Origin of the sequence: Streptomyces sp. NRRL F-5650 (assembly GCF_000721365.1) — a bacterium.
GTDB lineage: Bacteria > Actinomycetota > Actinomycetes > Streptomycetales > Streptomycetaceae > Streptomyces > Streptomyces ardesiacus.
This window is the reverse complement of record NZ_JOGV01000055.1, coordinates 1-41,669: the sequence shown is the minus strand read 5'-3', so window position 1 is coordinate 41,669 and position 41,669 is coordinate 1. Positions and strand designations below refer to the sequence as shown.

The following is a 41,669-nucleotide window of genomic DNA, read 5'->3' as shown; positions in this document are numbered from 1 at the left end:
CGGGTGCCATGCCGGAGGAGCCGCGGTGGGCGATGACGTCGGGGCCGGTCGCGGCGTGCGCGGTCGTCGACGTCACCGCCAGCACCAGACCACTCAGCACGGCCACGACCAGCCCGGCGGCTCTGCCGCGCACGCGCCTCACCGCGCCGACCCGGCCGGGGCCGGCGCGCCCGGTGCGGGCAGGGCGCCGAGCACCTCGGCGGCCCCCGCCACGGGATCGCCCGAGGGCTCGACGGGATGGCGGTCGTGCCGCCGGTTCCACGCGTCCTCCAACGCGAACCAGTCGACGGCGGCCGGTGGCCGTCCGGTGACCAGTGCCGTCTCGAGCGAGTCGAGGTACGTCGTCCAGCGCATCGCGTAGAAGTCGGAGACCAGCCCGGACCACTCCCGGTTGGCGTAGTCCCGCAGACCGCCCGAGTCACTGCCGGACCGGTGGCCCCAGGTCGTGAGGATCGAGCGCGCGTCGAATTCGGCGGCGTCCCGCTCCGTCGCGGTGCGACCCCAGGACCTGGCGTCCCGGAGCCACGGGCCGAGCAGGAAACGGGAGTCGGTGGCGAGCAGCCGGTCCAGCAGCATCAGGTCGTCCTTCCACTCGGCGGCCCCCGCACGGAACCGGGACAGGTCCCCGGCGTCGTAGGCGGCCTTGATCTCCGGCAGCAGGGAGCGGCTGCGGTTGGACAGGGCCTGGCGGGCGACGTCGACCAGGTCGAAGCGGTAGGCGTCGGTGGTCCGCAGCTCCGGCGCGACCTTCAGCAGCTCCGCCAGCGCCTCGCGCACCGTGTCCGGGTCGTAGCGCATGGCGCCGGGACTCCAACTGGCCGCGGAGGTGGCCGTCAGCCGGGGCCGGGCGGTGAAGAGGCTGTCCTGCGCCTCGCTCCAGGTACCGGACGGCATGCTGTACGGCCCCGTGCGCAGCAGCTCCCAGGCGCGGGCCGCGTGCGGGTCGGGCCGGCCGTACCGGCGTTGCGCGTACGCGGCGAACCACGCGGAGTGGTCCACCGGCTCGGTCCGCCAGGCCAGTTCGGTGAACAGCTCGTAGGCGACCGGATTGCCGCCCGTGCCCTCCGGGAGGTACGCGATGCCGGCCAGCGCGCTGTCCTGTCTGGTGCGCCACCGGTCGAAACGCTCCGCCCACACGGCGGTGTTGGCGCCGATCGTGGTGTGGCCGCCGAAGTTCGGGATCGTGCCGAACGCGTAGGGCGCGCCGTGCCAGGCGGTCTCGCGGTCGAGCCCGTCGTAGCGGTCGGACAGCCCGTCGACGATGAGCAGCCTGTTCTTGTCGACGGCGTCGATGATCTGCGTCGAAGGGTTCTTCTGCCAGCCGAGCAGGGTCCAGACGGCGCCGGGACGCGCGCTCTGCAGGGCGCGCATGACGCCCTTGGCGGCGTCGCCGACGGGGACGTCGCCCGGCCGGCCGCCCTCGTGCAGGAGGTCCATCTTGTACATCGTGGAGTCGCCGAACAGCTCACGCTGGTGGCGGTAGAACGCGGCGGCGACCCTGGCGAACACCTCCGTGCGCGGGTCCAGCCAGTCGGGCCGCTCGAAGCCGACCCACTCGCCCTGCGGGACGACCGTGCCGCCGGGGTTGCGTTCCGTGAAGCCCGGGGGCACGGTGCCGTAGTAGCCGGGAAGGACGGGCGTCATGCCCAGCTCGCGCAGCCGGTCGGCGATCCTGCGGCCGAGCGCCGCCCGGTCCGCGATCAGCCGCTCGGAGACCGGACCGGCGAAGCCGGACATGTTCTGCATCAGCCACCACGGCTGGTGCGCCGGGCCCGGGATCCAGGCCCTGAGTTCCTTCTTCGGGTAACCGAATTCCTGGAGCGTCTCGTAGTAGACGGCGTCGGCGCCCATCTGGACGAAGACCTCGTTCACACCGCGCAGGGCGAGAAGATCGATCTGCTTCTCGTACGAGGCCCAGTCCCGGTAGGCACCCGAGTAGCCGTCGTCGGTGTCGTTGAGGGCGAAACGGTGCGGTACCGAGGCGTGCCGGCGGACGGTTCCGTCGGGTGCGGGCAGGGTGCGCGGCAGCTTCGCCGTACTGCGCCCGGGCCATCCGATGTCCACCTCGGCCGTGTACCTGAGGTACCAGTCGACTCCGCTGAGGAGCACGGCGGGGCTGGTCCCGCTGATCCGGATGTGCCCGGCGCGGCCGGAGACACCGAACCAGTCGCCGCTGCCGGCGCGGCGCACCGGAACCAGTGTGAACTGCGAGGCGTGCCGGGGCAGCAGGCGGGCGAGCGCCGCCCTGGTGGAGTGCGTCGAGAAGGCGGCTGGACCCGACGGGGGCGCCGCCGCGGGGGAGGGAGTGGGGGTGAGCGTGGTGGTGAGAAGGGCGAGGGCGACGGCTGCGCAGACGGCAGCCCAGGGTCTGAGGCTTCTCACGGTCACCTCTGGGAGTTGTCGAGGGGGTGATGGTGAATATGGGGGCGGCCGAGCAGCCCGTCAAGGGAGCCCCACCGTGCGTGGGTGGGACTTCGGCCATCACCGGCCGACCTCGGTCGTCGGCCGCCCTCCCCTCGTCGGCCGCCCTCCCCTCGTCCCGCGGCTGCGACTGCGTCAGCCGCGGACGGACCCGGGCACGCGGCCGTCGGTCGCAGCAGGCGTCACTTGCCGCTGTAGACGGGGAACACGCTGTGCTCGCCGTAGTCCACGTCGCGCAGGCCGCGCAGGACGTCCATGTCGTCGCCCGAGATCTCGAAGTCGGCGTCGGCGTTGGAGCGCATGTGGTCGGGGTTGGCCGTCTTGGGCAGTGACACCGTGCCCAGTTGCAGGGTGTAGCGGACGCACAGTTGCGGGACGGACACGCCGTACCGTTCCGCCATCGCCTTGACCTCGGCGTTCTTCAGGATCGCTCCGTGCGCGATCGGCGAGTACGCCTCGACGAGGATCTGCTTGCGCTCGCAGTGGTCCAGCAGCTCCGACGGGGTGTTGCCCGCGTGGACGAGAAGCTGGTTCACGTGCGGCACGACCGTCGCGCCCCGGAGGAGGTTCGCCAGGTCCTGCTGCTGGAAGTTGGACACCCCGATGGAGCGGATCCTGCCGGCCCGATGTGCCTCTTCGAGCGCGCGCCATGCCGCGCGGTTGCCCTCGGCGTAGTCGCCGCCGCGGAAGTCGTCCCACGGCTGCGGGCTGTGGATGAGCATCAGGTCGACGTACTCCAGGCCGAGCTTTTGGAGGGACGCGTCGATCGAGGCGACCGCCTGGCCGTAGTCCTTGATCTCGGCGGCGAGTTTCGTCGACACGAACAGCGCGTCGCGGGGCACCCCGGCGGTGCGCACACCCTCGCCGACGCCGCGCTCGTTGCCGTACGCCTGGGCGGTGTCGATGTTGCGGTAGCCGATCTCCACGGCCGCGCGGACCGCGTCGGCCGCCTTGTCGTCGTCGATGAACCAGGTGCCGAGCCCCAGCTTCGGGATCTCGACGTTGTTGGACAGGGTGTAGGTCTCGTCCAGGGCGGTCATGCGTGTGTTCCGTTCTTCGGGAGCCTGCCGTACACCTCGTCGGTGACGGCCGGGGTGATGAAGGCGAGGTGGGAGAACCAGGAGTCGGCCCTGGCGCCGTGCCAGTGCTTGGTACCCGAGGGGACGCGGATCACTGTTCCCGGCTCCATGCCGACGGGGAGGACGTTGCTGACGGGGACGCTTCCCGGGGCGAGCGGGGCCAGGTGGCTCTGGCCGGTGAAGTACTGCGCGTAGGCGTCGTTCTTCTCGCCGAGCGGGAGGACCTGGTCGAATCCGTTGCCGGCCATGTGGTGCCTAGCTCCTTTGCAGGGTGACGACTCCTTGCAGGGGTGCGAACACGAGGGCGCGGCGTTGAACACTGTCCGTCACCGGGAGCCGACCGGCATCCGCAAGGGGTGCCTGCGGTACTGACAGAACCTCCCAGCCGGGTTCCCCTGCTCCTGACCTGGACAACATGGACACCGCCCGCGCGATCCGAGAGTTCCTCGTCACCCGCCCGCACCAGGATCACTCCGCAGCAGGCCGGCCTGCCCGTCTCCGGGAACGGCAACCCCAGGGAAGTCCCCGACGCGCTCTGCGGCGCCCTCCGGCTCGACCACGCCGAACGCTCCCACCTGCACGATGTCGCCGCCGCCCGGCGCCCGCGACCGGCTCACCGGCCATCATCCGCAATGGCCGCCTCGACATCCTCGCCGTCAACGACCTCGGACGCGCCCTCTACGCTCCCCTGTTCACGGATCCGGCCTCACCCTGGCCACCTACAGCGCCGAACCCGGCACCCCGGACCACGACGCCCTCATGCTGCTCGCCTCCCGGGCAGCCACCGCGCAGGAACGGGCCGGCTCCGAGGACACGGCCACGGCGGTCTGTCGGGGCCTCGGACCTCGGGGAGCTCAACCGGCGCCGTGTCGATTGGCCGAAGCCCCGTCCGGGCCCCGCCGTGCGAGTTCCGCCATTCGGGTCCATGCTGGAAGCCGGGCCACGAAGCCCACAGACCGACCCACCGGGAGGTCCTGTGATTCTGCTCGCGCTGCTCCTGCCAGTCGTGATGATGGCCTTCCTGTTCGGCGCGGACGCGCTCGAAGACCTGATATTCCCGCCCCCGGCGGCCCCGGACGAGGATGCCCCGGCCGCCGACGTCGCCCGCACGACCACCCTCTGAGAGGGGAGCGCGGGCGGGCCGGCGACCGGAGCGGGGGGTGTCAGCCGTCGCTCGTGGTGACCTTCACCTCGTCGACCACGAGCTGCTGCGGAAAGGTGGTCGAGCCGTCTGGGTCGCCCGGCCAGTAGCCGCCGACCGCGAGGTTCAGGATGAGGAAGAACGGCTTGTCGAAGACCCACTCGTTGCCGTTGAGGTCCGCCGGCGTGCGGGTCTGGTAGACGTTGCCGTCGACCGACCAGGTGATGCTGTCCGGTGCCCAGTCCACCGCGAAGGTGTGGAAGGCGTCGGCGAACGCCTCGCCGCCCGGCAGCGTGTAGCCCGCGCCGATGCCGCCCGACCCGGAGTAGCCGGGGCCGTGGATGGTGCCGTGGACCGTCGACGGCTCGAAGCCGACGTTCTCCATGACGTCGATCTCGCCCGACGCGGGCCAGCCGACCTCGCCGATGTCCTGGCCCAGCATCCAGAACGCGGGCCAGATGCCCTGCCCGCGCGGGATCTTCATCCGGGCCTCGACGTGGCCGTAGGTCGCGGTGAACCTGCCGGAGGTGTTCAGGCGCGCCGAGGTGTACTCGCACGTGCCGTACCAGCACTGGTAGTTGCCCGGGTTCTCGCGCCGTGCCTCGACGACCAGGTGGCCCTCGCCGTCGAGCTTCGCGTTGTCGGTGCCGGGCGTGTAGTACTGCCGCTCGTGGTTGTTGACGTTGTCGCCGGTCTCGAGCTGCCACTTGGCCGGGTCGACACCGGACCCGGCCGGTCCGTCGAAGGTGTCGGAGAAGGTCACCGCGGCGGCGGGCCCGGGCCGGTGCTCGGCCTGCGCGGGGGTCACCGCGGCGGCCGCGACCAGGGTGGCGGACAGCGTGGCGAGAAGGCAGCCGCGGAGCAGTCGTGGGGATGCCATGTCTCTCCGTTTCGTGGGCCCGCTCCCACGGAAGGGGAGCGGGCACCGGGGTGGGGGGAAGGTGGTGCGGTCCGGGACGGGTGGGGCCGGCCCGGGGTCAGCCGAAGGACTCGAGCGTGATCGCCGCGTCCTTGGGGTCGCCGTCGTGCACGAGCGACTCGTGGTTGCCGACGTCGTCGAAGGCGAAGGCGTACGCCTGGCCGTCCCGCATCTGCGCGTGGATCAGCCGGGCGTAGTGGTTGGTGACGCCGTCCTGGTAGAAACCGGAGGCGTCGGCGTCGGGCTGCTCGGCATTGGTGAGCAGCGTGGAGCGGTTGTACGCGGCGCACAGGGTCCGCGAAATGGGCCCGCGCACCTGGTCGTTGGGGGCGTCGAGCTTGTTGTAGCAGCCGAAGACCGAGTCCGAGTCCGGCTTGTCGAAGGAGGTCACCACCGCTCCGCCGCCGTCGGTGAACTCCATCTTGTCGCCGTTGACCCTGCCGTAGAACTTGGTGTCCGGCTGCTCCTTGAACGGCGTCACGGTGAGCGTCTCGCCGGCGTACTTGGCCCAGACGCGGTCGATGTAGTCGTCCATCACGCCGGCGGGCAGGTCGCCGGAGCCGACGCCGTGGCCGGGGGCCAGGACCCGCAGGGGCGAGCCGTCGCTCCGGGTCTGGACCAGGCCCTCCCAGCCGCCGCCCTGCTGCGTGAGGCCGTCGGCGACCGCCTTGTAGCCGCCGGGCTTGAGCGACCCCGTCTGCTTGGTGGAGCCGTCGCCCGCCGTCAGGCCGACGGAGTAGGGGGCCGAGAACATGTCCACCTGGGTGGAGTTGATCCACAGCCCGGAGTCGTTGAGCGTGTACTCCGTCCAGTTGAACAGCGTGTCGTGGTTGGGATCGTCGGCGTTCTGCACGGCGGGCTGCACGAGACCGCCCTCGGCGAGCCGGAAGTCCAGTTTCTCGCCGTACGAGAAGTAGACCCGGCCCGAGAACTTCGGAAGCCGAACGGTCTTGGAGGCGCCGTTCGCGGGGCCGGTGAACGAGGCGTCGGGGGCCGGGACCGGCGGTGCTCCACCGGCCAGCCAGGCGTGGAAGGCGCCGCTCTCGTCGGCGTATCCCTGTCGTCCCGAGGCGAGTTCGGTGCCGATCACGTAGACGTAGACCTGCTCGGCGCTGCCCGAGTCGTTGGTCAGGGTCAGCGGGATGGTCTCCGGTACCGCCGAAGCCCGTTCGGCCGGCCCGACGACGACGGCCACGGCGCCGATCGACGCCGCGACGGCCAGGGACGCCGTCAGCTTGCGTGGGGAAAGCACACGGTCCTCCTTGGTGTGGGGGACTTGCAGCGTTGTAGTCCTTCCCTGTGCATGTCAATAAGATGAACGAAATCAATCGGAAGAAGAGCCTCCAGCTTCGAGAGGTGAAGCGGGGCAAAGGAGTTCGCACCGACCGTCACGGAGCCGGGGACCAGTGGGGTGGTACACCGGCGAGCCCGCAGACGGCGAAGTACAGCGGGAGTGGCGCGGTGTAGGGCGAGTCGCCGTCGGGCCCGTGGACCAGCAGCGGACCGCGCGGCGGGTCCAGCGGCCGCGGGCGGATCCAGGACGGGTCACCGGTGACGTAGTGGGTGCCGAACGGCCACCTGACCCCGGCGTCGGAGCCGGACGGGACGATCCACCACCAGCGCTCCCCGTCGGCGAACACACAGCCGGCGCGGGGCAGACGGGCCAGGAGGCGCTCGCCGTCGGAGGCGGAGGTGCCCACGGCGTCGTGCCCGAGTCCGGCGCGCACTCCCGCCGGCAGGCGGAGCGAGACGGGGACCGGACCGCGTCGGCCCGGCGGGTCCGCCGTCGACCCCAAGGGGCGGGAGCGGTCGCGGACGGCGGCCTCGGACGGACGTGGGTCAGGGGTGTGCTGCGGATCCATGGGGGGTGTGTCCTTTGGCCGCGACGGACGGCATGAGAACGTTGTCGCGCGCGACCGTCCCACGGGGAGGGGGCAGGGTCCGCGACGGGTCGGTGCTGGTCGTCGGTTGAGGAAGGCAGAGGCGGTGGAGTCACTCTGTCACCTGTCAACAACCGTGCGCAACCGCCAAGTTGAAAATTGCAGGTGTTCAAGGGCATGCTCCTGCGGCGAGGCGGCGCCCGTGCCGGACTCGTGTGTCCGGACCGGGCGCGGGACGGTGAAGGGGAGACGGTGTGACCACGGAGACCGACTGGGGCGGCGCTCCCTCCGTGCTGCGGATGATCCTCGGCAGGCAGTTGGAGGAGTTGCGCACCCGCGCCGGTCTCACGTTCGAGCAGGCCGGTGAGGCGATCGGGGTGAGCCACTCCACGATCCGCCGGCTCGAAGCGGCGAAGGTCGCCCGGCTGCGCCTTCCGGACGTGGAGAAACTGCTCCAGATCTACGGCGTCCACGACCGGCAGGAGATCGACACCTTCCTGAAGTCGGCACGCGAGGCGAACAAACGGGGCTGGTGGCACACCTACCGCGACGTCATGCCGGACTGGTTCGCGGCGTACCTGAGCCTGGAGCAGGCGGCCCTGCACATCCGCGCCTACGAGTCCGGGTCCGTGCACGGTCTGCTGCAGACCCCGGCCTACGCGCGGGCCCTGCTGAGTGCCGCCAACCCGCACGCCTCCGCCGTCGCCACCGAGCGGCGCGTGGCCCTGCGCATGCGGCGCCAGGAGATCCTCACCCGCCCCCGTCCGCCCCGGCTGTGGGTGGTGATGGACGAGACGGTCCTGCGCTGGCCCGTCGGCGGCGCCGAGGTGATGCGCCAGCAGGTGGATCACCTGATCGAAGTGGGCAGGCTGCCCCATGTGACGCTCCAGATCATGCCGTTCGCGGCCGGACCGCACCCCGCCATGCGCGCCGGCGCGTTCGACCTGTTCCGGTTCAGGGCACCCGAACTGCCCGACATCGTCTACCTCGGCGGGCTCGTGGGCGCCGTCTACCTGGACAAGGCCGACGACGTGGTCGTCTACCGAGAGGCCCTGGACCGCCTGGGCGCGCAGGCGGTACCGGCCCGGGGCACCGAGGAACTCCTCGGCGCGCTGCGCAAGGAGCTGTGAACACCGGGAGCCGCGACCGGCACCCGCCACCGGAAGTCCACACGAGAGCCCGCCACCGGAAGTCCACCACCGAGAGCCCGCCACCGAAAGTCCGCCCGTACCGCACAACCCTATGGAGAGGGGCGCACGTTGTCCGACAGCGGATGGCCTGCCGACCGGATCGACACCGACCACGCGCACTCGGCCCGCATCTACGACTACATCCTGGGAGGGAAGGACTACTACCCCGCCGACCGCGAGGCGGGCGACGCGATGGCGCGGGAATGGCCGGCCTTCCCCGTCCACATGCGCGCCAACCGGGACTGGATGAACCGCGCCGTGCGATGGCTGGCCGAGGAGGCGGGCGTCCGCCAGTTCCTCGACATCGGCACCGGCATCCCCACTTCGCCCAACCTGCACGAGATAGCGCAGTCGGTGGCCCCCGAGTCGCGGGTGGTCTACGTGGACAACGACCCGATCGTCCTCACCCTCTCCCAGGGCCTGCTGTCCAGCACGCCCGAGGGCCGCACGACGTACATCGAGGCGGACTTCCAGAACCCGGAGGCCGTCCTGGAGTCGGACGAGTTCCGCAAGACGCTGGACCTCGGCCGGCCCGTCGCGCTCACCGTGATCGCGATCGTCCACTTCGTCCTGGACGAGGACGACGCGGTCGGCATCGTCCGCCGTCTCCTGGAGCCGCTGCCCTCGGGCAGCTACCTGGCCATGACCATCGGCACCGCCGAGTTCGCCCCCGACGAGGTGGGCCGGGTCGCACGGGAGTACGCGGCCCGCGGCCTGCCGATGCGGCTGCGGACCATGGCGGAGGCCCACGAGTTCTTCGAGGGCCTGGAACTGGCCGGGCCGGGCATCGTCCAGGTCCACAAGTGGCACCCGGACGGCACCGGCGAGCAGGGCGTCCGGGACGAGGACGTCGCGATGTACGGGGCGGTGGCCCGCAAGCCGTAGCGTCCGCCCGCCGGTCCGGGCTCCCGGGTCAGATGACGCGGAACAGGTCCGCTGCGGCGTGGACGTCGGTGAAGTCCTCGACGGAACGGAGGTTGTCGCACAGGGCCTCCAGGACCGACCCGGCCGCCGCGACGCGCGGGGAGCCGATGCCCACGCCGAAGACCCGGAAGTCCAGCCGGCGTTTGGCCGCGTTCCAGCCGCGCATCCACTCCTCGGTGACGCCGCAGTCGTCGTCGGTGAGCATCACGATGTCCCCGCGGGTGCGGCCGGCGTCGTTGAACTCCTCCTCCAACAGTTCCGCCGCCGCCGTCAGGGGCCGCTGGTAACTGGTGCCGCCGCCGAGGAAGGTCTCCGCGAAGTCGAGGGTGCGGGAGAGCGGGGTGGGGTGGTCGGCCGGGAAGCGGAAGACCCGGAGCCTGTCGGCGGCGGAGAAGAGGATGCCGACGAAGTCGCGCCCCGCGTGGCGGGCCTGGTCCAGCAGCGCCAGGGCGCACGCCTTCGCCCACGCCTCCCGCGTGATGCCGCCCGGCCCCGCCTCGTACATGGAGTGCGAGGTGTCCACGCACGCGACGACCGCACCCCGGCCGGTGGACTGCTCGCCCCGGCTGTCGTAGAGCATCAGCTCCCCGGCGGCGTACCGCGCGGCGAACACCGCCCGCAGTTCGGGCAGTCCGAGACTGGCCAGCTCGGAGGGGACGAGTCGGGACAGGTCGTCGCCGAGGGTGACCCCGATCAGCTCCCCGGTGGCGTTCTCCACCTTGCGGGCCCGCTCGCCGTCGGCCATCTGCCGGAAACGGCCGATCAGCCGGGCCCACTCGGCGAGCCGCCCGGTGCGCAGCCGCTCGGCCAGCCGGGCGCGCTCGCCGAAGGGCATCCGCTCCAGCTCGCCGGGACCGACGCCCCAGGCCCGCATCAGCGCGGCCTCCTCGCGGGCGGCCGCCGCCGCTCTCGCCACCGCGCCCCTCGCGACGGCACGGACGCCGGGGACCGCCGCGGCCAGGGCCTGACCGGCGCCGTCGGCCGCCCGGCGCGCTGCGGCCTCCGCGGCGCCGACCGCCTGTCGTACGGCGTCGGCCGCCGATTCCGGCACGGTGCCGTCCTCGTCGGCCGCCTCGGCGGCCTGCCGCAGCGCCTCGGCCACGGCCGATGCCGCGTCCCCGGCCTCCCGCCGCGCCCGGCCCGCGTGCTCGTCGCGGTCCCGGGCGGGCCGGGCGTCGTCCAGCATCCGGCGCAGCGCGCCGCCCTGGGCCAGCACGGCCAGGGCGGCGGCGTACGGGTCGCCAGCCGTCTCCCGGTGCAGGGCGGCGAACTCCGGCGACTCCAGCAGTGCAGCCACGATGCGGTGGTTGACCATCCGGGAAAGGTCCATCCCGGCGGCGTCGCGCAGGCGCGGGGCGGCCTTGTAGGCCGCCAGGAAGGCGTCTGCCAGGAGGTCGCCGGTGTGGGGGTGGAGCGCGCCCAGTTCGGCGGCCAGCTCCCGCAGCGCGGCGGACTGCTCGTAGGTGTCGAGCCAGGTGGCGCGGTCGAAACGGTCCGCGACGACGGCGCCGGTGTGCCCCGCGGGAGCGCCGTCGGCCGACCGGGCCGGCCACGTCCCGGCCCGCTCCGTCAGCGCGTCGAGCCGGATGCGGGCCCCGCCGCCGGTCCCGTCCGGGTGAGCCCTTGCCTCGTCGTCCACGGTGTCGTCGCTCCCGGCGCTCAGAGCTGGGCCTGCACCATGCTGGCGTCCACGCCGAGGGCCTCGGTGAGGACCCGGGCGCGGACAGCGCGCTGGCGTCCGGTGATCCGGTCGATGGCGGTGGTGGAGCGGCCGGCGCCCACCGCCTCCGCGCGCAGTCTCTCCAGCCGGCGGCCCGCCGTGGCCAACTGGTTGTGGGCCTTCTTGATGACCCACTCGCTCAGCGCCTCGCGCGACTGCCCGGCCATCGCGTCGAGCTGGGTCTCCAGCTCGTCGATGGTGTCGGCCAGATCGAGGGCCTCCTTGGCGTCCGGGTTGACCAGGTGCAGCACCTCGCGTTCGACGGTCGGGCGCTGGGCGGGGGAGTCCCACAGCACATGGGTCAGGACCGACAGGTCGCTCTCGGCGACCGCGGGCCGTCCGTCGAGGTACGCGGAGGCCTGGAGCAGGCCCACGGCCTGCCGCCAGCGCCGGTCGGAGGCGATCAGCTCCTTGCGGCGCAGGGCGGCCCGCAGGGTGCACACCGCGTCCACGATCGCGTCGGGCACCTCGACGGCGGGGACCGCCTCGTCCACGGCGTGCCGCAGCGCGGCCAGTTCCACGGTGGTCCGCCTCGGCGCCGCCGGGCGGCGGACGGCGGAGCGGACCAGGGCGGCGAAGTTGGAGGGGTCCTCCAGGTACGTGACCTCGATCCGCACCAGCAGCCGGTCGTAGATCGCGGCCGTGTCCTCGCCGTCCGGCAGTTCGTTGCTCGCCGTGATGGCGCCGATCAGAGGACAGCGCACCGGTTCCCCGCCGCTCTCGGGGTGGTAGATCCGCTCGTTGAGGTAGCCCAGCGTCTCGTTGAGCGCAGCCGTGGAGCACTTGAAGATCTCGTCGATGAACGCGACGTGCGCGGTGGTGGCACGCCCCTCGTAGATCTGGCGGTACTCCCCGCGCGCCAGCGCGGCGACGTCGACCGGCCCGAACATCCGCGTCGGCGCGGTGAACTTGGACAGCAGGATCTCCCAGTACGACGCGCCCACGATCCGGCCCGTGAGTTCCCGGGCCAGTTCGGACTTGGCCGTTCCCGGCGGACCGAGCACCAGCGAGTGCTGACCGGCCAGCAGCGTCACCAGCAACGTCCGTACGACGTCGGCACGTTCGTAGAAGCGGTCCGACAGCTCGTCGCCGATCGCCCGGAGCCGCGCGGCCGTGTCCGGTGCGGCGGGCGTCTCCTGCGGGTCCTGTGGGCCCATGGCCGACTCCTCCTGTGACGGTCCGGGTGGGCTGGCAGGTCGAAAGCCTATCCCGCCCGAACGCCCGTTCTCGCGGCTCCGTTCCCCGGACCGGGACCTCGGCCCGCAGCCGGGTGCCGCCGTCGACCAGACTGTCCACCATGAACGACGTCTTCCCGCCGCCGGCCCGCGCCGTGTCGGCCGTGACCGCCTGCGTCCTTGCGGCCTGCTGTCTCACCGCGTGCTCCGAGGGCGAGGCCGAAGTTCCGGTGCTGCTCCGCGTGAACCAGGTCGGATACGCGAGCGGCGAGAAGAAGTTCGCCTACGTCATGGGCGACGGGAAGCGACTGGCCGATGCGGAGTACGAGGTGCTGGACGAGCGGGGGAACACGGCGGGGCACGGCGGCCTCGGGCCCTCGCTCGGAAGCTGGAACAGCACGTACGGCGCCGTGCGCACCATCGACCTCACCTCGCTCGACCGCGCCGGCACCTACCGGCTGCGGCTCGTCGGCGCGGACGGCGACCCCGGGGTCCGCTTCCGGGTGGCACCGGCCCGGCAGTTGCTGGATCCGCTACGCGCCGACAGCGTGCGGTTCTTCAGCACCCAGCGGGACGGCGAGGACGTGCTGACCGACGCGACCGGGCGGGTGCCCTCGCACCTGACCGACGTGCGGGCCCGGACCTACGCGCTGCCGCGGACGGCCTCTGCGGCCGACGGGACGACTGCGGCTCCGGACCCGTCGCAGGCCGGCGGTCCCGTGGACGTGTCGGGCGGCTGGTTCGACGCCGGCGACTTTCTGAAGTTCACGCACACGGCGTCGTACGTGGTCGCGCAGATGCTGACCACCGTCCGCGACACCCCCTCGGTGCCCGGGCTGCGGGACGAGGCACGCCACGGTCTGCGGTGGCTGGACAGGATGTGGGACGGGGAGACGGGCACGCTCCACGCACAGGTCGGACTCGGATCCGGCACCGGGAAGGTGCGCGGGGACCACGACGTGTGGCGGCTGCCCGAGGAGGACGACCGGCTCACCGTGGCGCCGGGAGACGCCGACTACCTGATCAAGTACCGGCCCGTCTTCCGGGCCAACGGGCCGGGGGAGCCCGTCAGCCCCAATCTCGCGGGCCGGGTGAGCGCCGCCTTCGCCCTCGCGGCGCAGACCGAGGCCGCCGAGCACCCGGCCAGGGCCCGCGAGTGGCTCGACAAGGCGGCCGCCGTCTACGCACGGGCGGACACCCGGCCGGCCAAGGGGGCCCTGGTGACGACCACGCCCGCGGACTACTACCAGGAGCACACCTGGCGCGACGACATGGAGTGGGCTGCCGTCGAACTCGCCCGCGGCGCGGACGCCCTGGGCGACGCACGGCGCTCGCGGTGGCGCGAGGAGGCGGCCGCCTGGGCCCGGGCGGCCCTGCGCGAGGAGCACGGCGGCCCGCTCGGTCCCGCCGACGTCAGTGCCCTCGCCCACGCCGACGTGCTCACGTCGGCGGACCCCGACGCCGGCCTCACGGCCGCGCTGAAGGCGGAGCTGGGACGGCAGGTGGAGACGGGCAGGAAGCGGGCGGCCGAGGACCCCTTCCGGTCGGGTGTCGTCCCCGGTGACTTCGACGCGGTGCCGAACACCTTCGGGCTGCTCGCGACCGCCGAACTGTACGCCCGCGTCACCGGCGACCACCGGTACGACGACTTCGCCGCGCAGCAGCGGGCGTGGGTCTTCGGGGCCAACGCCTGGGGCACCAGCTTCGTGGTGGGCGCCGGTGACCTCTTCCCGCACTGCCTCCAGCACCAGGTCGCCAACCTGGCCATGAGCCGCAGCGGCCGCGGCGACATCCTGCGCGGCGCCGTCGTCAACGGTCCGAACGACGCGGCACTGCTGAAGGAACCGGAAACCCCCGACGGGGCCCGGCCCTGTTCCCACGCCCCCGAGGGCGCGCCGTGGTCCGAGTTCGACGGCCGGGGTGCCGGTTACGTCGACGACGTGCGGTCCTGGCAGACGGTGGAACCGGCGGACGACTTCACCTCGACGGCCCTGTACGCCCTGTCGCTGACCGCCGCGCGGTCCTGAGGGGGCGCCGGCCGGGGAGGGGCGACGGGGCCGGGCGCGGGTCAGGAGGTGGTCGGCCAGGTCCGCAGCAGGGTGTCCAGCGCGTCGAGGATCTCCGTCCAGCTCTGCTGCGAGTCGGGGGCACTGTGGCTGAAGCCCCCCGCGGCCTCCAGACCGACGAAGCCGCTGAAGACGCTGCCCAGCAGCCGCACGGCGTGGGTCTGGTGCGGTTCCGCCAGGTGGTAGCCGCGCAGGATGGCCCGCGACATCTGGGCGTGCCGCACCCCGGCGCTGGACGCCGCCGCCTCCGGGTCGAGCGGGAACTGGGTGGCGGCGAAGCGGCCCGGGTGTTCGAGGGCGTAGTCGCGGTAGACGTTGGCGAAGGCGACCAGCGCGTCCTTGCCCGCCCGCCCGGCCACCGCCGCGGAGGCCCGGTCCGCCAGCTCCTCGAGGGCGAACAGCGCGATCCCGGTCTTGAGGTCGTGGGCGTTGCGCACGTGCGAGTACAGGCTCGCCGTCCGGACGCCGAAGCGCCGGGCCAGCTCCGTCGGGGTGGTGCGCTCGAAGCCGATCTCGTCGGCCGTCTCGGCCCCGGCCCTGATCAGGGTCTCGGTCGTCAGTCCTGCCCGGGCCACACCCGTCCTCCGCGTCGGTCGTCCGTCGGCCGGGGACGATTATGAGCTTGCCTAAGATGCTTAGGCAAGCGGTGCCGTTAGCATGTTCGAACTCGTGACGAACCGTACGAGTGTCTCCGTGTTCGATCCCTAGCAAACGGGCCAGACAAGTGAAAACCACACCATCACGAATATCCTCGCGCAGAGACCTCGGTCCGCTGTTCGCCGCGTGGCGCCGGCCGCGCGCCGTGCTGTGGACCGCTGCGGGTGTGGTGACCCTCGGATTCCTCGTCGCGCTGGAGTTCGCCGCGCGCCACTACGGCGTGCGGGGCCCGATCACCGAGCAGGCGCGAGAAGTCGTCTTCGCCCCGGACTCCGGGCCGCTGCTGTACGCCGGGCTCGCCCTGACGATGGTGGTGCTGACCTGGCGGCAGCGCCTGGTCGCGGCCGGTGCCGCGATCGGCGTCGACGTGGTGTTCTGGCTGGTGCGCTGGGCGGTCGGCGCCGACATGAACTTCGGCAACGGCGCGCTGTGGGTGGTCCTGGGCTGTGCGGTCGTCGCCGTGACGCGCCGCACCGGCGCCGAGCGGGCCCTGCTGCTGAAGGGCTCCGGGCTGGGTCTGCTGCTGGTGGCCGGACACAAGACGGGGGACACCTGGCTGCTCATCACCTCCGAGACCCGCAAGGCGGTGCTCGACCCGTACGTGGCCACCGCCGACCACGCACTGGGCAACCCCTCCTGGCTGGTGGGCCGGTTCGTCGAGGCCACCGAACCGGTCGGGGGTCACGTCCTCCACCTCGTCTACGGCCAGCTACCGCTGGCCGCGGCCCTCGTCGGGCTGTACCAACTGCGTCACGTGGCGGCCGAGCGCCGCTTCCCGAGCCACCACCTCGTGCGCACCTTCCTCGTCATCGGCCTGCTCGGCCCCGCCGTCTACATGATCTTCCCGGTCGTCGGGCCGGTCTTCGCCTACGGCGCCGACGGCGGCCAGTGGGCGCTGGCCAACGTGTGGCCCGGCACCCTGCCGCCGGGCGGCGCGCCGCACGCGATCCCGTTCGACGACGTCACCCCGCGCAACTGCATGCCGAGCCTGCACACCGCGTGGGCCACCACACTCTTCATCCACTCCCGCAAGGGCTCCCGTCCCATGCGGTTCGCGGGCGCCTTCTGGCTGGCCGCCACGCTCACCGCGACGCTGGGCTTCGGCTACCACTACGGCGCCGACCTGCTCGCCGGTGTGGTCTTCGCGCTCACCGTCGAGGCCGCGATGCGCGCGTTCGCGCGGGGCTGGGACCGCGCGGCCGTCCGGCTGGTCGCGTACGGCACCACGGTGTTCGCCGCGCTGCTGGTCTCGTACCGGTACCTGCCGCAGGAGATGGCCGGTCACCCGTGGGCCGCAGGGCCGCTGCTCGTCCTCGCGACGGCCTCCGTGGTCGTCGGGTACGTGCGCACCACCCGGCTGTGGGAGCCGGCGGCCGTACCCACGCGGCACCCGGAACCGCCGCGCCCCGCGGAACCGCAGCCCGAGCTGGTCTGAGGACCGACCGGTGCCCTACTTGAAGTAGTGACGCTGCTCGAGGTCCTCGACGAGCCCCGGCTGGACGGGCCGCCAGTCCAGCAGTTCCCGGGTCAGGGCGCTGGACGCGGCCCGGTTGGAGGCGACCTGTGCCGCCAGCCACGAGAAGTGGGCCTCCGCCTCGGCGGCCGGGACGGACACCACCGGCAGGCCCAGTTGCCGGCCGATCACCTCGGCGAGGACCCGGACGGGCACGCCCTCCTCCGCGACGGCGTGCAGAGTCGAGCCCGCCGGCGCCTTCTCCAGCGCGAGACGGAACAGGTGCGCGGAGTCGAGACGGTGCGCCGCCGACCAGCGGTTGGAGCCGTCGCCGACGTAGCCGGAGACCCCCTTGTCGCGGGCGATGCCGATGAGGGCCGGGACGAACCCGTTGTCCCCCTCGCCGTGATTGGTCGGGGCCAGCCGGACCACCGAGGAGCGGACGCCGCGGGCCGCCAGGGAGAGGGTCAGCTCGGCGGTCGCGGCCCGGACGTGCGGGGCCTCGCCCCGGGCGGCGGCGGCGAGGTCCGGGTCGTGGCCGTCGCGCTCCGTCGCCACGTGCCCGGGGATCGCGGGGGTCCCGGACGCGATCGTGAACGGCCGGCCCGATCCCGCGAGGGCCTCACCGATCACCTCGACGGCCCGCCGGTCCGCCTCCCCCGCGCCCTTGAAGTCCCCCGAGAACGCGATGTCGTGCTTGAAGGCCAGGTGGACGACCCCGTCCGATGCGGCGGCGGCGCCGCGCAGGACGTCGAGGTCGTCCAGGGTGCCCCGGACCACGCCGGCCCCGGCCGCGGCGAGCGCCTCGGCCGAGGCGTCCGACCGGGCGAGCCCCACGACCTGGTGACCCGCCCCGATCAGCTCGGGAACGACGGCTGATCCGATCCAGCCGGAGGCGCCGGTGACGAAAACACGCATGAGATTCCTCCAGAGATGTCCGCAGATGCCGACTGTCGACCCCGCCGGGCGCGACGAGCGCGCGGCGCGGAGCCATCGATGACAGCCGCTGTCATCGACACTAACACGCGATGTCAGACACTGCCATCACCCTGGGTTGCCGAACCTTTTCCGGCGTCCCGCCGTCGCGGTGCCGGGGGACGCATCAGCAGGAGGTCGTCGCCCCAGGCGTCCAGCGTCAGCCCGTGGCCCGCCGCGCGCACCGCGGTCTCGACCCGGCCGAACAGCTCGCGCTGCGCCTTCGTGTCACCGGCCCCGGTGATCTGCGCGAGCGTCGCCAGCAGCTCGCGCGTGTCCCAGTCCGGGAGTGGGAACCGGTCCAGTTCCCACTCCAGGTACTTGTTGTAGGGGCGCGGAGGGCGGTCGAGGGCGAACAGCAGCTCCAGCAGGAAGCCGACACTGTCCGCCGCGTCCAGCCGCGCGGCCAGCGCATGCCCGTCCCGGGCGTTCTTCAGCGACCGGTAGTGGGAGTTGGCGTAGGCGTCGAGCCGGGCCGCCGCCAACCGCGAGGCGTCCCCCGCACCGAGCCTCCCCTTGGCGGCCACCATCCTCGTGACGCGCCCGCCCAGCCGGTCGAGCAGGACCCGGGCCCGGGCGATCGCGTACCGCTCCCAGTCGCCGAGCCGGCCGAACTCCGAGACCGTCACGACGACCAGGTCGAGCCGGGCGGAGCGGAAGCCGTCGAGGGCGGCCAGTCCGCTCTGCGCATCGTCGGCGACCACGACGTACAGGTCGTGGTCGGAGTGCGGGGTGACCATGCCCTCGTGGGCGTGGGAGCCCTTGAGGACGAGACCGACGACGCCGGGATCACCGACGGCGCGGGCGACGAACGCCTCGTAGGACATCGGGTGGGGTGCGGACATGTGCGGGACCTCCGGACTGCCTGACGGTGGCCATGCCGAGCCGCCCTCGAAGTCCCCTGGACAGGAGGGCGGTCACTCCGTCCGCGGCGGCCGGGGCCGCCGCATCGCAGCTCAACGCACGGCCCGGACGTCAGCAGGCGCCGCCGGAGGCCCGCGACGTGTTTGCCGGCCTCCCCGGCGCGGCACTCACCCCGTCGGTGCGAGGGTGGTGGCGCGCGGGGTGAGGGCTGCCGAGAACTGGTCCGTGACCCGGGTCAGGGCGTCGGCGGTGGCGGGGGCGACGAGCGTGGTGCCGTCTTCGCCGACGGTGATGTCCTTGTCCAGAGTGAACCAGCCGGGGACGACGTGCAGGGCCCCCATCGAGCTGAGCACGGGGCGCAGCGCGTAGTCGATGGCCAGGACATGGGCCGTGCTGCCGCCGGTGGCCAGCGGGAGCACCGTCTTGCCGGCCAGGGCGTACTGCGGGAGCAGGTCGAGCAGCGACTTGAGCAGCCCCGAGTAGGCGGCCTTGTACACCGGCGTCCCGATCACCACCCCGTCCGCCCGCTCGAACAGGGCGGCGGCGCCGGTGATCGCAGGGTGCCGGAAGTCGGCGCCCAGCAGGGCCTGCGCGGGCAGCGTGCGGACGTCCAACGGCGTCACATCGTGGCCCTGCAGCCGCAGCCGGTCGTCCAGGTGGCGCAGCAGGCGCGCGGTGCGTGAGGTGGGGGAGGGGCTTCCGGATACGGACAGGACGGCGGCCATGCGGTCACCCTTTCGCGGTCGGGGTTCGGAGGGGGCGGGCGGTCCCGCGGCTCACCAGGCGCTCGTCTCCACGGCGACCACTGGCACCAGTCCGTCGCGCAGGGCCTCCAGGAACGTCACGATCTCGGCGGCCACCGAACGGTGCTGCACGTCGTTGAGGACGTCGTGATGCGCGCCCCGGACCACCGAAAGGCGCGCCCGGGGCTGGGACTTGGCCGTACGGGCCAGGGCGTCCCGGTCCGCGAGCGGGTCCGCGTCGCCGACCAGGAACAGCGCGGGCACGCCCGGTTCGGCGTCGTAGGCGGCTGTGAGCAGCGTGTCCGGGAGCGCCTCGCCCAGCGAGCCCCGCCGTACCGCGGCGTCGTCGCTCAGCTTGCCGCGGTGTGCGGGGCAGGACGTGCGGATGTCGAGTTCCTCGTCCCAGGTGCCCACGGCGGGGGCCGTACGTCCCGGCAGTCCGGCCAGGACGACGGCGTCCGGACGCCGGCCGCCCGGCAGCCGCCCGGTGCGCCCGAGGTGCGCGGCGAGCGCGGCGGCACCCGCGTCGGCGCCGAGCAGCACGACGGGCTCCGTGACGCCCCCGCATCCCGCGGTGCCCTCGACCGCCTCCGCCAGCAGGGCGCCGAAGCGGGTGAGCGCGGCGTCGGTGCCGTCGGGCGTCTCGGTGCCCCCGGCCGCCAGGTCGGGCGCGTCCACGACGCGGACGCGGTAGGCGTCGGCCGCGAGGCGGGCCGCCAGCCGCCCGTAGGTCGCCCGGGTCTCGCCCCGGCCGGGCACCACGACGACCGTGCCGCGGGTGCGCAGGCCCTCGGGGGCGTGGTGGTCGGTGTGGTCGGTCATGTCAGACTCCTGCGGGTGCGGGCTGGTCGCGGGGCACCGGGCTCCAGCCGAGGGCGGGTGCCACCTCGGTCGCGATGAGCTCCAGGGCGCGGACCGTGGCGTCGTGGTCGGGCACTGCGGGGTTGAACTGGGTGATCAGATCGGTGGCGAGAGGCAGGACCTTCTCCCGCCGGAAGGCGGTGACGATCTCCTCGGGGGAGCCGTGGAAGGCGTGGAAGCGGCGCAGCGCCTCGTCCGCGTCGAGCCCCTTGGGAAACGCGCCGTGCTCCGCCATGCGCAGCGCCGCCCGGTGCACGTCCTGCCCGATGTGCCGCAGCGCCGTGCGGCGGTCCTTCGCCGGGAAGACCAGCCGGGACAGACCGATGCGCGGCCTGCGGGGCCGGTCCCAGGCCGCCAGGAAGGCGTCCGCCCAGGGGCGCTGCACCTCGTCGGTGGGCGCGTCGTGGCCGTAGGCGGCACGGTTGAGCAGCAGGTTGGACCCGCCGGCCGCCGCGTGGGCCGCTCCGAGCCGGCTGAACACGCCCTGCCAGATCCGGTCGGTGAAGTCGCCGGGCGCGGGCTGGACGCGGAAGCCGGGGGCGCCGACCTCCTCGTTGCCGAGGGCCCGCCGCAGGACGTCCAGGTGCTCGCTGGTCAGTTCGCGCTTGCGGGCCGCGTCGCGCCCGAAGGCGGCGTACTCCAGGTCGCCGGAGCCGCTGCCCACGCCGAGTTCGACCCGCCCGCCGCTCAGCGCGTCGACGGTCGCGACGTCCTCGGCGAGGCGGACCGGGTCCTCCAGCGGGAGCACCGTGACCGCCGTGCCGAGCCGGATCCGGGTGGTGCGGGCGGCGGCGTGCGCGAGGAAGGTCCACGGGGAGGACAGTCCTCCGCCGCCGAGCGGAACGTGGTGCTGGGCCACCCAGCCGACGTCGAAGCCGAGTTCGTCGGCGGCCACGAACAGGTCCTGTGCGTTGCGGTAGGTCCGGGCGAGGTCGGTGTCCCGCCCCTGGACGTGGGTGAGGAAGCCGAGCCTGAAGCGGGGCCGTTCGCCGGTCATGGCAGGCCCCCTCAGCCGTTCGCGGTACGGCGCCGGAGGGTGTGCCGGTTGACCGGGACCGGCAGGCCCAGGTTGCCGCGCAGCGTGTCGGCCTCGTACTCGGTGCGGAACAGGTTCCGCTTCTGCAGGATCGGCACCACGCCGTCGACGAAGAGGTCCAGTTCGTCCTGAGTGCGGAAGGCGAGGTTGATCCCGTCGAAGGTGCCGGCGTCGAACCACCGCTCGATCGTGTCGCCCACGGTCTCCGGTGCTCCGACGAAGGGAGAGCGGCGGAACTCGGCGACCGACTGCGCCACTTGACGCAACGTCAGATTCTCTCTGCGTGCCCGTTCGATGATCTGCGCGGCGCCGGTCCGGCCGCCCTTCTCGGCGAGGTGGGCGACGTCCGGGAACGGCGCGTCCAGGTCGTGCACGCTGAAGTCGTAGGCGCCGAAGGAACGGCCGAGCAGCGCCAGGTGGCGGTCGAAGTCGTTGTCCTCCTCGAAGATCTCCCGCTCCCTGCGCCTCGCCGCCTCGTCGGTGGCGGCGACGACCGGGCTGCCGTGGATGAAGATCTTGATGTGGTCCGGGTCCCGGCCGTGGGCGGCGGTCCGCTTCTTGATGTCGGCGTAGTACTCCTGCGCCTGCTCCAGCGAGCCGCCCGGCGCGTAGATGCCCTCGGCCACCCGCGCGGCCAGGTCGCGTCCCTCCTCCGAGACACCCGCCTGGAAGATGACCGGCTGGCCCTGTGCGGAGCGTGAGACGTTCAGCGGCCCGGCGACCTTGAAGTGCTCGCCCTCGTGGTTCAGTTCGTGCAGCCGGGTCGGGTCGAGGAAGACGTTGCGCGCCACGTCCGCCGGGAAGGCGTCGTCCTCGTAGGAGTCCCACAGCCCGCGGGCGACCTCCACGAACTCCAGGGCCCGGCCGTAGCGGGTGGCGTAGTCGAGGTGTTCGTCCAGCCCGTAGTTGCGCGAGGTGCCGGTGTCGAAGCTGGTGACGACGTTCCAGCCGGCCCGGCCGCCGCTGATGAGATCGAGCGAGGCGAAGCGGCGGGCGAGGTTGAAGGGCGAGTTGTACGTCGAACTGGCCGTGCCCACCAGGCCGATGTGCCGGGTGTGGGTGGTGACGGCCGACAGCAGCGTGAGCGGCTCCAGCCGGTTGAGGTAGTGCGCCGGGTAGGTGGCGTTGATGAACTGGCTGTCGACGATGAACAGGGCGTCGAACAGGGCGTGTTCGGCGGCCTGGGCCTGCTTGATGTAGTAGTTGATGTCGATGCTGGCGTCCTTGGCCACGCGGGGGTCCTTCCACAGCCCGTGCTGGCCGGGACCGCCGACGCCGTAGGGGTGCAGGGCGAGATGGATCCTTCGGGACATGGTTCGTTCCTGTCTGTGGTGAAGAGTCTTCCGTGACTGGTGACTGGTGACTGGTGACTGGTGACTGGTGGATGCTGCATGGCTACTGGTGACTCGGGCCTGGGGCCCGGGGTTTGCGGTGCGCCGGTCAGGCGGGGAGCCGGGCCCGCAGGGCCGCGCGCTCGGCGCGGTCGGCCGGGGCGCCGCGCAGCGTCGGCGCCGAACCGACCAGCAGCCGCGTGTACGGGTGCTCGGGCCGGCCCACGACCTCGCGTGCCGCACCCACCTCGACCAGCTCGCCCCGGTACAGCACGGCGATGCGGTCGGCGATCCCCGCCACGGACCCGAGGTCGTGGGAGATGAAGACGAGGGCCACCCCGCTCGCGCGCAGTTCCCTGAGGATCTCCAGGACCTGGACCCGGTTGGCGGAGTCGAGGGCGCTGACCGGCTCGTCGAGGATGACCAGCCGGGGTTCGGTGACCAGGGCGCGGGCCACCGCGACCCGCTGCCGCTGGCCGCCGGACAGCTCGCCCGGCAGCCGGCCGAGCAGGTCCTCGGTCAGCCGCACGCGCGGCAGGAAGGACCTCACCCGTGCCGCCGCCTCCGCACGGGCCGTCCCCCGTACGAGCAGCGGTTCGGTCAGCGACGCCTCGACGGTCAGGTCCGGGTCGAGGCTGCGCAGCGGGTCCTGGAAGACGTACTGGACCACCCCGCCGCGGCGCAGCTCGCGCCACTGGCGGGCGCCGTGGGCGGTGACGTCCTCGCCGTCGAGGACCACGGACCCGGCGGTGGGGCGCACCAGGCCGAGCACGGTGCGGGCGAGTGTCGACTTGCCCGAGCCCGTCTCGCCGATGAGGCCGAGCGCCTCGCCCGGCGCGACGCTCAGCGAGACGTCGTGCAGGACCCGGCGGCGTCCGCGCCGACCGCCGTAGTGGACCTCGAGCCCGGTGACGTCGAGGACCGGGCGGGTGCCGGTGCTCATGTCTCCTCCTTCGGTGCCGCGGGGCCGAGGAACCTCTCCAGCCCGTACTGCTCGTGCTCGCTGATCAGCAGCCGCGTGTACGCGTGCCGCGGGTCGTCCAGGACCCGGCGGGTCGGTCCCTGCTCGACTACCTCGCCCTGCCGCATGACCAGGACCTCGTCGCACAGCCGGGCCACCACCGCCAGGTCGTGGGAGACGACGACGAGCGCGAGCCCGGCGCGGTCGCGCAGGTCGGCGAGGAGGTCGAGGATCTCCGCCTGCACGGTGACGTCCAGCGCGGTGGTGGCCTCGTCGGCGACCAGGATCCGCGGGTCCGCGGCGACGGCGGCCGCGATGAGCACGCGCTGGAGCATGCCCCCGGACAACTCGTGGGGATACTGGTCGCGGACGAGTTCCGGGTCCCGCAGGTGCACCGCCCGCAGCAGGGCGAGAACCCGCTCGCGCGCCGCGCGGCGCCCGAGGCCCTTCTTGACCCGGACGACCTCCGCGATCTGCCTGCCGATGCGCAGCGACGGGTTGAGGTAGGACGCCGGGTCCTGGAACACCGCGCCGATGGTGGCCCCGCGCAGCGCGGTCCACCGCGCCGGCGTGAGCGTCGAGATGTCGGTGCCCTCGATCTCGATCGAACCGCCGGTGACCGCGAAGTGGTCGGGCAGGATGCCCAGCGCCGCCCGGCAGGTGAGGGTCTTGCCGCTGCCGGACTCGCCGACGATGCCGACCACCTTGCCGGGGGTGAGGTCGAAGCTGACGCCGTGCACGATCTCGCGTCCGTCGCCGCCGTCGGCGATCCGCACGTCGCGCAGGGAGAGCAGGGGCGCGGCGGGCCCGGGCGCAGTGGCGGGGCCACGGGGGCCGCTCTCCTCGGCCCGGGTGAGGAGCTTCTCGGACACGGTCGTCATCGCGCACCTCCGGCGGGAGCGGGGTCGGTGGGTCCGGTCCGGCCCGTCCGGCCGGTGCGGGCGCCGCGGCCCCGGAGCAGGGCGCGCCCCGCCTCGCCCGACACGTCGCGGATCGCGTCCGCGAGCAGGTTGCCGGCCCAGACGGTGATCATGATCAGCAGCGCGGGGGTCAGCGGTGCCCACGGCCGGTGGCTGAGGTAGCCGAGGTCCGAGGCGAGCAGCCCGCCCCAGGTCGGCTCCGGCGGCTGCACACCGATGCCCAGGAAGGTCAGGCTCGACACGATGACGAACCCGGTGCCGATGGTCTGGGCGAAGGCCACCGCGACCGGCGGCAGCACCTTGGCCCAGACGTGGCGCCGTACGACCCAGCCGATCGAGGCGCCGGAGATCAACGCCGCCTCCACGTACTGCGAGCGGGCCACGGCCAGGGTGGCGGCGCGGGACACCCGGTAGAAGAGGGGTGACACCAGTACACCGGTCACCAGCATCGCCTGCGCCAGCCCGTTGCCGAGCAGTGCGATCACGGCGACGGCGAACAGCAGGAACGGCAGCGCCACCAGCGTGTCGGCCAGCCGCAGGGTGATCCACTCGAAGACCCGGCCCAGGTACACCGACAGGATCCCCGGGACGGCTCCCACGACCAGGGCGGTGAGCGCGACCTGGAGGGCGCCCAGCACGCTGACCCGCGAGCCGTCGAGGAGTCTGCTCAGCACGTCCCGGCCGAGGTAGTCGGTGCCCAGCCAGTGGCCGCCGGACGCGGCGGCGAGCGTGTTGTCGCTGGTGGCCAGCGGATCCTGCGGAGCGAGCAGCGGCCCGAGGACCGCGAGCAGCGCGACCGCCGTCAGGATGCCGACGGCGATGCGTCCGGAGGTGAGGGAAAGGACGCGGCGCACCATGGGTCACACCCCTCTCTGCGCGGCCGGCGTGACACGCGCCAGCACCAGGTTGACGACGAGGTTGAAGGCGACGACCAGCGCGATCGACACCACCAGGACGCCCTGAACGGCCGGCACGTCACCGGCCTGGGCGGAGTCGTTGGCGAAACGTCCGAAGCCCTGGAGACCGAAGATCCACTCGGTCACCACGGAGGCGCCGACCAGCGCCGGGAACTTCAGGCCGAGGGTGGCGAGCGCCGGCCCCAGCCCGTTGCGCAGCACGTGCCCGAAGAAGATCCGCCGTGGGCCGAGCCCCCGTACGACCGCGCCCGTCACGTAGTTCTCCCGGTAGGCGGCGACGAGACTGGACCGCAGTTGGCGCGCGACGTCGGCGACGACGTCGAGGCTCAGTGCCAGCGCCGGGAGCGTGATGTGCGCGAGCCACGGCCCGAGGCCCTGCCCCGCCGGGACGTACCCGGCGGAGGGGAAGAGGCGGAGCTGGACGGCGAGCACCGCGACCAGCACGATGCCGACCACGAACGCGGGCATCACCGAGATCACCGTGACGAACCCGGTGACCGCCCGGTCCACCCACGTGGTGCGGCGCAGCGCCGCGAGCGTGCCGAGCGCGAAGCCCACCACCACACCGATCACCAGCGCGAACGTCGCGACGGAGAGACTGACGCCGAGACCCAGACCGATGAGCGTGGAGATGTCGGCGCCGTTGGTCCAGCTCGAACCGAGCTGCCCGTGCAGGACGCCGCCGATCCAGTCGCCGTACTGGACCAGGAACGGGCGGTCCAGCCCCCACTGGGCCTCGACCCGGGCGATCGCCTCGGGCGTGGCCTCCTCGCCGAGCTGGATCCGGGCGGGGCTGAGGCCGCTCATCGAGCGCAGTGCGAAGGTCACGAAGGTCGCCACCAGGAACACGGGCACGAAGATCGCGGCCGACCGGGCGAGGGTGACCAGGACCCGGCCGGCCGTCCGGGCGGCCGTCACGGGGTCGCCCCCTTGCCGCCGATGGTCACGCCGGTCCAGTCGATGTGGGCGGGGTTCTTCGGCAGGTCGGAGACCGACTTGCTCTTGGCGACGAGGTTGGGCGAGGAGTACGTGAAGACCAGGGCCCTGCTCTCCAGGCCCGCCCGCGTCGCGGCCCGCAGCACCTCGGGGTACTCGGGCGCGTCGAGCGGGGTCCGGCGCACCTTGGCGATCGCCTCCTCGAAGCCCTCCGGCTGGTAGGGGGAGCTGAGGTTGAGCGGACCGTCGGGGCCGAAGTGGGCGGTGAGCGTCTGGGCGGCGGAGTCCCGGCCGGTGGTGCCGTAGAGCGAGAACGTGAGGTCCTTGGCGAAGAACGGCGTGGCCCAGTTCTTGTCGATCCTGATGTCGACGGTGATGCCCACCTTCGCGAGCTGCGACTGCACGATCTCGGCCTGCGGGTCCTCCGCCGGGATCACCAGGTCGAGCTTGATGTCACCGGCCCGGTAGCCGGCCTCGGCGAGCAGCTTCTTCGACTTGGCGGGATCGTAGGGGTAGGCGTCCTCGGACTCGGGGTCGTAGGCCACGTAGCCCCTGGGGAAGGGCTGGTTGGTCGTCTCGCCGTAGCCGAAGGTCAGTTTGTCGACGAACTCCTGCCGGTTGACGGCGTGGCGCACCGCGTCGACGACCTTGTCGTCGTCGAACGGGGCCTTGTTGACGTTCAGGCTGATGTTGGAGGCGTTGAACCCGGGCTGGACGAAGACGTCGAGGCCGGCCTTCTTCGCGGCGTCCGCCTGACTGGGGTCGATGTCCGCGAAGTTGTACACCCCGGTCTGCAGGCCGGAGACGACCGTGGAGGCGTCGGGCGCGGAGGTGAGTTCGACGGAGTCGATGTGGATGTTCGCCGCGTCCCAGTAGTCCGGGTTCTTCTTGAGCACCGCCTTGGTGCCGGGGACGATCTGGGTGACGGTGAACGGACCGGCGCCGACCGGGTTCTGGTCCAGCTTCTCCGGTGCGGCGGCGGCCTTGGGGCTCGCGATCTGGAGGACGCGCTGGCCGAGCAACTGGGGTATCTGGTAGTCGACTTGGCTCAGGTGAAGGGTGGCGTCCAGTCCCTTGGCGTCCACCGACTCGATCGAGGTGAGATCGCCGAAGAGCGCCGAGTTCTTCTGCTTCTGGGCCCGTTCCACGGCCGCCTTGACGGCGGCGCCGTCGACCGGCTCGCCGTCGCTGAACTTCAGCCCGGGGCGCAGGTGGAAGGTGATCCGGTCGCCCCTGTCGTTGTACTCCCAGCTCTCGGCGAGGTCCGGGACGGCCTTGCCGGTGGTGTCGGTTCGGGTCAACGAGGCGTACACGAGGGAGAGTTCACGGAACTGGGCGCCGCTGCCCCCGACCACGGGGTCCCAGTGGGCGGGGAAGTAGGTGGAGGTCCACTTGAGGGTGGCGCCGCCGCTCGCGGAGGCCGCGTCACCGCCGCACGCGCTGAGGGCGGGGACGAACACGGTGGCGAGGGCGGCGCCGAGTGCGGTGGCGCGCAGTCGGCCGGAGCGGCGCCGCGGTCCGGGGCGGCGGGACGGTCCGGGGCGGCGGGGCGTGAGTCGTCCGGGCATCTCGTACTTTCTGTGACGGTCCCCGGCCGGACACGGGCAGGCCGGGGCGCGACTACGGGGCAACGGGCGGTCGCACGTGCGGACCTGACGCGGCGTCGGCGCGGGTACGCGGGGTGACGCCAGGCCGGGGCACGGCAGGTTCGCGGCGGGACGCGCGGCAGCGTCGTCCCGGGCGGGAGAAGAGAAAAGGGGGGGGAGGGAGGGGAGAGGACGGCGGACGCCGGGGGGCGAGGGCGGCGGGCCGTCCCGAACCGGAGGGCCGGGCGCCGCCGGGCCGATCGCGGCGGTCGGTCAGCGACAGAGAGCGCTGCAGGTGCGCCGCAGGTCCACGTAGCGGCACACCACGGCGGGGTGCGTCGTGAGCATGGTGCACATCCTGGAGGCAGTCACGAGCGCCTGTCAATGGACACCAATTGGTGTCTCATTGGGCGGGACGGGCTCCCTCGCAGATCAGAGCGTTGTCACCGTCCGGCGGGGGAGTCGGGCCGGGTCGCGGGGTGGGTCGCCGCCTCCTCCGGGTGCAGCCACAGCGGCCCGTTGCCCGTCTCGACGCGGACCGCCCACGCCGGGGGCTCCCGGCCGTCCGTCAGCAACTCCAACTCGGGCCCCGTCAGGGACCGGTGGCGCAGCAGTGCCTCGTCCGGCGACAGCCGCACGGCCCGGAGCCGCGCCCCGGCGGCGCACATCTCGCCGACGGCGGCCTCGTACGCCTCGCGGGGACGCAGCCCGGGGACCAGCCGGTGACCGCCCGGCGCCCGGACCAGCACCGTGGGCAGCGCGTACCGGTAACCGCCGTCCGCGGTCTCCTTGGCGGCACCGGGGTGCGGCGAACCACCCGGCACCGCCCTGGCCTCGGGCACCGGCCGCCGAGCCTCGCTGCGGTCGGCCCGCACCCGCTCCCGTACGGCGTCGGAGAGCGCGTCCGCGGCCAGCCGGGCCGGGTCCAGGCCCGGCACGCCCCGTACCGCGGCGAGCGCCAGTTCATGGGTGTCGGCCGGTACGCCGAGGACGGAGACCGTCTCCCGCAGCCGCCGCAGCACCCGCTCGGCCACGTCCGCCCCCTGGTCCTCGGCGGCCTTGGCGACCAGCGAGGCCGGCCACGAACTCGCCGCCACCCGCTCCAGCCGCACCGCCCGGGGGGCGCCGGTGTGCCGGGTGACGTCCTCGACGTACCGGGCGTACCAGGCCGTCTCGGCCGCGGGGTCGGGGGCGGCGTCGTCGTCCTCGTCGAAGAGGATGCAGAACACGCGGCGCCACCGGACCCCGGCGGGCAGGGCGCCGCGCAGCCACCGGAAGACGGGCTCGGAGCCCCACGCCCACGGGCACAGCGGATCGGTGTACTCGACCACCTCCGCCGTCCCCGGCGCCCCGGCGGCCGGTCCGTCGGGCAGCGCGGTCACGCGGCACCCTTCGCGGCCCGCGCCTCGCCCGCCCCGGCCAGGACGTCACCCGACGGCAGCAGGGAGGCCACCGTCACGCCGCCCAGGACGGCCGCCGCGTCCGCCTCGACCCGGCGCCACACGTCGGGCAGCCGGGAGGCGGCCCCCGGATAGTCCAGCGCCGTCACGGCCTCGCCCCGAAGGGTTAGCAACTCGCCGTCCACGACACGGGAGACGTCCAGCAACGTGATCTCGTCGGCGGGCCGGCCGAGCCAGTAGCCGCCCTCGCAGCCGCGCTGGCTGCGGACCAGACCGGCCCGGCGCAGTTCGCCCACGACGGACTTCAGGAAACGGAACGGGATCTGCTGCGAGGAGGCGATGGCCTCACAGGTCAGCGGGCGGGCGGGTTCACGGGCGAGCTCCAGAAGGGCCCGCGTGGCGTAGTCCGCCTTCGCGGAGATATGCATGCGCCCATGATGCCCGACACCGCCGCCGTGCCCAGGGCCTTCACCGCCTGAGCACCTTCATTGCGGCAACGTTGCCGCAGGTGAAACGCAATGGACACCTCTTGACATCCTTTTCGGAGCCCTTCTAGCGTCCCCGCCATGAGCGAGCCGTTGACAGCCCCCGGCGAGGGCTTCCACCCCCACCTGCACGACGCCCCCGCACCCACGGTCACCCCGCTGCGCAGCCGCCTGCACCACATCCGCGCCGACTCGCTGGACGGCGGCACGGCGCAGACCGGCGGCATGCGCAGGTTCGCGGCGGTCAGCGGGCGCGCGGTGGGCTCCGAGAAGCTGTGGATGGGACAGACCCACGTCGCCCCGGCGACGTCCTCCTCCGACCACCACCACGGAGCGTCGGAGACCGCCATCTACGTGGTCAGCGGCCATCCCGAGTTCGTGTTCCTGGACGACTCGGGAGACCGTCCGCAGGAGGTGCGGCTGCGCACCTCCCCGGGCGACTACGTCTTCGTCCCCCCGTTCGTCCCGCACCGCGAGGAGAATCCCGACCCGGCCGACGAGGCGGTGGTCGTCATCGCCCGCAGCACGCAGGAGGCGATCGTGGTCAACCTGCCCGGCCTGTACGCGCTTCCGGTACGCGAGGACTGACCGGCCGGACGGGTCGGCTGCCCCACCGCGGTGTGTCCCGGCGAGGTGTCAGGCCTTGTCCTGCATGGACTGCCGGGCCGGGTTGCCCTGCTCGGCGGCCTTGAAGTCCCTCTCGCCCGCCTTGGCCCGGACGCCCTTGGCGATGCGCTCGCCGATGGTCCGGTCGATGTTCGACCAGTACGCGAAGGCCCGCTGGAGCACGGGTTCGGTCACCTCGTTGAGGAGGTGGTCCACCACGTTGTCGACCAGCCGGTCACGGGCGGCGTCGTCCATGACCTCCCGCACCAGGGTGCCGGGCTGGCCCCAGTCGTCGTCCTCGGAGTGCTCGACGTAGGCCGAGCGGGTGATCGCCCCGTCGGTCTCCCAGCTCGGCGGGGTGCCGAACCGCTCGGTGTCGGCGGCGGGGCCGCCCTTGGAGTTGGGCGCGTAGACCGGGTCGGACTTCTTGCGGTAGGCCATCTGGCCGTCCTTGGAGTAGCTGTGGACGTCGACGACCGGGGCGTTCACGGGGAGCTGCTGGTAGTTCGCGCCGATGCGGTAGCGCTGGGCGTCCGGGTACGAGAACAGCCGGGCCAGCAGCATGCGGTCCGGACTGGGGCCGATGCCCGGCACCATGTTGGCCGGCGCGAACGCCGCCTGCTCGATCTCGGCGTGGTTGTCCGTCGGATTGCGGTCCAGCGTCATGCGGCCGACCGGGATGAGGGGGTAGTCGCCGTGCGGCCACACCTTCGTCAGGTCGAACGGGTTGAACCGGTAGCCGGCCGCGTCCTCGTAGGGCATCACCTGCACGTGCAGCGTCCAGCTCGGGTAGTCGCCGTCGCGGATGTGCTCGAAGAGGTCCCGCATGTGGTAGTCGGTGTCGGCCGCCGCCATCTGGTCGCCCTCGTGCTGCGTGAAGCACTCGACGCCCTGGTCGGTCTTGAAGTGGTACTTGACCCAGAACTGCTCGCCCTTGGCGTTGATCCACATGTAGGTGTGGGAGGTGTAGCCGTTCATGTGGCGCCAGGACCGCGGGATGCCGCGGTCTCCCATCAGCCAGGTGACCTGGTGCGCCGACTCCGGCGAGAGGGTCCAGAAGTCCCACTGCATGTCGTGGTCGCGCAGGTTGCTGTCCGCCCGGCGCTTCTGCGACCTGATGAAGTGCTGGAACTTCAGCGGGTCCTTCACGAAGAACACCGGCGTGTTGTTGCCGACCACGTCGTAGTTGCCCTGGCTGGTGTAGAACTTCACGGCGAAGCCGCGGGGGTCGCGCCAGGTGTCCGGGCTGCCGCGCTCACCCGCGACGGTCGAGAACCGGGCGAGCAGTTCGGTGCGCGTGCCCGGCTGGAAGACGGCCGCCTTGGTGTAGGCGCTCACGTCGTGCGTGACCTCGAAGTGGCCGAAGGCACCGCTGCCCTTGGCGTGGGGCTGGCGTTCGGGGACGCGTTCCCGGTTGAACTGCGCCATCTGCTCGATGAGGTAGGCGTCCTGGAGGAGGACCGGACCCGCCGGGCCCGCGGTGAGCGAGTGCTCGTCGCTCTCCGCGGGCGCTCCGGAGTCCGTGGTGGTGGCGGGCGGGGTGTCCGTCATGGAACTGCCTTTCGTCGGGGAGTGGCTGACGCCAGGGGCCCGCGCGGCACGCGTACGGGGGACGACCCGCTCCGACCTGCCCGGCAGAGCGGTCCCGCCGAGGCCCGAGGCACAACGGGGGCCCGGGCCACGCGGTCTCCGCCGCATGCGTGTCCTCCAGCGGCCACGTCGATCCCGTCGGGGAGCGCGCCGGTGGGATCGGACCCGGGGTGCAGCCCGTCGGCCCGTCGGCCGTGCCGCGTCCCGGCTCCGGGACGCACCGCGTGCTCGCCCATCCGTCCAGGACCCTCCGGAGTGCCGTCGTCCGTATCAGTCTCCGCCGCTGCCGGGCCCTCGCAAGCGGAGACGGCGGCGGCGACGACGCCGACGCGCGCCGCGCGGGCCGGCCCGTCGACGCCGGCCGTGCGCCGACTCCGTGCGCGTCTCGCGCAGGCGGGGCCGGCCTTCCCTGCCCCTCGCCGTCGCCCTCCCGCTTGTGGCGCCCGCGGACAGCGCGGTACCGCCGGTCCGCGCCATCCCGCCGGGCCCGCGCGCGAGGCGGACCCGCCACAATGACCGACATGACGCCTCTGCACACGAACCCGCTTTTCGGACGGCTCGCGGACGCCGAGCGGATCCTCGTCTCCGGTGCGGGAGGCGGCTTCGACATCTACGCCGGCCTGCCCCTGGCCCTGTCCCTCCTGCACCAGGGTCGGGAGGTGCATCTGGCGAACCTCTCCTTCAGCGCGCTTGCCGGACTGCCCGACGACGCCTGGGCCGCACCCGACCTCGCCGTCATCACCCCCGAGTCGGCGCCGCACCAGCGCTACTTTCCGGAGCGGACCCTCGCCCAGTGGCTGCGGGGGCACGGCTACCCGGCCGCCGTGCACGCCTTCCCGCAGACCGGCGTCCAGCCGCTGCGCGCCGCCTACGCGGCCTTGATCGCGCGGTACGACATCGACGCCGTGATCCTGGTCGACGGCGGCACCGACATCCTGCTGCGCGGCGACGAGGCCGGACTCGGAACCCCGGAGGAGGACCTCACCAGCGTGGCGGCACTGGCCGCGCTGGAGGGCCCGCGCCACCGCCTCGTGGTCTCGCTCGGGTTCGGCGTCGACGCCTACCACGGCGTCAACCACGTGCAGGTCCTGGAGAACATCGCCGCGCTGGAGCGCGAGGGTGCCTACCTGGGCGCCTTCTCCGTTCCGCGCACCACCCGCGAGGGTGCGCTGTACCTCGACGCGGTGTCACACGCCCAGGAGCACACGCCCGAGCACCCCAGCATCGTCAACGGCTCCATCGCCGCGGCCGTCCGGGGTGCCTTCGGCGACGTCCGGTTCACCGACCGCACCCGGGGCAGCGAGTTGTTCGTCAATCCGCTGATGTCCCTGTACTTCGCCTTCGACCTGCCGGGCCTCGCCGCTCGCTGCCTGTACCTGGACCGCATCGAGGACACCCACCTCATGCGCCAGGTGCAGTCCCGGATAGCCGAGTTCAGGGAGAACGTCGTGACCCGCCCGCCCCGCGGCTTCCCGCACTAGGGCTTGCCCGACAGCACCCGGCGCACGGCGCTGCGCAGCCAGTGGTGCGCGCCGTCGGCGGTGTGCCGGGGGTGCCAGGCCATACCGATGGCCACCGGCGGCAGGCTGAGCGGGATGTCGAGGAGGCACAGCCCGAGGGCCGAGGCCTGCTCGGTCAGGGGGCTCGGCGAGGACTCCGCGGCTTCCGGCACCGTGGGCACCAGGGCGACGACGTCGGTTCGGGCGGCGAGGGACAGCGCGGCGAGGTGGCCCGGGAGGACGACGGCGACCCGACGGCTGAGGCCGTGCTCGGCGAGGGCGGTGTCGACGGGGCCGTCGAACCGGCCGCGGCGGCTGACCGCGACATGCTCGGCGGCGGCGAACCTCGCCGGGGTCAGGGGCCCCTCGGCGAGCGGGTGTCCGGGCCGGACGGCGGCCGCCATACGCAGGGTGACCAGTTGCTCGACCCGGGTCTCGGGATCCACATGGTCGATCGCCCCGACCTCCAGGTCCACCCGCCCGTCGCGCAGGGCCGGCCCGCCCTCCAGCTCCTCGGCCCGGAACCGCAGCGAGACCCCCGGCGCCTCCTGCCCGGCCAGTGTCAGCAGACCTCCGGCGAGGGCCGCACCGACCAGGTCCGCCGTCTGGAGGGTGAAGGTGCTGCGCAGCGTGGCCGGGTCGACGCCGGTGGCCGGGGCGAGGAGCGCGCCGAGCCGGCGGACGACCGCGGCGGCTTCGTCCCGCAGGGCCAGCGCCCTTGGCGTCGGCACCATGGCCTGCCCGGCCCGCACCAGCAGGGGGTCCTGGAGGATCCGGCGGAGTCGGCCGAGCGTGCGGCTCATGGCCGCGGGGGAGGTGTGCATACGGGCGGCGGCGCGAGTGACGCTTTGCTCCGTCAGCAGCGCGTCGAGCGCCACGGCGAGATTGGCGTCGATGACCGGCGCGACCGGATCTGTGCTGTTCACCAGTGTCATTTCGTTCCAGGCAATAATCCCTTGCTGAAGTTCCCATTGTGGCAACACCTCGTGGTTTTCCAGGATGAGGGCGTACCGATCCGACACGACCCACGAGGCTTTCATGATCGTCATCACTGCTCCCACCGGGAACATCGGGCGGCGGCTGCTGCCCCTGCTCCTGGAGTCAGCCCCCGCCCACGGCGAGCGACTGCGCGTGATCGTGCGCGATCCCGCACGCCTGGCCGCCCCGGTGCGCGAGCGCGTCGAGGTGATCACCGGCTCGCACGGTGACCCCGCGGTCGTCGACCGGGCCTTCGAGGGCGCGGACGCCGTCTTCTGGCTCGTGCCGCCGGACGCCTCGCGCACCCCGGACGACGCCTACCGGGCCTTCTCCCTGCCGGCCGCGCGAGCGCTCGGCGTGCACGGCGTCGGCCACGTCGTCGGCGTGTCCGCCCTCGGCCGTGGCACCCCGGTCGCGGGCCGCGCCGGACTCGTCACGGCGACCCTCGCCGTGGACGACCTCTTCGCGGAGACCGGTGTCGCCTACCGGGCCCTGGCCAACCCGTCGTTCTTCGAGAACCTCCTGGAGGAGGCCGACTCGATCCGGGAGCGGGGCTGCTTCACCGACGTCCTCGACGCCGACCGCAAGGCGCCCCTCGTGGCCGTCGCCGACATCGCCGCCGTCGCCGCTCGGCTCCTGCTCGACCGGTCCTGGACCGGAACCGGCAGCGTCCCGGTGCTCGGCCCGCGGGACCTGTCGCCCAACGACCTGGCCCGCATCATGACCGAGCAGCTCGGCCGTCCCGTCCGTTACGAACGCCAGGCGTTCGACGACCTGCGCACCACCCTGGCCGGCTACGGCCTCGACAAGGAGTTCGTGGACGGCATCGTCGACATGAAGCGGGCCAAGGACGACGGCCTCGACGCGGGCGTCACGCGCACCCCGGAAACCGCCACCCCGACCTCCTTCGAGCACTGGGTCGCCCAGACCCTCAAGCCCGTGGTCCTTTCCTGAACACCCAGCCGCACAACACCCGGCCGAAACAAGGAGCAACCATGTCCGAAGAGACGACCCCTACTCCGGTCACCGCCTTCATGCTCGTCAAGACCACGCCCGAGTGGCTCGCCAAGACCGTCGAGGAGCGGGTGCACGCCTTCACCACGGAGGTCGTCCCCGTCATCGAGGCCCGGACCACCGGCGTCCGGTCGCGCTTCTACGACACCGAGTTCTACTCCGCCCGCGTCACCGACATCTGGGTCTGGGAGGCCGAGGACCACCACGCCTACCAGCTCCTCGTCGACGCCCTGCGCGAAACGCCGTTCTGGGAACGGTACTTCGAGGTCGTCGACCTTCTCGTCGGCACCGAGAACGGCTACGCCCGCACCTACGGAGTCGACGCGGTGACCACCATCTCCACCTGATCGCCGCCGACACCGGAGCGGCGACGGCCCCGGTCCTCCACGATGCGTCCGTGGGTCAGTGCGCCGGCTCCCAGTACGTGCCGTACTTCCCGGCCAGTGCGGTCGCCTCGGCCGTGGTGAGGTGGCGTACCGGCCGGTCCCCCAGGAGGAGGTGGAGCGCGGAGGCCTCCTCCACCTCCACGGCGGCCTCCGTCGCGGCGCGCAGCGACGTGCCCGCCACCACCGGGCCGTGGTTCTGCAGCAGCGCGGCGCGGCAGGGGAAGCCGAGCTGCTCCAGCCCGGCGGCCTGCGCGGGGTCGCCGGGCGGGGCGTAGGGGAGCAGCGGTATCTGCCCGACCCGCATGACGAAGTACGGCGTCAGTGGCGGCAGCGCGCTGCGCTCGGACCAGGGCTCGTGGCAGGAGGCCGCGGCGGCGTGCCGGGAGTGCAGGTGGACGACGGCCCGGACGGCCCGCTCGCGTCGGTAGAAGGCCAGGTGGAGCGGGTACTCCTTGGACGGCGCGGGTCCGTCGAGGTGGGTGCCGTCGAGGCCGAGCACCGACAGGTTGCGGGGGTCGAGCGCGGCGAGGTCGGTGCCGGTCGGTGTGATCAGGACGCGGTCGCCGTCCCGGGCGCTGACGTTGCCCGAGGAGCCGGGGCTCAGCCCGAGTCCGGCCAGGTGGGCCGCCGCCCCGACGAGTTCGTGTGCGAGGGCGGTCATACCAGCTGCTCCCATGCCTGCGTGAAGATGTCGGTGCCGCCGAAGTTCCCCGATTTGAGGGCGAGATCGACGGTGTGGGCGGCACCGGAGGGGCACACCTCGGTGCGTGCCCAGGCGACCCCCGGGGCGATGGGCGCCCCGACGGCGAGTGTGCGGGCGCGCAGCGCCGTGACGACGGCGCCCGACGTCTCGCCGCCCGCCACCAGCAGCCGTCGTGCCCCGGCGTCCACCAGTTCCCGGGCGCAGGCCGCGAGTGCCCTCTCCACCAGGACCGACGGCGGTTCCGCGCCGGCCGGGGTGTCCGTCTCGACGTCCTCGGGCGTCGCGACGGCGTAGATCAGGGGCGGCCGGGCCGGGTCGTCGGCCCACCGGTCGCGCACGAACCCGGTGAGGCGGTCCACGGCGGAGTCGAAGTCGGCGCGGAGCAGGGCCAGGTCGAGCCGTTGGTGCGGCAGCCGTCCCAGGGCGTGGGCGACCTGGGCCCGGGTCGCGGCGGAGGCGCTGCCCGCGAGGACGACCCCCGGGTCGCCCGGACGGGAGGCGGCACGTGCGCGCGCCTGGTCCGGATGCGGGCCGGTCAGGCCCACGGCGAGTCCGGCGGCGCCGGTCACCAGGCCGAAGTCCTCGGTGGCGGCGGCGACCGCGCGCAGGTCCTCGTCGTCGACGGCGTCCACGACGACCAGCGCGTCCGCGTGCGCCTGTTCGTCCAGCGCGGCGCGGAGGCGGTCCGCACCGGCGCGCACGGTGTCCAGGCCGACGCGGGTGACCGGGTGCTCCGTCTGCGGCCGCAGCAGCCGGTCCACGCGGGAGTCCAGCATCGGGGTGAGCGGATGGTGGCGCATCGGGCTCTCGTCCAGCAGGTCGTCGTGGACGAAGAGCCGCCCCCGGTACACGGTCCGCCCGGTCGCCGGGAAGGAGGGGACCACCACCGTGCGCCGCTCGCCGGTCTCCGCCAGCAGCGCGTCGGTCACGGGGCCGATGTTGCCGCGGGGCGTGGAGTCGAACGTCGAGCAGTACTTGAAGTAGAAGCGCCGGCAGCCGATGGCCCGCAGCGCGCGCAGTGCCCGGCGCGACTCCTCCACCGCCTCCGCGACGGGAGCCGTTCTGGACTTCAGTGCCACCACGACGGCGTCCGCGGCTCCCCACCGGTCCGGCGCGTCCGGCTCCGCGGAGGAGGCGACCGCGTCGGCGCCGACGGCGACCACGGTCCGGAAGCCGCGGGCGACCAGCATCGTCGCAAGGTCGGTCGCGCCGGTGAAATCGTCTGCGATGGCCCCGAGGGTCGGCATCACGTGCTCCTGCTCTGCTGTCCGGGTTCCTGGTGCGGCCGACGGCCACCCGTGATGATCTGTGAAATTATGTTAACAGACTTTACGCATGTGAGATCTGGTGATACACAATGTTCATCCGCTGCTTCTGGAACGCGCGTCCCACGGCACACCGTCGCCCCGTCGACCGCGCGAGAAGCCCCTGCCACCACCTTGCGCGCTCATTCAGGAGGGCCTCATGAACCTGCACCACTTGTTCGCCGACAGCGGCGGCCGGACGGTGCGCTACGCACTGACCGGGGCCGGCGGCGGATTCGCGCGCACCCTCCTGGCCCAGAGCCGCCGCCTGCCCGGCCTCGTCCCGGCCGTCCTGTGCGACCGCGACCTGCCCAGGCTGCGCGCCATGCTGGACGACCTGGGACACGACGCCGCACAGCCGGCCGAGTGCCGGGACCCGGCCGAGGTGGCGGACACGGTCGCCCGCGGCGGCATCGCGCTCGTGGCCGACGCCGCGCTCCTGACCGCGGCCCCCTGGGACATCCTCGTGGAGGCCACCGGCAGCCCGGCGGACGGCCTCGCCATGGCCGAGGCGGCCCTCGCCGCCGACCGCCACGTCGCGATGGTCAGCAAGGAGGTCGACTCCGTCGCCGGACTCCACCTCGCCGACCTCGCCGCCGCCCGGGGCCTCGTCTACACCACCGCCGACGGCGACCAGCCCGCCAACCTCATCGGCCTGGTGACCTGGGCCGAACTGCTCGGCCTCGACATCGTGGCCATCGGCAAGTCCACCGAGTACGACCTCGTGCACGACCCCGAGGCCGGCACCGTCACCCAGCTCGACACCACGGTGCCCGCGCCGGAGCTCTCCGGTCTCCTCGAACTCGGCGACGACGTGCGGGCCACCCTCGACGCCCGCGCCGCGGCCGTCGCCGCCCTGCCCACCGGCGCCACCGCGGACTACTGCGAGATGGCCGTCGTCGCCAACAACACGGGCTTCCGCCCGGACATCGAACGCCTGCACTACCCCGTCGTCCGCATCGCCGAACTCGCCGACGTCTACCGCCCCCGCGAGGACGGCGGCGTACTGGCCCACGACGGAGCGGTGGACGTCTTCAGCGCGCTGCGCCTGCCCGGCGAGGCGTCCTTCGCGGGCGGCGTCTTCGTCGTCGTCCGCACCGACGACCCGGTGACCTGGGAGACGCTGCGCGAGAAGGGCCACGTCCTCAGCAGGGACGGCCGGTACGCCGCGATCTACCTGCCGTACCACCTCATGGGCGTCGAGACGCCGGTCAGCCTGCTCTCGGCGGTGCTCCACCACCGCCCCTCCGGCGGCACCGACCCCCGCTCGTACGCCGTGCTCGCCGGCCGCGCCCGGACCGGCCTGCCCGCCGGGACCCCGCTCGCGATGGGCGGCCACCACCACGACGTCACCGGCGTCCAAGCCGTCCTGCTGCGCGGCGAGGACGCCCCCGACGACGTCGCCCCCCTCTACCTCGCCGCCCACGCCACCCTCGCCCGTCCGGTCGCGGCCGGAGAACTGCTGCGCGTGGCCGACCTGGCCGACCCGGACCCGGGCCTGCTGCGCGCCTGGCGGGCCGGACGCGCCTCGCGCGGCTGCCCCCGCGGCACCGAAGGAGAGCCCGCCGCATGAGCACCGACCTCCAGCACCTCCTCCTCGGTGCCGCCTCGGTCGTCGTCCTCGTCCTGCTGATCACCAAGACCAAGCTGCACCCGTTCCTGGCCCTCGCCCTGGCCGCACTCGGACTCGGCATCGCCTCCGGCATCGCCCCGGTGCGTGCCGTCGAGGCCTTCCAGGACGGGTTCGGGGACACCCTGGGCGGCAGCGGTCCCACCATCGGCCTCGGCACCCTGCTGGGCGGCATCCTGCTCGGCTCCGGCGGCGCCGACCGCATCGCCACCGTGTTCATCGGCTCCCGGCCGGTGAAGTGGATCCCGGCGGCCATCACCGCCGCGGCGCTGCTGATCGGCATGCCGCACCTGTTCGACGTCAGCTTCGTCATGCTGGTGCCGCTGGTGTACACCGTCGCCAAGCGCAGCAACACCCACCTGCTGTGGGTGGGCCTGCCGATGGCCGCCGGCCTCTACGTGTCGCACGGCCTGCTGCCGCCGCACCCCTCGCCGACCCTCGCCGTCTCCGCGTACGGCGCCAACACCGGTCTCACCATCCTGTGGGGCCTGGTCATCGGCATCCCGATGGCCGTGCTCACCGGACCGGTGCTGACCCGGGTCGTCAGCCGCTGGTTCGGCCCCGCCCCCGACCTCGACCGCGGCCCGGTCCAGTCCGTCAGCACCGAGCCCGAGCACCCGCGCAAGCCGGCCTCCTTCACCCTCGCGCTGATCACCGTGCTGCTCCCGCCGGGCCTCATGCTCATCGGCACCCTGGGCACCGCCAACACGGCCGAGAGCACGCTGCCGTACCAGTTCTTCGACGCCTGCAACTCCTCCGTGCTGTCCCTGCTCGCGGCCGTGGTCTTCGCCTTCTTCGCCCTCGGCGTGCGGTCCGGCTTCGGCCTCGGCCAGTTGCAGAAGATGGCGTCCAAGGGACTCGCCCCGGTCGGCGCGATCATCCTGATCCTGGGCGCGGGCGGCGGCTTCAAGGCGATGCTCACGGAGACCGGGATCGACCAGCTCATCTCCGACTACGCCGTGGACTGGGCGATACCCCCGCTGCTGCTGGGCTGGCTGGTCGCCGCCCTGCTGCGGATCTGCCTCGGCTCGGCGACCGTCGCCACCGCCGCGGCCACCGCCATCGTCGCGCCCCTGCTCAGCGCCTCGCCCGGAACCTCGCCGGAACTGATGGTGCTGGCCACGGCCTCGGGAGCGGTGATGCTCTCCCACGTCAACGACTCCGGGTTCTGGCTGTTCAAGGAGTACTTCCAGTTGTCGGTGGCGCAGACCTTCCGCACCTGGACCCTGATGCTGTCCGTCCAGTCGCTCCTCAGCCTCGCCGGCGTCATGCTGCTCAGCACCGTCGTGCACGGCTGAGCGCCCGCCCGCCGGTGACGGTCCCGGCCGTCACCGGCATGATCATCCGCTAACGTCAGCACGGTCGAAGGGAGACCAGACCATGACCTCGGACGGCGAGCAGCCTCCGCTCATCCCCGACCAGCGCCGCGAGCAACTGCTGAAGCACCTCAGGCGCGACGGGGTGCTCAGCGTGCAGCAGATCACCCGGCTGCTCGGCGTCTCCCACATGACCGTGCGGCGCGACATCGCCGAACTCGAACGCGGGGGCCTGGTCTTCTCCGTCCCCGGCGGCGTGCGCATCGCCAGCACCATCAGCACCGAACCCGGCTTCCTCGACAAGTCCGAGGTCGAACAGCCGCAGAAGCGGGCGATGGCCGCCGAGGCCGCCCGCCTGGTCCAGGACGGCATGACCGTCTACCTCGACGCGGGCACCACCCTGCTCGCCATGGCCCCCGACCTGGCCCGGCTGCCGCACCTCACCGTGGTGACCAACGACTTCACCACCATCGGCCGGCTCATGGACGCCGAGAACCTGGAACTGGTGCACGTCGGCGGCCGAGTCGACGTCTCCAACCGCTCCAGCGTGGGCCGCCTCGCCGCGGACACCCTGCGGCAACTCGCCCTGGACATCGCCTTCATCAGCACCAGCTCCTGGGACCTGCTCCGCGGCACCACGACCCCGTCGGAACCCAAGGTGGACGTCAAGCAGGCGGCCATGGCCTCGGCCGCGCACTCCGTCCTGGTGGCCGGCTCGTCCAAGTACGGCACCTTCGGCCGGTACCGCGTGGCACCGCTGACGGCCTTCGACACCATCGTCACGGACACCGACCTGACCGACGCCGCGGCCGAGGGCATCCGGGCCGGCGGCTCCTCCCTCGTTCTGGCCCGCCCCTGACCCGGACGGCGCTCAGGACCAGGAGCCGCCGGTGACCCGGAGCAGCCGGGGGGGTGCCCCTATGTGTTTGGTCAAGGTCGAAGGCCAGTAGGTTCGTGTGGTTGGGGGCAGGCCGAGCCGTAGGGGTGTGCATGAGTGATAGCC

At 72.9% G+C, this 41,669-nt stretch carries 37 protein-coding genes and 1 pseudogene; 12 read left to right on the top strand and 26 right to left on the bottom strand.

Going from position 1 to position 41,669, the window contains the following annotated elements; genetic code table 11:
* Positions 1–138 precede the first annotated feature (138 nt).
* The 3 genes from IG88_RS0133455 to IG88_RS0133445 form a co-directional block, all read right to left on the bottom strand.
* Positions 139–2,382: an alpha-N-acetylglucosaminidase gene (locus IG88_RS0133455; protein WP_234332423.1), complete on the bottom strand. Its 2,244-nt coding sequence runs from the start codon at positions 2,380–2,382 to the stop codon at positions 139–141.
* Between the two features lie 221 nt (positions 2,383–2,603).
* A complete protein-coding gene (locus IG88_RS0133450) occupies positions 2,604–3,461 on the bottom strand; it encodes an aldo/keto reductase (protein ID WP_031049405.1) in 858 nt (285 codons plus the stop codon).
* Positions 3,458–3,748 carry a hypothetical protein gene (locus tag IG88_RS0133445; RefSeq protein WP_031049404.1) on the bottom strand — a complete coding sequence of 97 codons (291 nt, stop codon included), beginning with the start codon at positions 3,746–3,748 and terminating at the stop codon, positions 3,458–3,460. The genes IG88_RS0133450 and IG88_RS0133445 overlap by 4 nt, the downstream gene beginning before the upstream one ends.
* A 728-nt stretch (positions 3,749–4,476) precedes the next feature.
* On the opposite strand from IG88_RS0133445, the gene IG88_RS42995 reads away from it, so the two are divergent.
* Positions 4,477–4,623: a hypothetical protein gene (locus IG88_RS42995; protein WP_037837268.1), complete on the top strand. Its 147-nt coding sequence runs from the start codon at positions 4,477–4,479 to the stop codon at positions 4,621–4,623.
* Between the two features lie 46 nt (positions 4,624–4,669).
* On the opposite strand, the pseudogene IG88_RS0133435 reads toward IG88_RS42995, so the two are convergent.
* The 3 genes and pseudogenes from IG88_RS0133435 to IG88_RS0133425 form a co-directional block, all read right to left on the bottom strand.
* A pseudogene (locus IG88_RS0133435) lies at positions 4,670–5,521 on the bottom strand (glycoside hydrolase family 16 protein); the annotation flags it as partial.
* Between the two features lie 97 nt (positions 5,522–5,618).
* Positions 5,619–6,812: a glycoside hydrolase family 64 protein gene (locus tag IG88_RS0133430; RefSeq protein ID WP_031049402.1), complete on the bottom strand. Its 1,194-nt coding sequence runs from the start codon at positions 6,810–6,812 to the stop codon at positions 5,619–5,621.
* A gap of 136 nt (positions 6,813–6,948) precedes the next feature.
* A complete protein-coding gene (locus IG88_RS0133425; protein ID WP_031049400.1) occupies positions 6,949–7,422 on the bottom strand; it encodes a hypothetical protein in 474 nt (157 codons plus the stop codon).
* 272 nt (positions 7,423–7,694) lie between these two features.
* On the opposite strand from IG88_RS0133425, the gene IG88_RS0133420 reads away from it, so the two are divergent.
* The gene (locus tag IG88_RS0133420) at positions 7,695–8,570 is read left to right on the top strand and encodes a helix-turn-helix domain-containing protein (RefSeq protein ID WP_031049398.1); all 876 of its coding nucleotides are present in this window, start codon (positions 7,695–7,697) and stop codon (positions 8,568–8,570) included.
* A 129-nt stretch (positions 8,571–8,699) separates the two neighbouring features.
* Positions 8,700–9,515 carry an SAM-dependent methyltransferase gene (locus IG88_RS0133415; protein WP_031049396.1) on the top strand — a complete coding sequence of 272 codons (816 nt, stop codon included), beginning with the start codon at positions 8,700–8,702 and terminating at the stop codon, positions 9,513–9,515.
* 28 nt (positions 9,516–9,543) lie between these two features.
* Here the strand turns inward: IG88_RS0133415 and IG88_RS0133410 are convergent, their stop codons facing one another.
* Together IG88_RS0133410 and IG88_RS0133405 are read right to left on the bottom strand one after the other, a co-directional pair.
* On the bottom strand, positions 9,544–11,193 hold the full coding sequence (locus IG88_RS0133410; RefSeq protein ID WP_037837265.1) for a VWA domain-containing protein: 1,650 nt from the start codon (positions 11,191–11,193) through the stop codon (positions 9,544–9,546).
* Between the two features lie 20 nt (positions 11,194–11,213).
* A complete protein-coding gene (locus IG88_RS0133405) occupies positions 11,214–12,431 on the bottom strand; it encodes an AAA family ATPase (RefSeq protein ID WP_031049392.1) in 1,218 nt (405 codons plus the stop codon).
* Positions 12,432–12,571: 140 nt separating this feature from the next.
* On the opposite strand from IG88_RS0133405, the gene IG88_RS0133400 reads away from it, so the two are divergent.
* Positions 12,572–14,476 carry a glycoside hydrolase family 9 protein gene (locus IG88_RS0133400; RefSeq protein ID WP_031049390.1) on the top strand — a complete coding sequence of 635 codons (1,905 nt, stop codon included), beginning with the start codon at positions 12,572–12,574 and terminating at the stop codon, positions 14,474–14,476.
* Positions 14,477–14,517: 41 nt separating this feature from the next.
* Here the strand turns inward: IG88_RS0133400 and IG88_RS0133395 are convergent, their stop codons facing one another.
* Positions 14,518–15,090, bottom strand: coding sequence for a TetR/AcrR family transcriptional regulator (locus IG88_RS0133395; RefSeq protein ID WP_031049388.1), 573 nt, complete (start codon positions 15,088–15,090; stop codon positions 14,518–14,520).
* Between the two features lie 149 nt (positions 15,091–15,239).
* Between IG88_RS0133395 and IG88_RS0133390 the strand changes: the two genes are divergently transcribed.
* Positions 15,240–16,607 carry a phosphatase PAP2 family protein gene (locus IG88_RS0133390; RefSeq protein WP_037837263.1) on the top strand — a complete coding sequence of 456 codons (1,368 nt, stop codon included), beginning with the start codon at positions 15,240–15,242 and terminating at the stop codon, positions 16,605–16,607.
* A gap of 15 nt (positions 16,608–16,622) precedes the next feature.
* On the opposite strand, the gene IG88_RS0133385 is transcribed toward IG88_RS0133390, so the two are convergent.
* The 13 genes from IG88_RS0133385 to IG88_RS0133325 all read right to left on the bottom strand — a co-directional run bounded on the left by IG88_RS0133385 (position 16,623) and on the right by IG88_RS0133325 (position 29,583).
* Entirely contained in the window at positions 16,623–17,543 is a 921-nt protein-coding gene (locus IG88_RS0133385) for an SDR family oxidoreductase (RefSeq protein ID WP_031049386.1), read from the bottom strand.
* A gap of 113 nt (positions 17,544–17,656) precedes the next feature.
* Positions 17,657–18,445, bottom strand: a complete 789-nt coding sequence (locus IG88_RS0133380; protein WP_051852169.1) for a hypothetical protein — start codon at positions 18,443–18,445, stop codon at positions 17,657–17,659.
* Between the two features lie 186 nt (positions 18,446–18,631).
* Positions 18,632–19,189: an NADPH-dependent FMN reductase gene (gene ssuE / locus IG88_RS0133375; RefSeq protein ID WP_031049384.1), complete on the bottom strand. Its 558-nt coding sequence runs from the start codon at positions 19,187–19,189 to the stop codon at positions 18,632–18,634.
* 51 nt (positions 19,190–19,240) lie between these two features.
* Positions 19,241–20,029 (bottom strand): serine aminopeptidase domain-containing protein, encoded by a 789-nt coding sequence (locus IG88_RS0133370; protein WP_031049382.1) that lies wholly within the window; start codon positions 20,027–20,029, stop codon positions 19,241–19,243.
* A gap of 1 nt (position 20,030) precedes the next feature.
* Positions 20,031–21,065 (bottom strand): LLM class flavin-dependent oxidoreductase, encoded by a 1,035-nt coding sequence (locus IG88_RS0133365; protein WP_031049380.1) that lies wholly within the window; start codon positions 21,063–21,065, stop codon positions 20,031–20,033.
* Between the two features lie 11 nt (positions 21,066–21,076).
* On the bottom strand, positions 21,077–22,417 hold the full coding sequence (locus IG88_RS0133360; RefSeq protein ID WP_031049379.1) for an NtaA/DmoA family FMN-dependent monooxygenase: 1,341 nt from the start codon (positions 22,415–22,417) through the stop codon (positions 21,077–21,079).
* A 127-nt stretch (positions 22,418–22,544) separates the two neighbouring features.
* Positions 22,545–23,378, bottom strand: a complete 834-nt coding sequence (locus IG88_RS0133355) for an ABC transporter ATP-binding protein (protein ID WP_031049377.1) — start codon at positions 23,376–23,378, stop codon at positions 22,545–22,547.
* On the bottom strand, positions 23,375–24,277 hold the full coding sequence (locus tag IG88_RS0133350; protein ID WP_031049375.1) for an ABC transporter ATP-binding protein: 903 nt from the start codon (positions 24,275–24,277) through the stop codon (positions 23,375–23,377). The genes IG88_RS0133355 and IG88_RS0133350 overlap by 4 nt, the downstream gene beginning before the upstream one ends.
* The gene (locus IG88_RS0133345) at positions 24,274–25,173 is read right to left on the bottom strand and encodes an ABC transporter permease (protein ID WP_031049373.1); all 900 of its coding nucleotides are present in this window, start codon (positions 25,171–25,173) and stop codon (positions 24,274–24,276) included. The genes IG88_RS0133350 and IG88_RS0133345 overlap by 4 nt, the downstream gene beginning before the upstream one ends.
* A gap of 3 nt (positions 25,174–25,176) precedes the next feature.
* Complete coding sequence (locus IG88_RS0133340; RefSeq protein WP_031049371.1) at positions 25,177–26,151, bottom strand: ABC transporter permease; 975 nt, start codon at positions 26,149–26,151, stop codon at positions 25,177–25,179.
* Positions 26,148–27,737, bottom strand: coding sequence for an ABC transporter substrate-binding protein (locus IG88_RS0133335; RefSeq protein ID WP_031049369.1), 1,590 nt, complete (start codon positions 27,735–27,737; stop codon positions 26,148–26,150). The genes IG88_RS0133340 and IG88_RS0133335 overlap by 4 nt, the downstream gene beginning before the upstream one ends.
* Before the next feature lie 461 nt (positions 27,738–28,198).
* The gene (locus IG88_RS0133330) at positions 28,199–29,137 is read right to left on the bottom strand and encodes a DsbA family oxidoreductase (protein WP_078861687.1); all 939 of its coding nucleotides are present in this window, start codon (positions 29,135–29,137) and stop codon (positions 28,199–28,201) included.
* Entirely contained in the window at positions 29,134–29,583 is a 450-nt protein-coding gene (locus IG88_RS0133325) for an RrF2 family transcriptional regulator (RefSeq protein WP_031049365.1), read from the bottom strand. The genes IG88_RS0133330 and IG88_RS0133325 overlap by 4 nt, the downstream gene beginning before the upstream one ends.
* A 138-nt stretch (positions 29,584–29,721) precedes the next feature.
* Here IG88_RS0133325 and IG88_RS0133320 point away from each other — a divergent pair, with 138 nt between their 5' ends.
* On the top strand, positions 29,722–30,228 hold the full coding sequence (locus IG88_RS0133320) for a cupin domain-containing protein (protein ID WP_031049363.1): 507 nt from the start codon (positions 29,722–29,724) through the stop codon (positions 30,226–30,228).
* A gap of 48 nt (positions 30,229–30,276) precedes the next feature.
* On the opposite strand, the gene IG88_RS0133315 is transcribed toward IG88_RS0133320, so the two are convergent.
* Positions 30,277–31,797, bottom strand: a complete 1,521-nt coding sequence (locus IG88_RS0133315) for a catalase (protein ID WP_031049361.1) — start codon at positions 31,795–31,797, stop codon at positions 30,277–30,279.
* A 560-nt stretch (positions 31,798–32,357) separates the two neighbouring features.
* Here IG88_RS0133315 and IG88_RS0133310 point away from each other — a divergent pair.
* A complete protein-coding gene (locus IG88_RS0133310; protein ID WP_031049360.1) occupies positions 32,358–33,317 on the top strand; it encodes a DUF1152 domain-containing protein in 960 nt (319 codons plus the stop codon).
* Here the strand turns inward: IG88_RS0133310 and IG88_RS0133305 are convergent.
* Entirely contained in the window at positions 33,314–34,270 is a 957-nt protein-coding gene (locus IG88_RS0133305; RefSeq protein ID WP_031049359.1) for a LysR family transcriptional regulator, read from the bottom strand. The genes IG88_RS0133310 and IG88_RS0133305 overlap by 4 nt on opposite strands.
* A gap of 103 nt (positions 34,271–34,373) precedes the next feature.
* On the opposite strand from IG88_RS0133305, the gene IG88_RS0133300 reads away from it, so the two are divergent.
* Both IG88_RS0133300 and IG88_RS0133295 read left to right on the top strand, forming a co-directional pair.
* Positions 34,374–35,267 carry an NAD(P)H-binding protein gene (locus tag IG88_RS0133300; protein ID WP_031049358.1) on the top strand — a complete coding sequence of 298 codons (894 nt, stop codon included), beginning with the start codon at positions 34,374–34,376 and terminating at the stop codon, positions 35,265–35,267.
* 41 nt (positions 35,268–35,308) lie between these two features.
* Positions 35,309–35,674 carry a darcynin family protein gene (locus IG88_RS0133295; protein ID WP_031049357.1) on the top strand — a complete coding sequence of 122 codons (366 nt, stop codon included), beginning with the start codon at positions 35,309–35,311 and terminating at the stop codon, positions 35,672–35,674.
* A 55-nt stretch (positions 35,675–35,729) separates the two neighbouring features.
* Here IG88_RS0133295 and IG88_RS0133290 read toward each other — a convergent pair whose 3' ends face one another.
* Positions 35,730–36,374 (bottom strand): class II aldolase/adducin family protein, encoded by a 645-nt coding sequence (locus tag IG88_RS0133290; RefSeq protein ID WP_031049356.1) that lies wholly within the window; start codon positions 36,372–36,374, stop codon positions 35,730–35,732.
* Positions 36,371–37,663 carry a 3-oxo-tetronate kinase gene (gene otnK / locus IG88_RS0133285; protein ID WP_031049355.1) on the bottom strand — a complete coding sequence of 431 codons (1,293 nt, stop codon included), beginning with the start codon at positions 37,661–37,663 and terminating at the stop codon, positions 36,371–36,373. Before otnK ends, IG88_RS0133290 begins: the two co-directional genes overlap by 4 nt.
* A 217-nt stretch (positions 37,664–37,880) precedes the next feature.
* Between otnK and IG88_RS0133280 the strand changes: the two genes are divergently transcribed.
* From IG88_RS0133280 to IG88_RS0133270, 3 genes are all read left to right on the top strand, one after another.
* Complete coding sequence (locus IG88_RS0133280; RefSeq protein WP_051852167.1) at positions 37,881–39,293, top strand: homoserine dehydrogenase; 1,413 nt, start codon at positions 37,881–37,883, stop codon at positions 39,291–39,293.
* Positions 39,290–40,648, top strand: a complete 1,359-nt coding sequence (locus IG88_RS0133275) for a gluconate:H+ symporter (RefSeq protein ID WP_031049353.1) — start codon at positions 39,290–39,292, stop codon at positions 40,646–40,648. Before IG88_RS0133280 ends, IG88_RS0133275 begins: the two co-directional genes overlap by 4 nt.
* An 82-nt stretch (positions 40,649–40,730) precedes the next feature.
* On the top strand, positions 40,731–41,525 hold the full coding sequence (locus IG88_RS0133270; RefSeq protein ID WP_031049352.1) for a DeoR/GlpR family DNA-binding transcription regulator: 795 nt from the start codon (positions 40,731–40,733) through the stop codon (positions 41,523–41,525).
* Positions 41,526–41,669 lie beyond the last annotated feature (144 nt).

Bases quoted from the DNA above. Each gene is read 5' to 3' on its own strand.
- IG88_RS0133450 (WP_031049405.1), bottom strand. From the start codon at position 3,461: ATGACCGCCCTGGACGAGACCTACACCCTGTCCAACAACGTCGAGATC.
- IG88_RS0133445 (WP_031049404.1), bottom strand. From the start codon at position 3,748: ATGGCCGGCAACGGATTCGACCAGGTCCTCCCGCTCGGCGAGAAGAAC.
- IG88_RS0133425 (WP_031049400.1), bottom strand. From the start codon at position 7,422: ATGGATCCGCAGCACACCCCTGACCCACGTCCGTCCGAGGCCGCCGTC.
- IG88_RS0133405 (WP_031049392.1), bottom strand. From the start codon at position 12,431: ATGGGCCCACAGGACCCGCAGGAGACGCCCGCCGCACCGGACACGGCC.
- IG88_RS0133400 (WP_031049390.1), top strand. From the start codon at position 12,572: ATGAACGACGTCTTCCCGCCGCCGGCCCGCGCCGTGTCGGCCGTGACC.
- IG88_RS0133385 (WP_031049386.1), bottom strand. From the start codon at position 17,543: ATGCGTGTTTTCGTCACCGGCGCCTCCGGCTGGATCGGATCAGCCGTC.
- IG88_RS0133380 (WP_051852169.1), bottom strand. From the start codon at position 18,445: ATGTCCGCACCCCACCCGATGTCCTACGAGGCGTTCGTCGCCCGCGCC.
- ssuE (WP_031049384.1), bottom strand. From the start codon at position 19,189: ATGGCCGCCGTCCTGTCCGTATCCGGAAGCCCCTCCCCCACCTCACGC.
- IG88_RS0133370 (WP_031049382.1), bottom strand. From the start codon at position 20,029: ATGACCGACCACACCGACCACCACGCCCCCGAGGGCCTGCGCACCCGC.
- IG88_RS0133365 (WP_031049380.1), bottom strand. From the start codon at position 21,065: ATGACCGGCGAACGGCCCCGCTTCAGGCTCGGCTTCCTCACCCACGTC.
- IG88_RS0133360 (WP_031049379.1), bottom strand. From the start codon at position 22,417: ATGTCCCGAAGGATCCATCTCGCCCTGCACCCCTACGGCGTCGGCGGT.
- IG88_RS0133355 (WP_031049377.1), bottom strand. From the start codon at position 23,378: ATGAGCACCGGCACCCGCCCGGTCCTCGACGTCACCGGGCTCGAGGTC.
- IG88_RS0133350 (WP_031049375.1), bottom strand. From the start codon at position 24,277: ATGACGACCGTGTCCGAGAAGCTCCTCACCCGGGCCGAGGAGAGCGGC.
- IG88_RS0133345 (WP_031049373.1), bottom strand. From the start codon at position 25,173: ATGGTGCGCCGCGTCCTTTCCCTCACCTCCGGACGCATCGCCGTCGGC.
- IG88_RS0133335 (WP_031049369.1), bottom strand. From the start codon at position 27,737: ATGCCCGGACGACTCACGCCCCGCCGCCCCGGACCGTCCCGCCGCCCC.
- IG88_RS0133325 (WP_031049365.1), bottom strand. From the start codon at position 29,583: ATGCATATCTCCGCGAAGGCGGACTACGCCACGCGGGCCCTTCTGGAG.
- IG88_RS0133320 (WP_031049363.1), top strand. From the start codon at position 29,722: ATGAGCGAGCCGTTGACAGCCCCCGGCGAGGGCTTCCACCCCCACCTG.
- IG88_RS0133315 (WP_031049361.1), bottom strand. From the start codon at position 31,797: ATGACGGACACCCCGCCCGCCACCACCACGGACTCCGGAGCGCCCGCG.
- IG88_RS0133310 (WP_031049360.1), top strand. From the start codon at position 32,358: ATGACGCCTCTGCACACGAACCCGCTTTTCGGACGGCTCGCGGACGCC.
- IG88_RS0133305 (WP_031049359.1), bottom strand. From the start codon at position 34,270: ATGACACTGGTGAACAGCACAGATCCGGTCGCGCCGGTCATCGACGCC.
- IG88_RS0133300 (WP_031049358.1), top strand. From the start codon at position 34,374: ATGATCGTCATCACTGCTCCCACCGGGAACATCGGGCGGCGGCTGCTG.
- IG88_RS0133295 (WP_031049357.1), top strand. From the start codon at position 35,309: ATGTCCGAAGAGACGACCCCTACTCCGGTCACCGCCTTCATGCTCGTC.
- IG88_RS0133290 (WP_031049356.1), bottom strand. From the start codon at position 36,374: ATGACCGCCCTCGCACACGAACTCGTCGGGGCGGCGGCCCACCTGGCC.
- otnK (WP_031049355.1), bottom strand. From the start codon at position 37,663: ATGCCGACCCTCGGGGCCATCGCAGACGATTTCACCGGCGCGACCGAC.
- IG88_RS0133280 (WP_051852167.1), top strand. From the start codon at position 37,881: ATGAACCTGCACCACTTGTTCGCCGACAGCGGCGGCCGGACGGTGCGC.
- IG88_RS0133275 (WP_031049353.1), top strand. From the start codon at position 39,290: ATGAGCACCGACCTCCAGCACCTCCTCCTCGGTGCCGCCTCGGTCGTC.
- IG88_RS0133270 (WP_031049352.1), top strand. From the start codon at position 40,731: ATGACCTCGGACGGCGAGCAGCCTCCGCTCATCCCCGACCAGCGCCGC.